We start from the raw sequence: 57,671 nt of genomic DNA, 5'->3' as shown, positions 1-57,671 counted from the left end.
GACAGTCGCTGCCCCATCGTCGATACTTGGTGGCAGACTGAGACCGGCGGCATCCTCATTACGCCGTTGCCCGGTGCCACCAAGCTGAAGCCCGGCTCGGCAACGCGCCCGTTCTTCGGTGTGCAGCCGCTCATCGTCGATGCGGAGGGCAAGCCGCTCGACGGTGCCTGCGAGGGCAACCTCTGCATCGCGGATTCCTGGCCCGGACAGATGCGCACGGTCTATGGCGACCACGAGCGGTTCGAGCAGACCTACTTCTCCACCTATCCAAACCTCTACTTCACCGGCGACGGCTGCCGCCGGGATGCGGACGGCTATTACTGGATCACCGGCCGCGTCGACGACGTCATCAACGTCTCGGGCCACCGCATGGGCACCGCGGAGGTCGAATCCTCCCTCGTCGCCCATCCGAAGGTGTCGGAAGCGGCCGTCGTCGGCTACCCGCACTCCATGAAGGGACAGGGCATCTACGCCTACGTCACCCTGATGGAGGGCGAGGACGGTTCGGACGAGCTGCGCAAGGAACTGGTGGCCTGGGTCCGCAAGGATATCGGCCCCATCGCCTCGCCGGACCTGATCCAGTTCGCCCCCGGCCTGCCCAAGACTCGCTCGGGCAAGATCATGCGCCGCATCCTCCGCAAGATCGCCGAGGACGAGTTCTCATCGCTCGGCGATACCTCGACCCTCGCCGAGCCCGCCGTCGTCGATGACCTGATCGAGAACCGCCAGAACCGCGCGTCCTGATTGCGGGCCTCGCACAAGGAAGCGGCGCATCTCGAAGGAGGTGCGCCGCTCGCATTTTCAGCCGCCTCTCCCGCCTGTCCTGACGATATCGTGACCGTGCGGCGCTTGCGCCGGCACGCCTCGCAACACGAGACAGGTTCGGCGGCATCGCACGCGCTCGCCTCCCATCGCCATAGTATTCGCCAAGACCGAGGCCCCGTTCAGAAGGGCCGAAGCTTCAGGGAAAGTTACGCCATGTCCGATATCGAGACTGCGCGGATCGCGCAGAATCCGCGTTTCAAGGAACTCGTCCACGAGCGGACCCGCTTCGGCTGGACGCTGACCATCGCGATGCTGCTCGTCTATTTCGGCTTCATCGGCCTCATCGCCTTCGACAAGTCGCTGCTAGCCATGAAGGTCGGGAGCGCCACGACCTCGTTGGGCCTGGTCCTCGGCGTCGCCGTGATCGTCTTCGCCTTCATCCTCACCGGCATTTACGTCCAGCGTGCCAACGGCCGTTTCGACGAACTGACTGCCGCCCTCAAGCAGGATCTCGGCCGATGATCCGCTCAGCCCACCCCATCGCTCTGGGTACCACCCTCGCAGTCATCCTCGCTGGCGCGGCCTACGCCGCCGGTCCTGATCTCGGCGCCGTCACGAAAGCCCAGACGAACTGGCCGGCCATCGGTATGTTCGCGTTCTTCGTGCTCTTCACCCTCGGCATCACTTATAAGGCCGCCAAGGGCACCAAATCGGCCTCTGACTTCTACGCCGCCGGCGGTGGTATCTCGGCCGGCACCAACTCGCTGGCCATTGCCGGCGACTACATGTCGGCTGCCTCATTCCTCGGCATCTCCGGCCTCGTCTATACGTCCGGCTTCGATGGTCTGATCTATTCCACAGGCTTCCTCGTGGGGTGGCCGATCGTGCTGTTTCTCATTGCAGAGCGGCTGCGCAACCTTGGCAAGTTCACCTTCGCCGACGTGGCCTCCTTTCGCCTCGACCAGACCTCGATCCGCATCATTTCGGCAGTGGGCACCCTCGTGGTGGTGGCGTTCTACCTGATCGCCCAAATGGTCGGCGCAGGGAAGCTGATCCAACTGCTGTTCGGCCTCGAATATCTCTATGCGGTCGTGATCGTCGGCGTGCTGATGATCGTCTACGTGGCGTTCGGCGGCATGAAGGCGACCACTTGGGTCCAGGTCATCAAGGCCTGCCTTCTCCTCGGGGGTGCCACCTTCATGGCCGGTGCGGTGCTCTACAAATACGGCTTCAACCCCGAGGCCCTGTTCTCGGCCGCCGTCGCCACCCATCCGAAGGGCGATGCCATCATGGCGCCGGGCGGCCTCGTCTCGAACCCGATCGAAGCGATCTCCCTAGGCGTCGGTCTGATGTTCGGCACCGCCGGCCTACCACACATCCTGATGCGCTTTTTCACCGTCTCCGATGCTCAGGCCGCCCGCAAATCGGTGTTCTACGCCACCGGCCTGATCGGTTACTTCTACATCCTGACCTTCATCATCGGGTTCGGCGGCATCGCCCTGCTGATGTCCGATCCGGTCTACTTCAAGCTCGATCCGGCGGGTGCGTTCGACAAGCTGAAGGGGATGCTTGGCGGCACCAACATGGTTGCTGTGAACCTCGCCAACGCCGTTGGCGGGCCGTACTTCCTCGGCTTCATCTCGGCAGTCGCCTTCGCCACCATTCTCGCTGTCGTGGCCGGGCTCACGCTCGCCGGTGCATCGGCGGTCAGCCACGATCTCTATGCCAGCGTCATCGCCCGCGGACGCACCAACGAAGCGTCCGAAGTGCGACTCTCGAAGATCTCGGCGGTCGTCATCGGTATCGTGGCGATCTATCTCGGATACGTTTTCGAGAACCAGAACGTCGCCTTCATGGTCGGCCTCGCCTTCTCGGTGGCGGCGAGCTGCAACTTTCCCATCCTGACCATGTCGATCCTTTGGCGGGGCACGACCACCTGGGGCGCACTGATTGGCGGATTCGTCGGCCTTTTCGCGGCTGTCGGAATGGTGATCCTGTCGAAGGCAGTGTGGGTGACGACCTTCGGTAATCCTGTGGCGATCTTCCCCTACGACAACCCGGCCCTGTTCTCGATGCCGCTGGCCTTCCTCACGATCTACGTCGTGTCGAAGCTCGACAATACTGCCAGGGCCAAGCGCGAGCGCGCATTGTTCGAACAGCAGTTCGTGCGCTCGGAGACCGGGATCGGAGCCGACGGCGCCCACGCTCACTGACGTTTCCAAGACCACACTACGAATGCTCGAGAGGGCGCGGCGGAAGCCGCGCCCTTTCTCATTCATGGCATCCCACCGAGCAGCGGTCCAACCAATCGGCACCAAAGTGACACCACTGCATAAAAACGTGAATATCTCCCTGCCGTACAGCTTTTTCACTCTTGGGCGAAATCATGGCGTGAGGTAGCGTCGATCGCTCTCGTTTCCGTGAGCGGCAAAACCAATGCGCGCCAGGACTTGAGCGACTGCGAACGCCGACGCAGCGCCCAAGTTTCTGAAGTGATGAAAGCCAGGCCTGCAAAAGCCTGGAAGTAAAAAAATTTTGGAGGATTCCCCCATGTCTGCAACGTCAGCGGTCCCATTACCAAAGGAAGCCGCACGGCCCATGAGTGCCGGCGAGAAGAAGGTCATTCTGGCCTCCTCGCTCGGTACCGTGTTCGAGTGGTACGATTTCTATCTTTATGGATCGCTGGCCGCGATCATCGGCGCGCAGTTCTTCTCGGCCTATCCGGAAGCCACGCGCAACATTTTCGCCCTGATGGCCTTCGCAGCGGGCTTTCTGGTCCGCCCCTTCGGCGCACTGGTGTTCGGACGTCTCGGCGACCTTGTGGGCCGCAAGTACACCTTCCTCGTGACCATCCTGATCATGGGCATCTCGACCTTCGTGGTCGGCCTTCTGCCATCCTACGCCACGATGAACGAGTACGGCGTCGGTTGGGTCGCGCCCGTGGCGCTGCTGGCTCTGCGCATGCTCCAGGGTCTCGCCCTCGGCGGTGAATATGGCGGGGCGGCAGTCTATGTGGCCGAGCACGCTCCCCCCGGGCGCCGCGGCTTCTACACCGCCTTCATCCAGACCACGGCGACCCTCGGTCTATTGCTGTCGCTGATGGTGATCCTGTTCACCCAGATCTACGTCAACGCGAACTACGCGCCCGTCGCCACCACCCTCGCTGACGGTTCGGCCGGGACGATCACGCCCTTCGCCGCCTGGGGCTGGCGCATTCCGTTCCTGGTCTCGATCGTGCTGCTCGGCGTCTCGGTCTGGATCCGTCTGCAGATGCAGGAGAGCCCGGCCTTCAAGAAGATGAAGGACGAGGGCACCGGCTCGAAGGCGCCGCTCTCCGAGGCGTTCGGCCAGTGGCGTAACGCCAAGTGGGCGCTCCTCGCCCTGCTCGGCCTCACCGCCGGCCAGGCCGTGGTTTGGTACACCGGCCAGTTCTACGCGCTGTTCTTCCTTCAGACGATCCTGAAGGTCGATCAGTTCACGGCCAACGTGCTCATCGCTTGGTCGCTCATCCTCGGCACCGGCGGATTCCTGTTCTTCGGCGCACTCTCCGACAAGATCGGCCGCAAGCCGATCATCCTCGGCGGTTGCGTCATCGCGGCACTGACCTTCTTCCCGCTGTTCAAGGCGCTGACCGCGGCCGCCAACCCGGCCCTGCACGCGGCCCAGCAGAGCACGCAGGTAGTGGTGAAGGCCGACCCGGCGGATTGCTCGTTCCAGTTCAATCCGGTCGGAACGGCCAAGTTCACCAATTCCTGCGACATCGCCAAGGCGCTGCTCGCGCGCTCGGCCGTGAACTACACCACCGAGCCCGCCGCTCCCGGCACCAAGGCCACCGTCACCGTCGCCGGCAAGGAATTCGCCGCCGCCGATCCGGCCTTCGCCAAGGATATCGGCGCCGCGCTCACTGCTGCCGGCTACCCTGGCGCCAACAACCCGAGCATCGTGAAGATCGCCATCGAACCGAAGGACGGCCTGTCGAACTTCGCCAAGATGATCGACATCTTCTCGGTCCAGAAGCTGACGATCATCGGTATCCTGACGATCCTCGTCCTCTACGTGACGATGGTCTACGGCCCGATCGCGGCGGCTCTCGTCGAGCTCTTCCCGACGCGTATCCGCTACACCTCGATGTCGCTGCCCTACCATATCGGCAATGGCTGGTTCGGTGGCCTTCTGCCGGCCACCGCCTTCGCGATGGTGGCCCAGACCGGCGACATCTATTTCGGCCTCTGGTACCCGATCGTCATCGCCCTCGCGACGGCCGTCATCGGTGCCCTGTTCATCCCTGAGACCAAGGACAGGGACATCTTCACCTGGGACGACCGCCCGGCACGCTAGCGTTCGGAGCGAAGGGCTGGATCGTGGCCAGCCCCGGTCCAGCTTGAGCAAGTGCTTCAACGGCGTCGGTGCCTTGAAGACCCGATGCCTGTTAGGCGACGATACGAAGAAGGCCCTGTCGCGAGACAGGGCCTTCTTCGTCTGTCATCTCCGACGTCGTCGACGGGTTCGACTTATGCCGCAGGGTTCGGTCAGACTTTGCATGAGGCCTTTGCCTTCACGCAGCCTCGGCGGGCTCCTGATAGGCCTGCTTCAGCGCATCGTGGTCCGCCATCGTCTGCCACGCATAGCGCATCGCGAATTCGGCCACCGCCTCGTCGAAGGCATCGCCCTTACCGAGATAGCCGGCGATCATCGCTGCGTCCCCTGAGCGGGCATGGGCACGGGCGAGCGTGGTCCCGCAAAGTTGGGCATAGGCCTTGGGACCGCTCTCGGACATGATTTCGGCGACGGCCGACAGCTTCTTATTCTTTAACTGACGGACATAGTAGGAGCGCCCACTCGCATCGGAATAGGCGGTGCCCAGGAACATGTCGCTCGCGGCCTGCATGATGCGCTGCCCGTCGATGACGCGCTGACCTTCGGATGCGAGGAAGAAGGGGCTCAGGGCGAGCTGCGCCAGCACCGAAGGCCGGGCTTCCTTGATTTGCAGGAAAAGCGGCGCGCCATCCGCGTCGGTATACAATCCCACGGCGCAGACCGTGCCCACCGAGCCGATCCCCACCACCTTGAAGGCGACATCGCGCTGCATGTAGCGCAGAGCCAGCAGGTTCCGGTCGGCCTGAAGGCTTTGCGGGTAGGCGAGCAACGCGGCGGTCGCTTCCTGCACCGCCTCGGTCAGACCGTTCGGCCCTTCATGGAAGACGGTCGGGGCCTTGTCGGCGATGCGCCACAAAGACGGATCGGCGCCGAAGCTCGCAGGATCGAGGTCCGGTGCATCGCCACGGCTGAGGCCGTCGGCGGTCTCGGAAGCCGCGTCGGACAGGAGGCGGCGGCACAGATCTCCGTCGCCGAGGCGACCGATTTCGTGATCGAGATCGATCCGGCTGTGCCAGATGGCGAGCGGCGAGAGATGCGACAGGTCACGCATATGTTCGCGATAAGCCCGGACGCTTGCCCGAGCCGCACGATGTGCCCGGTCCTCGCCCTGAGGCAGGGCGGCGACAGCAACACTGGCGGCGAGGCGCTTCACATCGATCGTGAAATCGACGTTCCAGAGCGTCTCGTCGAAATCGTTGATGTCGAACAGGGTCTGGCCCTCGGCGCTGCGATACACGCCGAAATTGCCGATGTGGCAATCGCCGCAGGCCTGGACGGGAATGCCCGGAACCGGAACGCCCGCGAGGTCGGCGGCCATCACGGCGGCAGCCCCACGCAGGAACGCAAATGGGTTTGCCCGCATCCGCTCGTGCCGCAGAGGGATCAGTTCGAGCAACCTGCCCGAATCGTTCGCCCGGAGAACCGCGAGCGGATCGCGGTTCTCGGCAGGATACCAGTCGGCATGGGATTCACGGGGAACCGCATCGCGCAAGCGCTTACCGGCCGCTCGGCGCTGGGCGCGATCGGGGGAAGGAGAGATGTTCGTCATGGAAGAAAGCCTCGACAAGGCGATGCGCGCAGGCCGTTTGCCGCGCACCGCGCGGCATCAGTGCCGGAAGTGACGATGCCCTGTAAACACCATGGCGAGACCGGCTTCGTCGGCGGCTTTGATTACGTCGGCGTCACGCATCGACCCGCCCGGCTGAATCACCGCGGTGGCGCCGGCTTCCGCCGCCGCGATCAGGCCATCGGCGAAGGGGAAGAACGCGTCCGAGGCAACCACAGAGCCCTTGGCTAGGCTCTCGGTCGCACCGATGCGTTTGGCGCCCTCCGCCGCCTTCCAGGCGGCAATGCGCGAGGAATCGACCCGCGACATCTGTCCGGCGCCGATCCCCACCGTAGCACCGTCGCGCGCGTAGACGATGGCATTCGACTTGACGTGCTTGGCGACGCGGTAAGCGAAGCGCATGTCCGCGTATTCCTGGCCCGAGGGCTCGCGCTTCGTCACCACCTTCAGCGTCATGTCGTCGACCACCGCGGCGTCGCGGCCCTGAACGAGGATGCCGCCGGCGAGGTTGCGCATGGCGAAGCCCTTGGCGCGCGGGTCGGGAAGAGCGCCCGCGAGGAGGAGACGCAGGTTTTTCTTGGCCGCGACGATGGCGATCGCCTCCTCGGTGGCGTCCGGCGCGATGATCACCTCGGTGAAGATCTCGACGATCCGCGCAGCCGATTCGACATCCAGTGTGCGGTTGAGGGCGACGATGCCGCCGAAGGCCGAGGTCGGGTCGCAGGCCAGAGCCCGCTCATAGGCCTCCGCCAGCGTATGACCTTCGGCGACGCCGCAAGGGTTGGCATGCTTGATGATCGCCACCGCGGCGGCGCGGGCCGGATCGAACTCGGCCACACACTCATAGGCCGCGTCGGTGTCGTTGAGGTTGTTGAAGGATAGCTCCTTGCCTTGGAGCTGGCGGGCACTCGCCACGCCGGGCCGAACGAGGCCGGGCGTCCGGTAGAAGGCAGCCGATTGGTGCGGGTTCTCGCCGTAGCGCAGGGATTGGGCGAGCGTGCCGCCGAAGGCGCGGTAGGCAGGCGCCTCATCCATCTCCACATGGTCGGCAAGCCAGGACGCAATCGCAGCATCGTAGGAGGCGGTGCGAGCAAAGGCCTTCTGGGCAAGGCGCTTTCGAGTCGCCGCTCCGAGCGCACCGTTGCCGGCCTCGAGCTCGGTGAGGATGGCAGCGTAATCAGCCACATCCACCACCACAGCCACGTCGGCGTGATTCTTCGCGGCGGCGCGAATCATGGCCGGCCCACCGACATCGATGTTCTCCACCGCATCGTCATAGCCGCAAGGCTTCGCGATGGTCGCCTCGAACGGGTAGAGATTGACCACGAGAAGATCGATGGCGCCGATGCCGTGTGCGGCAAGTGCGGCCTGGTGCTGAGGGTCGTCGCGCACTGCGAGCAGGCCGCCATGCACAGCCGGGTGCAGGGTCTTCACCCGTCCGTCCATCATCTCGGGAAAACCGGTGATCTCGGCCACCTCCGTGACAGGAAGCCCCGCCTCGGTGAGCGCCCGATGGGTGCCGCCGGTGGAAACCAGGGCCACGCCACGCTCGGACAGCGCGCGGGCGAAATCCACGAGACCCGTCTTGTCGGAAACGGAAAGAAGTGCGCGGGCAACCCGCGCCTGATCATGCGACATCGTCGAGAACCGTCCGGCACAGGGCAGATCCTGCCCCTCAAAGGCGCGGGTACCACATGTGACGCCCTATCGGCTACCGCGCCGCGTCATCGGCCATGGAAGCGTCACGCACGGCGGGTTCGCCCCGCCCCGGCGCCTGTGCGATGTGCAGGAAGCGCCATCGCACAGGGGCGCCCTCCCCGGCCGTGACATACAGGACGATCTGGTCGGTTCGGCGCGCGCCGGTGAGACCCGCGAAATAGACGCTCTCCTCTAGCGCTACCGCAGCGCCGTCGGCCTCGAACCGCCAGACCTCCCCGAGGGGCGAGGCGAGATCGACCCCACCGCCGACCGCCGCATTGGCCGCGATGGCGGGATGCAGATGGAAGCGGATTGCCGCCTCGGGCGGACGTAGCCGGATCCGGTTGCCCTTATGGGCCACCGGAACGAAGGCATCCTCGCCTTCTAGCCCCGCCCCGTCGGGCAAGAGGCGCCAGCGGCGCTCATGGACGATCCCGAACTCGGCGGCATAGCCGTCATGGCGTCCGGCCAGGATCAACGTTCCGCCATCGCTCGTCCGCTCGGATTTGACGGCGCGCGGGCCGCGCACGAGCACGGGACCGATCCGCTTGATGAGCCAGTCCGAGGCCCAGCGACTGCCCAGTCCTTCGCTGGCACCGAGGAATCGGCATGAGGACGAATCCCCTATCGTCGCCGTGGAATGGGCGGCGGTGCTGCGGGCGAGGCGACGCAATTCCGGGCCGCTCGCCGGCAGGCCGCAATTGATGACCACTCGCTGGGGGCCGCTCGACATCTCGAAGGAAAGGCAGCCGGCCCCCGCATTCATCGAGAAGGGCAGCGGCGGCGGCGCCCCCACATCAGCGACCAAGACGACACGGCCGCTTTCCAGCCGCTCGTAGCCGGAATTCGGCGCATGCATCAGCGGCTGCGCCAGGGCCCCGTCATAGACCAGCAAGGTGGCGAGATGGTCCGCCGCCGTTGCGCCCATGCCATTGAAATGGCTCAGGGACGCATCGCCATGGCGCAGGAGCCGCAGCAACGGGAGCATCCGGTCGATCGCGTGAAGCAGAGCCTCCGGCGGGTCGAGGCTGCGGCTCAGGAAGCTTTGGCGCAGGGGCAGGAGATCGAGCAGGAGCTCCATGGCGAAGCGCGGATCGCGGCTGCGATGCCCGCCATCCGCCATGATCTGCCGATCGAGTTCGCGAGACAGGATGCGGGTGGCCCGGCGCAGGATCGGCTGGATGCCCTCGCAGCACAGGCCGGCATAACATAGCGCCACCACCGCCAAGAGCCGCGATTGCGGCGGCAGGCCACGGCGCAGGGAGCGTTCGAGGTCTCTTGCGCCGCGCCCGACGGCCTTGAGGAAGGCCTGGTAGAAGGCGTGGTCCGCGCCTTCCAGAACCAGCGGCGACTGACAGAGGAAGGAGATCAACCGCCGCGCGGCAACGGGGACGGGCGCGGCCAGAGTCTCATCGCCGCGACCAGCGATGAAATCCGCCACGAAGGCTCGGGCATTGGCCCGCGCCAGGGCCGTATCGGCGGCGCGCAGATGGCGCAGCCATCCGAATCCGTAGAACGCATCCGCCCATTCCGGTGACGGCGGCGCATAGTCGAACGGTGACCGACCGCTCACGGAAAGGGAGCGTCCCGCGAAAACGAAGAGGCCGGCATAGATGTCGTCGGCAAAGGTGGCGTCGCTGGTGCGCAGATCGTGCGGGGCGATGACCAGGGCGCTGACGCGCGCCCGCGCGAGCAGGTCTGGACTCGCCGTCAGGCGTGCGGACACACCCCGCGCCGAGCGGACGATCTCCCGCCCGACGAGCCGATAGAACCGCCAGCGATCAGCCCCCCAACCCACGCACACCTTTCCTCCAGCGCCCAGACCCGATTGGGCCCTCGCGCCAGATGTCGCCCATCACGAAAGCTAAGCCGTGCGTATTAACCAACGATTAAGGATGCCGACACTGCCCACGATGCATAGGCCGATCTGCGCACGGGTTTTTGCCTTCGGGCCGGAGCCATCCACTGGGGCGAGGCGTGGCACCAAGCTGAATCGTCGAACTGTATTTTTTGGCAAACTCGGCTGGAACGGTTGAATGCTGCACAGGTTATACACAGCGTCCAGCGAGCTTCTCCCCTGTAGCCTCCAGCAATGGCAGTGTGTCCATGACTGTCATCCCAGTCGCCAAGCGTGCTGGCCTCTTGATATCGGCAGCAGCGTTATTGTGCACATCTAGCGCAGCGATGGCGCAAAACGCTCAAGACCGTGGCTTGGGCGGACTTTTCGAGGCGCTGTTCTCTCCCGCCCGTCCTGCTGTCGAGCAGCAGCAAGCCGTCCCCGTGCCCCAATTTGAGCGCCGGCTTCCGTCGATCCGGCGCGAAGTCAGCCGCCCCCGTCCGAAGATCCGTTATGCCGCCCTGCCCAAGAGCGAGCCGCTGCAGCTTCATATCGCCGAGCGCCAGACGCCGATCTCCATGTCTTCTGGACCGATGAACGCCCTGCTTAAGGATCCGACCCTACGTCCGGGCGACATCGTCGTGCTGAAGGACGGCGCGCGTGTCTTTACCGGCAACGAGGACAAGACTCACACGGTGCGGGATTTCGAGCCGGTGAGCCGTTCCGCCTCGGTCGATCGCAAGACCAAGGCACTCCTGTCCATGATGATCGCACCGATGGGTGCATTGCCGCCCGACGAGGTGCGCAAGTTCATGGCGCGGCTGAAGAAGACCGCACCTGCCAGCGATCAAAACAGCGATGCGCAGGTGCAGACCGTCTCCATGCGAATCATTACGCCGTAAGGCCGACACCGATACTGTTTTTAGACGCCTATCTCAGATAGGTCACGCTGTACAAGGTCTTCCTAAGCTCGCTTTCCGTGACCCAGATGCGTCCGTTGTCGCAACGTTCACGGATGCCGTCGCGCATGCGACCGCAATATTCACTGGTATTGTCCTGGATTCTATACTGGCAGGTGCCCTCTGCCTTGCGGCGGCCGATGACCGGGCTCGCATGATCGGCGAACAGGTCCGGGTCTTTGGGATCGCGGTCTTCGAGAAGGTACCAGCTATACCCCACTGTCGGCACACGGCCGTGGTCGAGTGCGTAATCGACCACGGCCAGGATTCGGTCGAGTTTTTGCTTGCTCGGATGACGGCCGGACTCGAGCATGTCTGCGAAATCGGCCTGGCTCGCCGCCACACGGTAGGAGACCGGCAGAAGCGGCACAGGTAGCGGCACACGACGGCAGACGGCCTCCACATGGGCGATCCATGCTGCGTTGAATGAATCAGCCCACCGCCCACGCAAGTGGGAAGCAGTTGCAGCCACCGCGCGAAAGCTCTGCCGCGCCGGGTGAAGCTTCGTCCGGTAGCGCAGCGAACGCAATGTCGGCATCACGTAGCGATAGCCATCATTGGACGGCAGGTCGCGGTCCTCGCAATACCCGCCGATGTTGTAGAGGAGCGCCGCCATGTCCTCCTCACCGCCTTCGATCTTGTCGAAATACGGTTCCAGGGCTGGGTTACCGTCCTTGGTGACCTCGGCAGTATTGCGACTCCAGGCGATGTCGGCCCGGTAGGCCGGATGCGCACGGAGATGGCGCTTGAGATGCGGGTCCGAGATCGTCTCCAGCCTAACTGGGTCGGCGAAATAGAATTTCGTCGCCACATCCAAGGGAGAGACCGGCTTGCCAACGCGGTGCGAAATCATGTCCGCCGTGGCATAGGCAAAGCAGATTGCGCTCTCACCCTGGTTCAGCGGCAGGTCCTTCGGCGAGGGCGAGATGCCTACATCCTGGGTCCCTGTATGAATCTCGAAAGGAATCGTCGCCGAGACCGAGGCGCAGGTCGCATTGCGGGTATAGGTCGGCGCAACCGGCAGGATTCGGCGGTCAATCTCGTCGGCCCCAGCTTGGCCGAGGAGAAGAAGCCCCCCGAACAGGCCGGCAATGGCATGGCGGGGGGCACGCACCGTGCGTCCTACGCCTTCCGAACCAGACGGCTCGCGAAGAACCCGTCGATCCCGCCGCGCGCCGCAGGCGGCCCTTCCTCGCCAATGGCCGTTTCGCCGGAGAGGTGCGAGGGCAGCGTCCGAAGATCGCCGTCGCCATTGATGAGTTCTTCGAGGCCGCCAATCTCCTCGACGCGGATCGGAAGCCGCTCGAAAGCCGGATTGCGTGCGAGGAAGGCTGCGACCTGCCCCTCACCTTCCTCGGGTTCCAGCGAGCAGGTGCAATAGACGAGACGCCCACCCGGCTTCACAAGGGTGGCGGCGCGATCGAGCAGGCGGCGCTGCAGACCGGCAAGGCGTCCGATATCGCCACCGGCCTTGGTCCAGGCGACGTCCGGATGCCGCCGGATCGTGCCGGTCGCCGAGCATGGCGCATCGAGAAGCACGGCGTCGAACGTATCGGCATCGCTCTCGGGCAACTGAGTAGCATCTCCGATGCGGATTTCGGCCTTGAGGTCGAGGCGCGTGAGATTCTCCGTCAGACGCTCGAGGCGCTGGGCCGAACGATCCACGGCGACCACTTCCGCCCCCATGGCGGCGAGCTGAGCGGTCTTGCCGCCCGGTGCCGCGCAGAGATCGGCCACGCGCTGCCCCGGCCCGACTGCGAGCAGGCGCGCCGGGATGGCGGCGGCGGCGTCCTGCACCCACCACGCGCCCTCAGCATATCCGGGGAGTTCCGAAACCGCAGAACGGACCTCGTGCAGGCGGATGCTGCCGGTGGGAAGGGCGACGCCGCCGAGGCGATCGGCCCATTCCGCGGCCGGTCCACGCGGCGTGATGTCGATCGCGGCGCCGGAGAGATGAGCCGACGCGATGGCTCGGGCAGTGTCGGGTCCGTAGGCGGCGCTCCAGCGAGCGGCGAGCCAGTCCGGCGTATTTTGCGCCAGGGGATCGGAGGCCTCTGCCGCGATGGCGTCCCGCTCGCGGATCACCCGACGCAGGATGGCGTTCACGAGGCCCGGCGTGTGCTGAAGGTAGGGGTCACCCTTGGCGAGGCGAACCGAAAGATCGACGGCGGCATGGTCCGGCACGTTGAGATCGAGGATCTGAACGGCGCCGGTCACGAGGAGAGCCACGAGACGTGGCTGATCCGGCGGCAGGCCCTGGTTCATCCGAGCCGAAAGCATTCGCCGCAGGAAGCCGAGGCGGCGGAAGGTGGCGGTGGCAATGGCGCGGGCGAGGGACGCATCGGCCGCATCGAGGCCTGCGTCACGACCCGCCTGAGCGAGGGCGTCTTCGAGCGCGAAAGCCCGTCCCTGAACGAGGAGATCGGCCACGGCGGCATGCGCCACCTGCCGGGCGGCGAGGCCCGGAACGGTGCGGTCGATCGTCGTCGTCGGCCCGTCCGCGTTGCGGCGTGTCGCCATGAATGCCACTTTCCGTCTCAGAGGCCCGGTTACCCGAAGCCAGTTCCAACGGATGCCCTCCCATCCGGCCCACTGAGATGCAAGTCATGACAACGCCCGACAACGCGGAAAACGCCGAGATCCCGCCCCGCGCGGGGCTGACACCCGCCGCCGAGCGTGCTTTGGCCGAGGCTGCCGACCGACGCGCGGCCATTGATGCGAAGGCGGCGGAGATATCCGCCGCGCGAGAGCGCCAGGGCCGTGGCGGCCTCGAGCCTGTTCGTTACGACGATTGGGAAGTGAAAGGCATCGCCGTCGATTTTTAAGCGAGGTCTCAGCGCGTGACGTAGACCTGCGTTCCAACGGAGACGCGCCCGTAGAGATCGACCACATCCTGGTTGTACATGCGGATGCAGCCGTAAGATGCGTATGTGCCCACCGAGTTCGGGCGGTTGGTGCCGTGAATGGCGTATTCACCGCCGGCAAGCGTCATTGCCGCCGCGCCCATCGGGTTACGCGGCGAGCCGCCGGCGATGACGTCGGGCAGTCGCGGATTGTCGCGCTTCACCTCCCGCGGCGGCGACCAGGCCGGCTCCACATACTTGCCGTCGATGGTGGTGGCGCCGGTCCATTGCTTGCCGGGCTTGCCCACCGCCACCGGATAGCGGATCGCCGTGCCGTCACCGTTGACGAGGTAGAGCCGCCGCTCTGAGGTTCTGACCACGACCGTGCCAGGCATGACCGCTTGATCAAAGGCAACGAGCTCACGGGATGCGGCGGGTTTCGCCGCAAACCCGACACTGAGGATTGTTCCGGCCAGATAAACAGTGAACCCATGACGCGCGAACATTTGGTGTCGTCCTCGAAACCGTGACCGTGAGCTTCACGATAAGCAGCTCTCGAAGTTGCGGTTCCGGTTACCGGAGCGCCCTATCCGGGGGATACGCACGCATATCGCGCCGGGCAGTTAAGCGTGGCCTAGGGTGTTCCGGATAAAAGCGAATGATCCGGGTAGGCTTTCGTTAAGACCGGTAGCTTCATCGCTCCAGCAGCCCCGTCGCCGCCCTGTCCCGCTCCTGCCAGCCATGCCGGACGAGTTCGGGATCCTCGTGCTCCTCCACGGAATAGCCAACGCAGAGATAAGCGACGAGGCGCCACGTCGGAGGAACATCGAGAAGGCGGGTAACCCCGTCCGGCTCGATGATCGAGACCCAGCCCACACCGATCCCATGGGCGCGCGCTGCCAGCCAGAATGTATGCACGGCGGTCACCACCGAGTAGCGCAACATTTCCGGCATGGTGGCGCGGCCGAGCCCGTAGCCGCATTCCGTCGCTTCGTCGCAGAAGACCACAAGATGGATCGGCGCCTCGCGCAAACCCGCAAGCTTCAACCGGTTATAGGCTTCCCGACGCTCCGAATCGTAGGTTTCCGCCGCATTGCCGTTGCAGCGCTCGAAATTATCAACCACCGCCGCCCGCCTGTCAGGATCGGTGACGCGGACGAAGCGCCACGGCTGGCTGTTGCCGACCGATGGACTCAGACAAGCAAGGTCGAGGCATTGGCGCAAGACGGCGTCGTCGACCGGATCGGCCCGAAAGCGGCGCACGTCTCGACGCCAGGCAATCAGGTCGCCAAGCGTCTCGCGAAAGCCGGCGTCGAAACTCGTCACGAACGGACATCTCCTCATTGCGGGCTTATGACCGCTGGACCCTGTTAGCGACCAATGCCGAGATGCACAGGGAGAGAAGTGATTGTGCGCCTGCCGCAGCCAGAGAGGTTTTTAAACCAGAGCACGCCCGCATGGCAGAAAAAAAGGCCGCACTCCGGAGAGGCGGCCTGAAGTCCTTGGGTCTCGAAACCTCTGGAGTGCCGCTTCCGTGGCATCGGCGAGCTCCCGAAAGCTGGGGAGCATGGATATCGGTCACCCGACCGAGCACGGAACCGACGAGGTTCGGCCACAGGTATCATCTTCTATCAAGGCCGACGATGGGCAATAACGCGGCGAAATCGTGATGTTGTGTTGCCCGTCCGTGGCCGGTGCCGCTGCGCACTCGACGGTTGGCTGGGCTTGCGGCCTCGGATCGGGAGGCCCATCATCTGCTCTTTACGGTGTCCGTTGGGTCGCCGAAACCGAGGAGCGAGGATGGACGAGAGGATCGGAGCCGAGCCGCGATCACAGGATTCGTCCAACCGCGTCGTGCCTTTCCCGACGGCCCCGGTTGTACCACAGGTCGCCTTCGACCGCTCCGAACTCAGGACCCTGTTCAACCTCTACGGCCGCATGGTGTCCGCCGGAGAATGGCGCGACTATGCCCTCGACTTCCGCCGCGACAAGGCAGTGTTCTCGATCTATCGCCGCTCGTCCGAGACGGCTTTGTTCAGGGTCGAGAAGGATCCTAAGCTCGCCCGTCGACAGGGCGCTTACTCGGTGATTTCCGCCGCCGGCATTGTGCTCAAGCGCGGCCATGACCTCGCCCGCGTCCTAGCGGTGCTGGAGAAGCCCTTACGGGTAGTGTGAACCCTGACGTCACGGAATGAAGAACGGGATCGTCTCCCATCGGATGGGAGGCCAACCCAACCGGTACGCGATCACGGAATACAGACCGCCGAGGACAACCAAACTGATGATGCCCACGACGATGCCGACACCGAAGCCGGCCCATGCGCCTGTGCCTATCGCGGCGGCAACGCTCGCGCCGACAATGGCGTAAGTCGGCACATCGCTTGGGGGTGGGGTGTCACTCCCCGAACCTCTCACGATCTTCGGCACTACGGGCTTTCCCACAGCAACATCCTCGCCTTGCTGCAGCCAACGCAAAAGGCCCCGGCGTTTCCGCCGAGGCCTTCTCGCTCCGTGTCCCATAAAGCTCGTTTAGCGACGGTCGCCGAGGAGCTGGAGGAGGAACTGGAACATGTTGATGAAGTCCAGGTAGAGGGTCAGAGCGCCGTTCACCGACAGCTTGGCCGCGCCTTCGGCATCGGCACCGCTGTAGAGGAACATCTCCTTGAGCTTCTGCGTGTCGTAGGCGGTAAGGCCCGCGAAGATCAGGACGCCGAGAACCGAGATGGCGAACTGAAGCGCGCTGGAAGCAAGGAAGATGTTCACGATCGAGGCGATGAAGAGGCCGATCACGCCCATGATCAGGAACGAGCCCATCCCCGAAAGGCTGCGCTTGGTGGTGTAGCCGTAGAGGCTGAGACCGCCGAACGTGGCCGCCGTGATGAAGAAGACCCGGACGACACTGGCGCCCGTGAAGACGAGCAGCAGGGTCGACATCGACGCGCCCATCACCGCCGCGAAGGCGAAGAAGGTCAGTCGAGCGGACGAGGCCGACATCTTATCCATCCGCATCGTGAAGATGAAGATGAACGCGAGGGGCGCCAGCATGAGGACCCACTTCAGCGGGCTGGTGTAGAGCATCTGGCCGAACGGGGTCAGGGCGAGCTTGCCCGTCGCCGTCTGGGCGGTCGCAGCCATGTTCAGGCCAAGGGCCACGAGGCCCGAGATCCCGAGGCCGATGACCATGTTGTTGTAGACGCCGAGCATGAAGGTGCGCAGGCCCTGGTCGACCTCGACCTGCGAGCCAGCATAACCCTGCGGCTGGGCGCCGTAGCGGAAGGGGCTATTATCGAATGCCATGGGAGTTTCCCTTGGAAGCTCTCTCAGCGTGTGATTTGGAACCGAGGCTCACGCACAGGACCTCTGGCACGTGACCGCGCCTTGAGCCGAAATATGTTCCGTCATGCCGCTCCGCACAAGGGGGCGGCCGAGCTTTGTGCGCCCAGAATCATAGCTTCTGAGCACGATCTTTATTTGCAGCCGCGCGGATTAAATCGGGTTCATCATTCACCCGGCACGGTAGAGCTATAGTGACATTTCATAAAGCATGACTTTCGCCGGCTCATTCCCACCGAACTCGCGAGGATAGGCCTATCCTCGCCCGGATCAGAATCGGCGCAGGTAAGGTGCCGGCTTCTGACCGAGGATGCGCCAAGTCCCGGCAAGGCCGAGGAGGATCGCGAACGCCACCGCGAGGGCGGATGCGACGAGGGCGCCCGAGAGGTCGAGGGCGAAGTCGAGCTTCATCACGCGGGTGACGATGGCCCAACTTGCCAGCGTTCCGGCAAGGAGCCCGAACACGGCGGTGGCTAGCCCCAATGCGCCGTATTCCAGCGTGTAGGCCAGGAGCAGGCGACCCCGGGTGGCGCCCAGTACCTTCAGCACGACGGCGTCGTACAACCGGGCTCCGTGCCCCGCCGCGATGGCACCCGCGAGAACGAACAGGCTCGCCACCACGGCGACGCCACTGGCGCCACGGATCGCCAGCACCAGCTTGCCGACGATATCGTTGACCGTATCGAGAGCGTCTTTCACCCGTACGCTGGTCACAGACGGGAAGGCGCGTGCGATATCGCGTAGGATCACGGCCTCGGCCTTGGCATCCGGCCCACCGCCCAGCGTCAGGGTGGCAAGGTCCGAGTGCGGCGCGCCCCGGAAGGTACCGGGAGAGAACACCATGACGAAGTTGATGCCGAGGTTGCGCCATTCGACCTTGCGGAGATTGGCGACCGTAGCCGTCAGATTCCGCCCGAGCACGTTCACCGTGACGGTGCCGCCCACGGAAAGACTGAGACTGCGCGCCAATTCCGAGTCGAACGAGACCAGGGGTTTCGCCCCCTCCTCGGCGTTCCACCAGGAGCCCGCAACGAGGCTCGATCCATCGGGAAGATCCTCGGCATAGGTGATGCCGCGGTCGCCATCGAGCACCCAGGCGGCATCCTCCGGCGGTTTGATCGCGGCTGCCGGAACACCGTTGATGGCGACGATGCGCCCACGCATCATCGGCACGCGCTCGATCTTGGCGCCGGGCGCGAGTTGGCCGAGAGCCGCGTGGAACCCGTCCGCTTCCGCCGCTGGGATATCGAGGAAGAACAGGTTCGGTGCACGGGCCGGCAAGGAACTTGTCAGCGTCCGGCGAACATTGGCGTCGATCAGGCTCAGCGTCACCAGCAATGTCACGCCGAGGCCCAGGGACAGGACGATAGCGGGCGTAAGGGCACCGGGGCGGTGCAGGTTGGCGAGCGCCATGCGGGGCGCGGCCGAGCGCGGGCGAGGCAGACGCCGCGCCAAAGCCATGAGGCCGAGAGCGACGAGGCGCAGGAGTCCGAAGGCAAGTCCGGCCGCCACGATGAACATCAAGGCCACCCTGCGGTCGAACGCCGTGGCGAGCGCCAGCGTTACCAGGGTCGCGAGCGCAGCGACAAGGATCAGGCGATAGCGGAGCCGCGTCTTGCGGGTGTCGGGATCGATGACGTCTCGGAACAGGCCGGAGACCGGCACATCATGGGCGTGGCCGAGAGGAATGATGGCGAAGGCGAGCGCCGTCAGAAGGCCGTAGGCAGCGGCGAGCAGCAATTCCCCTGGTGCTAGGGTCGGGTTCAGCGGCAGCGGAAGCGCATTGTGGAACAGCATGTCGAGGAGGAACGGTAATCCCGCCCCGATCACGAGGCCGAATGCGGTACCGAGGCCGGCGACCAGCATCACCTGCGTCAGGTAGATGGCGACCACTTGTCCGCCCGGCGCGCCGACGCTCTTCAGGGTAGCGATGGAGCCGCGTTTCCTCGCGACGAAGGCGTTCACCGCATTGGCGACGCCGACACCGCCGACGATCAATGCGGTGAGACCGACCAAAGTGAGGAACTGGGTGAAGCGCTCGACGCTCTTGGCAAAGCGCGGATCGGCGTTTGAGCGCGAGCGCATCTCCCAGCCCGCATCCGGTGCCGCCTTGGCGATGGCTGCGATCCGTCGCTCCAGCTCCGCATCGTCGGCTTCGGGCGCCTGGATGCGATAGCTCCAGCGGTTGAGGCTGCCCGGTCGGATCAGACCCGTCGCTTGTAGGGTCGCGGCGGAAACCAGGAGGCGCGGGCCGAAGCCGATGCCGTTGGCGATCTTGTCCGGCTCGGAGACCAGAGTGGCACGTATGGCAATCGGCTTACCGGCGATCTCGATCCTATCGCCGACCTTCAGGTCGAGGCGCGTAAGAAGGAGCGGGTCGGCGACCGCGCCGAATACCCCATCCTTCTCGGCCAGCAGACCAGAGAGCGGCGTGTCGGGGTCGGTCACGAGGTCCCCGGCGGCGGGATAGGCGCCGTCAACGGCCTTCATTTCCACGAGGGCCGCGCCCTTGTCGCCAGCCAGAGCCATGGCGCGCAGGGTCGTCACCACCGAAACCTTGCCCTGTGCGTCGAGGACGGCACGCTCGTCCGATGTCGCCTCACGGTTTATGAGGCTGTAGGTCAGGTCGCCGCCGAGGATGCGCTTGCCCTCGCGACCGAGACCATCCGTGAGCGAGCGCGAGATCGAGGCGACACCGGCAATGGCCGCAACGCCCAGCGCGATGCAGGCGATTAACACCGCGAAACCGGAAAGGCCGCCACGCAATTCACGGAATGCGAGGCGGAGCGTCAGTGGAACGCGGCTCGGTTTCGGAGCGGGCCGAGGCAGGGTGCCGTGCATGGGGTCAGACCTTCCGCCGAACGCGGGAGTTCAACGGGATCACGCCGCCACCGCCTCATCCACCCGCCCGGAGCGCAGGCGCACGGTGCGGTCGCAGAGCCGGGCGAGGCCGGGATCATGGGTCACAAGGACGAGGGTCGCGCCCCGGTCGCGCTTGAGTGCGAAGAGCAGATCCACGATCTGGCGGCCCGTGGCTTCGTCGAGATTGCCGGTCGGCTCGTCGGCAACGAGAATTGCCGGGTCCGGAGCGATGGCACGAGCGATGGCGACACGCTGTTGCTCTCCCCCGGAGAGCTGGGCCGGATAATGATGGAGACGGTGTCCGAGGCCGACCGCTTCGAGCTCGGCCTTCGCTCGCTCATGTGCGTCGGCCTTGTCGGCGAGTTCGAGGGGAAGGGCGACGTTCTCCAAGGCGGTCATTGTCGGCACCAGATGGAAGGCCTGGAACACGATTCCGATGCGCCGCCCGCGAAACCGCGCCAGGGCATCCTCGTCGAGCGTCCCGAGATCGGTGCCCTCCACATGGATGCTTCCCGATTCCGCGCGCTCCAGGCCGGCCATCACCATGAGAAGCGTCGACTTGCCGGAGCCCGAGGGGCCGACCAGCCCTACAGCCTCGCCGCGCGCTACTTCGAGGGAGATGCCGCGCAGGACATGCACCCGAGCCGCCCCCCGTCCAAGACTGAGATCGATCTTCGAAAGGGCGATCGCCGGGCTCTGGACCTTGCCGGGTATCAAGGCAGGACCGATCTGTGTGAGATCATCGTCATGAACACCATAGGTCAGGGCTGTGCGCGAATGGGTCTGTGTCATACGTCACGCATCGGCGTCGATATGGTCGGTCGGAGAGCGCCGCGCCAGCACTCGCGCCGGACGGCCCTCGCGATGACGCTCTTTGCCGCACTCGGCGCTGGAATAGGAATCGGCCACGCCGCCTCCCGCCCGCTCAACATCGTGGCCTTCGGCGACAGCCTCACGGCCGGTTATCGCCTGCCCTCGGCAGCGGCCTTCCCCTCAGTGCTGGAACGCGAGTTGAAGGCAAGGGGACGCGAGGTCTCCATCGCCAATGCCGGCGTATCCGGCGATACCAGCACCGGGGGCCTCGACCGGCTCGACTGGTCCGTTCCGGACGGGACCGATGGGGTTATCCTCGAACTCGGTGCCAACGACATGCTGCGCGGCACCGACCCCGCCGTGACCAAGAAGGCCCTCGACACCATCGTATCGCGCTTGAAGGCCCGCAACATTCCGGTCCTGCTCGCGGGCATGAAGGCCTCGACCAATCTCGGGCCGGATTACGTCGCACGGTTCGACGCGATTTATCCTGATCTGGCTTCGCGATACGGACTCGTCCTCTACCCGTTCTTCCTCGATGGCATCGTGGGCGACCGGCGCTTCAACCTAGAAGACGGGCTCCATCCCAACGTGAAGGGCGTCGAGACCATCGTGGCCGGCATCCTGCCCACCGTCGAGACCTTCCTCGACAAGCTCGGCACGGCGTCGAAGTAACCCGATGCCCCGCCTGTTCACAGCCATAGAAATCCCGGACGACGCAGCGGAGGCGCTGACGCGCTACCAATGCGGCCTTCGCGGCGCGCGCTGGATCGAGCGCAGTGACCTTCACATCACCCTGCGCTTCCTCGGCGACGTGGATGACGAGGTGGCCGAGGCGTTCCATGCCGGTCTGGTCGAAGCGCGCCCGCGCCCGCCTCTCGACGTGACGCTGTCCGGCCTCGACGCGTTCGGCGGAGACAAGCCTCGCGCGATCATCGCAAGCGTGACTGCCGGCCCCGACCTGCTCGACCTGCAAGACGAGCACGAGCGCATCGCCCGGGCAGCCGGAGCTGAGCCGGAACGGCGCAAGTTCACGCCGCACGTCACGCTCGCCCGCCTCAACCGCCGCGACACCCAGGCGGCGGATGTGGCAGGGTACATCGCCGAGGCGGGGCTTTTTGCGACGCTGAGGTTCACTGCAACACGGGTAGCGCTGTTCTCGGCGCGGGAATCGCGAGGCGGAGGACCGTATGTGGTGGAGGCGGCGTATCCGCTAGGATAACGACGCTCATGGGCCGTTTCACAACCGCCGCAGTGCTACGCTCTCGATACGGTGGCTCGCGCCCTTGGCCAGGATCAGGCTCGCTCGTTGTCGCGTCGGCAGGATGTTGTCGCGCAAGTTGGGCAGGTTGATCGTGGTCCAAAGATTGTCGGCGATCTCTAGGGCCTCGGCCTCCGTCACCTCGGCGTATTTCCGGAAATATGAGAGCGGATCCCGGAAGGCGGTCTGGCGCAGGCGCAGGAAGCGGTTGACGTACCAGCGGTGCAGGTCGTCCTCGTGACCGTCGAGATAGATCGAGAAGTCGAAGAAATCGGATACGAAGGGGATCGCGGTCCCATCGCGCGGCAGGCGCGCCGGCTGGAGGACGTTGAGGCCTTCCACGATGAGGATGTCGGGAGATTCCACCACCCGTTCCTCGCCCGGCACCACATCGTAGACGAGGTGGGAATAGAGCGGCGCGGCCACGCGTTTCTTGCCGGCCTTGATGTCGGTGAGGAAGCGCAGAAGCGCCGCCGTGTCGTAGCTCTCGGGAAACCCCTTGCGCTCCATCGCGCCCATGCGCTTCAGCTCGGCATTCGGGTGCAGGAACCCGTCCGTGGTGATGAGATCGACCTTCGGAGTATTGGGCCAGCGCGCCAGCAGTGCCTTGAGCACGCGGGCCGTGGTGGATTTCCCCACCGCCACCGATCCGGCGACGCCGATGATGTAGGGGACCTTGGCCTCGTGCTCAGCGAGGAGGAAGCGCTGGGTTGCTTTAAACAGCCCCTGCGTGGCCGCTACGTAGAGCGAGAGAAGACGCGACAAGGGCAGGTAGATCGCCACCACCTCCTCGATGGAGATGGGATCGTTGAGGGATTGCAGGCGGCTGACATCGTCGCTCGTCAGGGTGAGCGGCGTCTCGGCGCGCAATTGGGCCCACTCGTCCCGGGAAAACAGTCGGTAGGGCGACAGTCGCTCCGGGCCGATCCCAGTCACGGGATCCTGGCCCAGCACGAGGCCGCGGCCGAGAGCCGGTTCGCGCCCAATCACGGAGGCCACGGGCCGTTGGGGCTCGACGGTCACGTCTGCCTCCGGGCCGCCTTTTCGGCGATGCCGCTCTGCGCCGTACGACGCTGAAGTTCCGCCATCACCTCCGGCAGGCCGATGCCGCCGGCACGCAGCACAACAAGGAGATGGTAGAGCACATCCGCCGCCTCGCTCACCAAGCCTGCCCGGTCCCCCTGGACCGCAGCGATGGCGGCCTCGACGGCCTCCTCGCCGAGTTTTTTAGCGGGCTTTGCCGGCCCGCCGGCAAGGAGCTTGGCGGTGTAGGATTGGTCCGGTGGTGCGGCGGCGCGGTCGGCCACCACGGCCTCCAGGTCGCTCAGAGTGAAATCGGTCATGCGATCCTAGGGACGTTGGCGGGCGGGGCCGCGCGCTCCACGGGCCGGAGCCTGCGGCACGGGGCGGAATTGGGCAAGGGTGGGGTCGAGGGGGCGCATTACGGATCGAGCCGCATGCGCAGGCCGGCCGCCGCCATATGTGCCTTGGCCTCGGCGACGCTGTGCTGGCCGAAATGGAAGATCGATGCGGCGAGAACCGCGCTGGCGCCCCCGTCGCGCACGCCCGCCACGAGGTCGTCGAGGCCGCCGACGCCGCCGGAGGCGATCACCGGCACGGAGACCGCGTCCGAGATCGCCCGCGTCAGGGCGATGTCGTAGCCCGAGCGCATCCCGTCGCGGTCCATGGAGGTGACCAGAAGCTCACCGGCGCCGCGAGCCGCCACGGTGCGGGCGAAGTCGATGGCGTCGAGACCGGTGGGGGTGCGCCCGCCATGGGTGAAGATCTGCCAGGCATCGGGCTCCCCTGGCGCCGAGGTGCGCTTGGCGTCGATGGCGACCACGATGCACTGGCTGCCGAATTTGAGAGCACCTCGCTCGACGAAGGACGGATCCTTCACCGCCGCCGTGTTGATGGAGACCTTGTCGGCCCCGGCGAGCAGAAGCGTGCGGATGTCCTCCACCGTGCGTACGCCTCCACCCACGGTGAGCGGCATGAAACAGGCCTCGGCGGTTCGGCTTACCACATCCAGTAGGGTGCCGCGCGCCTCGTGGCTCGCGGTGATGTCGAGGAAGCAGAGTTCGTCCGCGCCGGCCGCGTCATAGGCCTTGGCCGCCTCGACGGGATCGCCGGCATCGCGCAGTTCGAGGAACTGGACGCCTTTAACGACGCGCCCGTCCTTCACGTCGAGGCAGGGGATGATGCGGGTCTTCAACATGGTGGACCTGTCACGCTTGCAGCCGGACTCCGGTCGCAGGCATCGGGCCATGCCCGTCCGGGCACCGTTCCGTCAACTCGATGGTGCGGATCGGCACGATTTTGCAGGATCAACTCTGCAGATTTGAAAGGCGGCCGATCCTGCCGAAACACCCATTCGTGATCTGCGTCAGCCGTATTTGGCGTCCCCGCGGCGATTCCGGTGGCCCTATCCCCACAGATCGGGTGTCGGAGGATGGATGAGGCTGCCGTCGAAGCGCAGAGCCGGGTCGCGGTCCCGCGCCAGGAGCAGCGGCCCATCGAGATCCACGTAATCGGCATGGTGGGCGAGCAGCATCGCCGGGGCCATGGCGAGCGAGGTGCCGACCATGCAGCCGATCATCAGCGAGAGGCCCCGCGCCTTCGCTTCGTGCGCCAGCATCACTGCTTCGGTGAGGCCACCGGCCTTGTCGAGCTTGATGTTGATGGCATCGTAGCGGTTGGAGAGAGCATCGAGGCCGGCACGGTCGTGCAGGCTTTCATCGGCGCAAATCGGAATCGGCCGCGGGATCTGGGCGAGAAGGTCGTCCTCCCCTGCCGGAAGCGGTTGCTCGATCAGGCCGACGCCCGCAGCGACGCAGGCGGCGAGGTTCGCCTCGATCGTGTTCGCGCGCCACGCCTCGTTCGCATCGACGATGAGGCGTGAATTCGGTGCGCCGCGACGCACGGCGGCGATGCGCTCGGGGTCGCTCTCACCGCCGAGCTTGACCTTGAGTAGGGGGCGATGGGCAGCCCCCCGGGCGGCCTCCTCCATGCTTTCGGGCGTACCGAGACTCAACGTGTAGGCGGTGGTGGCGACCTGCGGTGCGCTGAGCCCGGCAATCTCCCAAGCCGGTCGGCCGATCTGCTTGGCCTCGAGATCGAGCAGGGCGCAATCGAGGGCGTTGCGTGCGGCGCCAGCCTTCATTCGCGTGAGCAGGTCCGTGCGGGTGGCACCCGAGGCGATGGCGTCGGCCTGTTCAGAGATCAGTGCGCAGACGCTCTCGGGGGATTCGCCGTAGCGTGGATACGGGACGCATTCGCCGCGCCCCACATGGCCGTCTGCCCCATCGACGATGGTCGCGAGTACCACCACGGCTTCCGTGCGGCTGCCTCGAGCGATAGTGAAAGCGCCAGCGATAGGAAAGCGCTCCACGGCGACGGTGAGGCGGCGGCTCATGCGGCGCTCCCGGCCGGAAATTCCGCGAGCATCCGGTCGATAATGCCGTCGACACCGAAGCGAACCGGATCGGTGGCGGGCAGCCCGTGATCGCGAGTGAGGTCTTGGAGCAGGGTTTGCGCCTCGTCCTCCGGCAGTTTCTGCGTGTTCACGGCGATGCCGACAGGGCAGATGGCGGGATTGGTCAGGCTTCCGAGCTGGATCGTCAGGTCGATCACCTGCTGGATCGAGGGAAGCGAGTGCTTGACCCCGCGCATGGTGGTGCGGCTCGGCTCATGGCAGACCACGAAGGCATCGGCCTGGGCGCCGTGCAGCAGCCCCAGACTCACGCCCGCGAAGGACGGATGGTAGAGCGACCCCTGCCCCTCGATCAGGTCCCAATGGTCGGGATCCGCCGCCGGGGCGATCCACTCCACGGCGCCGGAGATGAAATCCGCCACCACCGCGTCGATGGCGACGCCGCGCCCGGAGATGAACACCCCGGTCTGCCCCGTAGCGCGGAAATCTGCATCGAGCCCGCGTTCCCGCATGGCGCGCTCCAGGGCGAGGACCGTGTACTTCTTGCCCACCGAACAATCGGTGCCGACGCTGAGCAGGCGCCGGCCGGGTCGCCTCGTGCCCTTGCCCGTGTCGAAGGTCTCGCTGGTGTGGCGAACATCGTGAAGCTGCCGCCCGTTCCGCTCGGCCGCTTCGGCGATCTCGGGGATCGAACCGAGGCGCACATGCAGGCCACTGGCGATGTCGAGACCGGCATCGAGCGCTGTGACCACCTCGGACACCCAATGCGGGGGCAGCACACCACCCGCATTGGCGACGCCGATCACCATGGTCTTGCAGCCCTTGGCCACGGCGTCGCTCAGGGTGAGATCGGGGATGCCGAGATCGGCGGCACATCCGGGAAGGCGCAGCTGGCCGACGCACCATTCGGGCCGCCAATCGGCGATGCCGTAAGCCGTCTTGGCGGCGAGCGTATCCGGCACGTCGCCGAGGAACATCAGGTAGGGCGTTTCGATCTGCATCGCGCTGGCATCCGTCGCAATCGGGGGCTGTCGACCGTGTCCCGCCGTCTATGCGCGAACCGGGCGGCGCTGCCAAATGTGCGACTGCCGCCAACCCCGCAATCGACGCCGACGGAATTATGCTTCCACGGTGAAGCCGCCTCGCCTGCAAGGGGAAGCCAAGACGCCGGATCGTTCCGAGGCACTCGGCCGAAGGCTGTGCCCGACGTCACGGCAGAAGAGCAAAACTGATGCAGGATGCCGCCCAAGAGGTAGGGGGGAGGAGTATCGCAAGCTTCCGAGGGAGCAACGGACTGATGCGGCGGGTACGATTACGGCCGGTCGTTCTAGGGGCTCGAACGGGCCAGGCCGGATCCCGCCACGCCTGGCTCTCCCGTTTGGCGCAATGCGGCCATCGGGCAGCAAACCGAGTGATCCGACACTCGAGGATACGCGAACAGGGTCATTCATCGAGCGTAGCGATGCCGCCGCGGATGAAGAAGCTTGACACGTCGTCCATCCTCTCGTGCCACGCTCGTGATGAACTACGACAAGATCATCCCTTGCAACCGGCGCCTTTGTCGGGTGTGGTCCGCGCCAGACAAAGGTGAGGGAGATGGGCATGAGGATGTACGGTAACTGGCGCTCGGCCGCCGCCTTCCGGGTCCGTATCGCCCTTAACCTGAAGGGGATTCCCTGCGAGGAGACCTTCATCGACCTCGACGCTGGCGACCAGTACAAGCCGGATTTCCTCGCCATCAATCCGCAGGCGGCAGTACCGGCCTTCTTCGATGGCGACGGCCCTCCCCTGACCCAATCGCTGGCGATCCTCGACTATCTCGAGGACATCCACCCCGAACCGGCCCTGCTGCCGAAGGAGCCGAGGGCGCGGGCACGCGCCCGTTCCCTTGCGCAGGTCGTCGCCTGTGACACCCATCCGCTCTACGTCCCGCGTGTGCGCAACTACCTGATGTCGGCCTACGACATCCCGAAAGACGACATGATGGGTTTCGTACGGCACTGGTTCGAGACAGGGCTGAAGACGCTCGAGACCCGCCTCGCCCACGAGCCCGGCACCGGTCGCTACGCGCAAGGGGACACGATCAGCCACGCCGATCTGTGCCTCGTGAGCCTCTGGGTCGGCACCGGCATCTTCGGCGTCGAGACAGCTCCCTATCCCACCGTGAAGCGGATCGCAGAGGATTGCCTGTCGAAGGAGGCTTTCGCGAAAGCGCACCCCCTCCGCCAGCCGGGTGCGCCTGCTTAAGACGTAGAGCCGGCCTGCACGACGAAGGCTGCCGTTCAAAAAGATTTTGCCTATAATACCCGAGCGGACAAAAAGGGCGTACGGCCTGCCGCTCAACGCTGAAGACGAGGAACGCATGGTACCGGGCGAAACCGTGGACAACCTGCATCGGATCGTGGTCGTCGGCGGAGGCGCGGCGGGGCTTCAGCTGGCTACCAAGCTCGGCGACACGCTGGGCAGGAAAGGCAAGGCTCACGTCACCCTCGTGGACAAGGCCCGCACTCATATCTGGAAGCCTCTGTTGCACGAGGTCGCCGCTGGCAGCCTCGATGTCGGCCACCACGCGGTGGACTATCTCCACCACGCCCACCGCCATCATTTCCGCTATCGTATCGGCTCGATGACGGGACTCGACCGTGGCGCGCGCACGATCCAGCTCGCCGCGAGCCACGATGCCGAGGGGCGTGAGGTCACGCCCGTCCGCTCGATTCCCTACGATACGCTGGTCCTCGCGGTGGGCTCGACCACCAACGATTTCGGCACGCCGGGGGTGAAGGAGAACGCCATCGCCCTCGACACGCAGGAGCAGGCGGTGCGGTTCCACCAGCGCCTGATCAACGGCATGCTGCGCGCCCATACCCAGGTCGGCCCGGTGCGGGCCGGGCAGCTCCACGTGGTGGTGATCGGAGCCGGCGCCACCGGAACCGAGCTCGCGGCGGAACTTCATCGTACGACCCGTGACGTGGCCTCTACCGGTCTCGACAGGATCGATCCTGCCAAAGATCTGAAGATCACCCTCGTCGAAGCGGCGAACCGGATTCTGCCGGCAGTCCCCGAGCGTCTGTCCGCCGACGTCATGACGCTGTTGAACAAGATCGGTGTCGAGGTCCGCACCCAAGCGCGTGTCACCGAGGTCCGCCCCGATGGGGTTCAGCTCGCCGATGGTGGCTTTATCCCCTCCGAGCTCGTCGTCTGGGCTGCTGGCGTGAAGGCGCCGCCCTTCCTGCAGGAGATCGGCGGCCTGGAGACGACGCGCAACAATCAGCTCGTCGTGACGCCGACGCTCCAGACGACCCGCGACCCCGACATCTTCGCCATGGGCGATTGCGCCTATCTGGTGGAGAAGGGCTCGGATACCCCGATCCCCCCCCGCGCCCAGGCAGCGCACCAGCAGGCGAGCCACCTGATCAAGCAGATTCCGGTCAAGATGGCGGGCGGGACCCTGAAGCCGTTCAAGTATCGCGATTTCGGCTCGTTGGTCTCCCTCGGGGAGTATTCCACGGTCGGCAACCTGATGGGGTTCATTCAGGGAAAGAACCTGTTCATCGCAGGCCTCTTCGCGCGGATGATGTACCGCTCACTCTACAAGATGCACGAGCAGGCCCTGCACGGCACGATCAAGACGGCGCTCGATGCCATGGCTCGCGCGCTGACGCGGCGCACCGAACCACGGGTCAAACTTCACTGAGAACGGCCGGGTTGGCGGGGGGCGCGCCTCGCCCACGGCAGAAACGTGACGAGACACGAGCATGATCGACATCATCCAGGGTCTGCAGCACCGCAATCCTACCCTTGGCCCCTACGTCCTGGTGCTGCGCTCGGATTCCCGGGCGCGCCATCCTTCGGATCCGGCACGGCTGTGCACCGAGGCCGAGGCCTGGATCGCCGAGAAAGCGCCGGGCGCACGCCTATCGCAGGAGACCGTGCTGATCGCTCCCTATCCGGGCGCGATGCCGACGGAACGCAGCGTCTCGGTGATGGCCTTCAAGGATGCAATGCAATTGGCCGCCTTTGCCACCGCCTGGACGGCAGAGCCGGAACCGGAAGACGAGCCGGTCCCCGCGGACGAATGAGCCTGGCCGGAACGGTCAAGCAGCCTGCAACGTCCTGATCGTTCCGAGCGTACCGTCCCGGACCACGGCGAGGCGGTGGATCAGCGGGCCCAGATCGTCGCCGTTGCGGCAAGCGTTCTCGATCTCTCGACAGAGGTCGGACAGCCCGACGAAGCCGAGCAGCCCGGCGGCGGACACCATGACATGGGCATCGTAGGCGAGTTCCGGCGGATCGATGCCAGATAGGTCGACCGAGTCCGGAGGGGCCCCGAACCGGTCGACGAGTTCATCCGCCAGCATGGACAGAAGCGCGGTGGCTCGCTCCGGCCCCACCATGTCCTTCAACGTGTCGAAGATCTCCCGGTCGAGGATGGGCGGGGAATCCGGCGCACCGAGGGTAGCCGAAGGATCGGTCCAGCGGGCGATAGCGGCATAGAGCGCGTCGCGCTTGAATGGCTTGCCGACGTGGTCGTTCATGCCGGCTGCGGTCAAAGCAGCGAGTTGCTGCGGTAGGACATTGGCCGTCATGGCGATGATCGGTACCGTACAGGCGGGCGCAGGCAGAGCGCGGATGAGGCGCGTGGCGGTAAGCCCGTCCATGCCCGGCATCTGCACGTCCATCAGCACAAGATCATAAGCCTTCGGTCCTTCCGCGGCATCCCGGATCGCGGCCACCGCTTCGGCGCCGTCGCCCACGACCTCGACGCTGTGGCCCGCGAGTTCGAGGACCGCCCGGGCCAATGCCTGGTTCACCGGCACATCCTCGGCGACGAGAATCCGTGCCCTTCTCGATGACGCGGACGCCTGGACAGGCTGCATTCCCGCTTCCTCTACAGCGACACCGCTCGCTGCGTCGGCGCGCGGCAGGACGAGAGTGAACCAGAAGGTCGATCCCTGCCCGGGAGTGCTGGTGACACCGATCTCCCCGTCCATCATCGAGACCAGGCGACGGCAGATCGCGAGTCCGAGACCGGTACCGCCGAAGCGGCGGCTGATCGAGGAATCGACTTGGCTGAAGCGCTGGAACAGGCGCTCCTGCTGGTCCGCCGAGATGCCGATGCCGGTATCCACCACCTCGAAGCGCAGGACCGGACCAGCTGCCTCCTCGCCGCATTGGCTGACATTGAGGGTGACGGACCCGGAGAGTGTGAACTTCACCGCGTTATTGAGCAGGTTGAGCAGAACCTGCCTGAGCCGGTTCGCATCGCCCATGGTCCAGGGCGGCAGCGCGGGGTCGAGCCGCGAGAGGATGGTCACGGGGCTCTTGAGCGCACTGCCGCGCACGATCTCCACGGTGTTCTCGATCAGGTCGCGTAACGGGAACGGCAGCAATTCCAGCGTGAACTGCCCCGCCTCGATCTTCGAGAAGTCCAGTACATCGTTGACGATGGTGAGGAGCGCATTGCCCGCCCCCTGGATCAATTCGAGGCGGTGCCTGTCGTCGGGCGTCCGACTCGGCTCCTCCAGCAGGAGGTCGGCATAACCGAGAATACTGTTCAGCGGCGTGCGGATTTCGTGGCTCATAGCAGCGAGGAACTCGCTCTTCGCAGCGCTCGCCCCCTCGGCCCTGGCTGTCGCGGCCTGCAATGCGGCCTCTACGGTCTTTCGTTCGGTGATGTCGAAATGCAGGCCGACCATACGATAGGGCGCGCCAGTTACGTCGTAGAGTACGCGTCCGCAGGTGGAGATCCAGCGCTGCTCGGTTTCCACGAGGATGCGGTATTCCGCGACGTAGTTGAGCTGGTTCCGGATCGCGTGGGCCGCCTCCTCGCGGACCGCCTGCCTGTCATCGGGATGGACGAGCCGGATCCAGTCCCGGACCGGCATCGCCTGGGCGTCCTCCCCGGGGATGCCGAACAGGCCCAGGGCTTTCTGGCTGAGCGTGATCGCGTCCGTCCGGAGGTCGAGGTCCCAGGTACCGGCATCGGCCGCCGTCTGGGCGATGCGGAGCAGGTCGGACGTCTCCTCCAACCGCTGACGCGCGGTGATGATGTCGTCGATGTCGAGGGCAGTGCCGAGCCATTCGGCATCGTCGGGCGCCCGGTCGTCATGGGTCGGGATCGGAATCATCACGATCTTGTGCCAGCGGTAGACGCCGTCGTGGCGGCGCAGGCGTCCCTCCACCATGAACGTCCGCCCCCGTTTGTGGGCGGTCCGCCAAGCGACCTCCATCCGTTCGGCATCGTCGGGATGGTTGCGCGCCGTACGCTCCGTCCTCTCGGGACCGATAGCGCCGTAAAAATCCGTGAAGGCGGGATTCACATAGGTCGCCGTCCCGTCCGGTGGACGCGTCGTCCAGATTAGCGCGGGCAGCGCCTCCGCGAGAGTGCGGTAGCGATCTTCGCTGCGCTGGAGTTCGAGTTCGGCCGCCCGACGCTCGGTGATGTCGCGGGTGATCTCAGCATAGCCGACCACGGAGCCTTGTTCGTCGCGGATGGCGTCGATGGCGACACTGGCGAAGAATTGCGAGCCGTCTCGGCGAACCCGCCAGCACTCGAATTTGACCTTTCCTTCATAAGCAGCGGTCGCAAGCGCGATACGCGGGGCCCCCGCTTCGAGCCCCTCCCTCGTGTAGAAGCGCGAGACGTGACGCCCGATGGCATCCTGGGCGGAATAGCCGGTGATACGCTCCGCGCCGCTGTTCCAGTTGGCGACATGCCCGGTCCGGTCGAGGGTGACGAAGGCGCAATCGCTCACCGCGTCCACGAGACGGCGGAACTGGCTCGTCCGCTCCCGCAGGGCGGCGTCGGAATTCCGGGCGTCCGTCACGTCGATGGCGGTGCCGACCAGACCTACGGTCAGACCCGCCACGTCGCATTCGCAGATGCCACGAACCACCATCGTCCGGATTTCTCCCGTGGGACGAACCATCCTCGCTTCGAAGGCGAAAGCATCTCTTCGCTCCAGCGCATTGGAGATGCTGGACCGAACCAGCTCACGGTCGTCGGGATGATGCAGATCGATGGCCCCGTCGAATGTCGGCGCGGAGGTCGCGGGATCGAGCCCGGCAATCCCGTAGATGCCGGTGGACCAGAAGGTCTGGCCATCGGCGAGCCGAACGCGCCAATGGCCGATCCCGGCAACCTCTTCCGCCATGGCGAGCAGGTGATGCGCGCTGGCGAGCGCGCTCTGGCGCTGCTGCAACTCTTCCCGCTGGTCGGCGATGGTCGCCTGATGGGCCGCGCGTTCCTCGGCCTCGCGGACCAGCCTCACATGGGCGTCCGCGAGGCGAAGATGGGCGGTGACGGTGGCCGCGAGGTCGTGCAGAGCCGCTTCATCCTCCACGCCGAACGGGCGCGGAGTGCTGTGCATGAGACAGAACGAGCCGACGCGGAAACCCGATTCGAGGCACAGTGGCACGCCGGCGTAGAAGACGATGGGATCGGGGCCGGTCACCAGGGGGTTCCCGGCGAAGCGCGGATCGAGGCGCGCATCCGGCACCACGAGCATGTCGCCACCGGCGATGGTGTGATGGCAGAACGATTCGAGGCGCGGCATCTCCTTGCGGCCGAGATCGCAGTCCGACTTGATCCACTGCCGGTCGGAATCGATGAAGGCAACATAGGCCTTCTCGACCCCGAAAAGGCGTTTGGCCGTGCGCGACACCGCCTCGAAATGCTCTTCGGGGCGTGTATCGAGGATGCCGAGCCTGTGAAGCGCAGCAACGCGCTCGGCCTCGTCAGTCGGCGTGATCAAGAAGCTGCCCTCATCGAGCTGCTGTGCCAGCTCTGCGATGACTCACACCTACCGGCCGTGACGCTAACGATCGATGTATCGAATATGATTTCCACATGCCCGCATCGCATTCTCCACAGGGCGCTGTGTAATCCCTTCATCGACGATACTTTTCAAAGATCACGGTCGGCCGCGATCGAGAATGACGGTAGTCGCTCGTTGCTGATTCAACCAGCGCACACGGGCCGCTTCAAGTCCCCACACCATGCCAAGCATCATATAAACATGACGCCATTTCTCGATATCAATCTGGAATGCTTGCAGAAAGAACATCAGCAAGGCTGGAAACACGATTTGGGCGAGCCCCTGATACGGCGATGGTTTAAGGCACAAGCGAAATCCGACGAAGATCGATGTCATGACCATAGAGACGAAAGCGAAACCTCCGAGCCACCCGCCATTTGCGAAACCACCGATATAGGAATTGTGCGGCTCCAGATCGAAGACCACGCGCCATCTCAGCGGCCCGAAACCGAGGGGGCGATCGATGAGCATCGGGATGCCGCGGCGCTGGTTGCCGAACCGGCCGGTCTCGCCTTCGTCATAATCCTTCGTGACCTGCGCCCGATCGGTGAACCGCTCCGAGACACCCTCCATCGACAGAAGGCCGCCGATCAGGAGCGCACCGACGAGTACGGCGAGGGCCGACAATCGGGCGATCCGCTGCCGAATCGCACGCGACGGAGAGGTCACGAATGTGAGGCTGATCGTCAGAAGAATGCCAAGCAGGCACGCCCCCCAGGACCCGCGCGAGAAGGAGAGGAAGACGCAGGCCAGGAGAACGAGTAGCGCCGTCGTCGACAGGAACACCCGCTGTGTCTCACCCACCAGCATCCGGCGAATGAGGTACAGCACCGACAGGATCAGGAAGGATCCAAGCAGGTTGGGATCCTGGAACACGCCCGAGGCACGGCCGTCCATCTTGAACAGCACGTCTTCGCCGAGCACGTCGAAATAGCTAAAGATGCCGCAAATCGCGGCGAAAAGGGCCCCGGCGAGGTAGGCCTTGAGGACGAATCCGACCCTTTCCGAGGTCTCGTCCGAGAAGAACATCACGAAGAAGATCCCGGTCAAACCGAGATAGACGGCCTGATACGTCCATTCGACCGAATTGCTCTCGTCGAGATAGGGTATCAGCGCGATGACGATCGCCATCAGATAGATCAGCAGAAGCGCGACGATGAGGATCGTCGAGCGGTAGAGCCTGATCCCCAGAAGGAACCACAACGCGATCGTCGGCAATGCCAGAAAATCATAGGGCGACGGCTTCATGAAGGTGAAGCACGTGAAAAAGATGACCAGCGCCAACAGCGCATAGCCGAGGGTGTGGAGCGGGCCCGACGAGACACGGCGAGGATCAGCCGACGCCATATCGACGCCCGCCGCACTCGCGCTCCATCTCCCGCCTGCCGCCATTCCGCCCGTCCAACCCGCCTGAGGATACGCGCCCGGCCTCAGCATGAGGCACTCCCCGTCAGCGAAGACTTAAACCGACGGTCTTGCGTCCCCCGCATGCCGAGGGCGGTCGCCCAAGCGTCAGGCCGTCGCTGTCCTGGGAAGCCGGGGGCGGACCAGGATTGCCTTGATCACGCGGCGTCGGATTACCCGATCAGCCCCCGCACGAGCGCGCGGAACTGGTCGCCCCGATCTTCGAAACTCTTGAACTGGTCGTAGGAGGCACAGGCCGGCGAGAGGAGGACCACCGGCTCCGGCGCCTCTGATCTCGCAGCAGCCTCCGCCGCTTGCTTCGTCGCCACATCCAGGGTGCCGCAGCGCGTATAGGGCACCCTCCCCTCCAGTGTCGCGGCGAAGACGTCGCTCGCTGCGCCGATGAGGTAGGCGTGGGCAACGCGGTCGAACAGAGGCTCCAGCAGGTCGATACCACCCTCTTTCGGCTTGCCACCGAGGATCCAATGAATGTCGCGGAAGGCGGTGAGAGCCTTCTCGGTGGAATCCGCGTTGGTCGCCTTGGAATCGTTGACGAAGAGCACCAGCTCGCGCCGGCCGACCTGCTCCATCCGATGCGGCAGGCCGGGAAAAGTCTCCAATGCGGAAACGATCTCGTCACCCGTCACACCGAGGGCCTGGACGACGGCGATGGCGACGGCGGCGTTCTGCCAGTTATGCGCTCCACGAAGCGATCCGATGCCGGATATGTCGGCGATGGCCTCCCCGGAGCGCCCGGCCACGATCCCGTCGCGGACGGTCAGCCCATCCACATCCTGCACCGCGACGCCGATCCGCACGAGCGCCCCCCTATGCCGGTCGGCGATGGCGCGGCTCGGCTCGTCGTCGACCCCGACCACCGCGAGGGCGGAGCCGTTGACGAGGCGCGCCTTGATCGCCGCGTAATTCTCCATCGTGCCGTGGCGGTCGAGATGGTCGGGCGTGATGTTGAGGAGCACGCCGATGCTGGGAGCCAGCGACGGCGTCAGGTCGATCTGGAACGAGGACAGTTCGATGACGTGACAGCGCCCCGGCGCCGGCGGCTCCAGCGACAGGATCGCGGTGCCGATATTCCCGCCCATCTGCACGTCACGGCCCGCTTTGGCCAGGATATGAGCGATCAGCGCCGTGGTGGTCGACTTGCCGTTGGTACCCGTGATGGCGACGAAAGGTGCATCGGGGGCGGTCTTCGCCCGCTCGCGGCAGAACAGCTCGACATCGCCGATAATTTCTATCCCGGCGGCCTTGGCGAGACCGACGCTCCAATGGGGTACGGGATGGGTCAGCGGTACGCCGGGCGCCAGGATCAAGGCGGCAAAACCCGACCAGTCTGCGCTGCGCAGATCCGCAACGGTGACGCCCTGTTCTCGCGCCTTTGCCTGGCTCTCGGTACTGTCGTCCCAGGCGACGACGCGGGCGCCCCCGGCCTGGAGCGAGACCGCCGTGGCGAGGCCGGAGCCGCCGAGGCCGAACAGGGCGACCGTGCGGCCGGCGAAGGTGGTGGCGGGGGTCATGCGGGTCTCGAACTCGCCAATGCTCTGATCTCTGTCCCCCTCCCTCTACCTCATCCTGAGGTGCCCGCGCGAGCGGGCCTCGAAGGAGGCCTTCAGAGCCCAATGCACGAAGTGGAGGCCTCCTTCGAGGCCTCCACTCCGCTGCGGCACCTCAGGACGAGGTGGATCGGCGGGAGGAAAACCAGTTGTGACGAACCATCATACGACGCTCAGCGCAGCTTCAGCGTCGCGAGGCCGGCGAGCGCCAGGATCACGGCGATGATCCAGAACCGGATGACGACCTGCGGCTCCTTCCAGCCCTTCTGCTCGAAATGGTGGTGGATCGGCGCCATGCGGAAGACGCGCTTGCCAGTGAGCTTAAACGAGGCGACTTGGATGATCACCGACATGATCTCCAAGACGAACAGGCCGCCGACGATGGCGAGGACGATCTCGTGCTTGGTGGCGACCGCCACGGTGCCGAGCAGGCCGCCGAGGGCGAGCGAGCCGGTATCGCCCATGAAGATCTGCGCCGGGGGGGCGTTGAACCACAGGAAGCCGAGCCCCGCCCCGATGACTGCACCACAGACGACCGCGAGTTCGCCGGTGTCGCGGACGTAGTTCACCTGGAGGTATCCGGCGGTGAAGACGTTGCCGACCAGATAGGCGATGACCCCGAAGGTTCCACAGGCGATCATCACCGGCACGATGGCGAGGCCGTCGAGGCCGTCGGTGATGTTCACGGCGTTTCCGGCACCAACGATGACGAAGCCGGCGAACAGCACGTAGAACCAGCCGAGATTCAGCAGGGCATCCTTGAAGACCGGGAAGGCGAGCTGGTTCTGGAGCGCGGGCGCTGAATAATACGAGATCAGGGTGCAGGCCGAGATGGCGATAGCGGCTTCGAGCAGGAGCCGGAACTTGCCAGAGAACCCCTTATGCGACTGCTTCGTCACCTTGAGGTAATCGTCGTAGAAGCCGATGGCGCCAAAGCCCAGGGTCACCGCGAGGGTTACCCAGACGAAGTGATTGCGCGGGTTGGCCCAGAGCAGGATCGCCACGATGGCGCCGGCCAGGATCATCAGCCCGCCCATGGTCGGCGTGCCGCGCTTGGTCAGATGAGTCTGCGGACCGTCCTCGCGGATCGGCTGACCCTTGCCCTGGCGCAGGCGCAGCAGCGAGATGATGAGTGGCCCGAACCAGAACACGAACAGGCCCGCCGTGAACAGCGCGCCGCCGGTGCGGAAGGTGATGTAGCGGAAGACGTTGAGGGGCGAGAGCGTGCCGCTCAGGTCCGACAGGAGATACAGCATCCGACACCCGGTCGCGGTTTGTCTGAGAATGGATCATCGGGGTTGGAGGAGGCCGCGCGCCTTTCCATCCCCGCCGTGCACCCGGCTGGCGGGCGAACCCGGTGCGAGGCCGGGCCTGACACGGAGGTCTATTGGCGGATCGCGGCCTGCGCCGACTCGGCGCGGTCCACCGCGTCCGCGTAGCGGGCTTTGAGAGCTTCGACAATGTGACCCATGCGGATGCTGTTCGACCCCTTCACCATGACGGCGTCACCGGCGCGGAGGGCGCCGATGAGCGGATCGACCAGATCCGACGAAACGCCCGCCGAGACGCCGCGCCGGCTCACCGGCAGCGCCTCGAACAGATGCCGCATCATCGGGCCGGCGGTGAAGACGAGGTCGATCCCGCCCGCTTCCACGGCGGACGCGAGCGCGCGGTGGTGATCTTCGGCCGAAGCGCCGAGTTCGAGCATGTCGCCTAGGACCGCGATGCGGCGCCCGCGCGGCCCTGTCTCGATCCCCGACAAGGTGGCCAGAGCCGCCCGCACCGAAGCCGGGTTGGCGTTGTAACTCTCGTCCACTAGGAAGGCCTCGCCCTCCTTGAGCCGCAAGGCCGTGCGCTCGCCACGCCCCACCGGCGGTTTCAGCGCGGCGAGCGACAGGGCAGCGCGGGCGAGATCGGCCCCGAGAGCATGGACCACCGCCATGACGCCGAGGGAGTTCATCGCCACGTGCCGGCCCGGCGTGCCGAGCTGGTAGGTGACGGGGACGCCCATCACCACCGCGTCCACCACCGAGAGATCGGGCCGCATGACGATGCGAAGGGCGCGGACATCCGCCTCCTCATGCTCACCGAACGTGACGACCCGCCCCGCCTTCGAGGCATGCGCATGGGCGAGCAGCCGCGGGTAGTTCGGATTGTCGCGGTTGATGATGGCGGTCCCGCCCGTACTCAACCCGGAAAAGATCTCACCCTTGGCATCGGCGATGGCCGAGAGCGAGGCGAAGTGCTCGATATGCACCGGCTCGACCGTGGTGATCAGCGCGATGTCGGGCCGGACCATGGCGGTCAACGGCACGATCTCGCCCGGATGGTTCATACCGATCTCGAACACGCCGTAACGGCTCTCGGCCGGCATCCGCGCCAAAGTCAGGGGCACGCCCCAATGGTTGTTGTAGGAGGCGATGGAGGCATGGGTCTCGCCCTGAGCCGAGAGGACGTGAAGCAGAGCCTCTTTCGTGCCGGTCTTGCCCACCGAGCCGGTGACGGCGACGATGCCGGCCTGGCTGCGGGCGCGCGAGGCCTGGCCCAGAGCCCGCATGGCGTCGAGGATCGGGTCCTCGCTCGTCCCCGATACCGCGAGAAGGCCCCCTGCCCCGGCGAATTCCTCGGCCCGGTCAGCCGCGACCACGGCCGCCCCGGCACCACGCGCCAGGGCATCGCGAACGAAGTCGTGACCGTCCCGCGCCTCACCGCGAATGGCGAAGAACAGGTCGCCCGGCTGCAGCTTCCGCGTATCGATGGAAGCGCCGGTGATCGGCTTCGGGTTGCCGCGCAAGGTGCCGCCGGTAGCGGCTTCCAGGGACTCGGGGGTCCAGAGGGGCGTCGTCATCGGGCGGACTCATGCATGGGGCGACCGCGCGCGTACCCTCCCCCCTCTGCGGGGGAGGGTGGCCCGCGAAGCGGGTCGGGAGAGGGGAGCGCCAGTTCCGGAGAGGTCGTCCCCTCTCCCGCCTGCTCCGCAGGCACCCTCCCCCGCAAAGGGGGGAGGGAGAGACGCGCTGAAGACAGCGTTTCACCCTGAGTCGATCTCACGCCCCCACCTCCGCGATCGCTGACCGGACAACTGCGTGATCCGAGAACGGGAGCACCTGTGTGCCCACGATCTGGCCGGTTTCATGACCCTTGCCGGCCACAACTAGGACGTCGCCGGCCCGGAGCCCGCGCACGGCGGTCTGGATCGCCTCGGCCCGGTCGCCGATCTCGGTGGCACCGGGAGAAGCGGCGAGAATGGCAGCGCGGATCGAGGCCGGGTCTTCGCTGCGTGGGTTGTCGTCGGTGACGATGACGAGGTCGGCTTTCCGCGCCGCGATGGCGCCCATGAGCGGGCGCTTGCCGGTGTCGCGGTCGCCGCCGCAGCCGAATACGCAAGTCAGGCGACCTGTCGCGAAGGGGCGGAGCGCATCGAGCACGCTCTCCAGGGCTTCGGGCTTGTGGGCGTAATCCACGAGGCAGAGGGCGCCGTTGACCTCGCCGATCCGTTCCATGCGGCCGGGCACGCCGGTGAGGTGTTCGAGGGTGGCGAGAATGTCCGCCATGCGGTCGCGGCCGATGGCGGCGCCGACGAGGCCGGCGGCGAGGAGCGCGTTCTCCACCTGGAAGGCGCCGACGAGGGGCAGACGCACGCTATAGGCGGTCGGCCCTCCCGGACCGGGCCCATGCACCCGTAGAACCTGAGCAAATCCCTCGGTGGTCGCGTCGGTCAGGCGAAGATAGCCGCCGTGGCGTCCAGTCGTAAGGAGTTCATGCCCAGCGGCATCGGCGGTTTCCATTACTCTACCGGCATAAGGGCCATCGGCATTCACGACAGCGGGCCGGCCATCCGGCAGGAGGGTCGTGAACAGCCGCAGCTTGGCCTGGAGATACTCCTCGATGGTGGCGTGGTAATCGAGGTGGTCACGGCCGAGATTGGTGAAACCGGCGACGGCGAGCCTCACGCCATCGAGGCGGCGCTGCTCAATCCCGTGGGACGACGCCTCCATGGCGAGATGGGTGATGCCGTCGTCGGCGAGCCGCGCGAGGGTCTCGTGCAGCGAGACCGGATCGGGCGTGGTCAGCGAGCCGTATTGCGCGCCGCGATCGGTGACGATGCCGACCGTACCGAGGCTCGCCGAGGCGAGCCCCAAACGCGACAGGATCTGGCGGACGAAATCGGCCACCGAGCTTTTGCCGCTGGTACCGGTCACGGCGATCACGGTCTCCGGCTGGCGCCCGGAAAAGCGCGCGGCAGCCAGAGCCAATGCTCGGCGCACGTCGGGAACGGGGATCCAGAGAGCCTCAGCCGGCAGGCCGGCGGGCCGATCGCCCTCGCCCAGGATGGCGACGGCGCCGTCTGCGAAAGCCTTGGCGGCGAAGACCTTGCCGTCCACCCGCGTGCCGGGCACCGCCACGAAGACGCCACCGGGAACGACCCGGCGGCTATCGGCCGTGATGCCCGTCACGATCGCGCTGGAGGCCGGCCCGACATCGAGGTCCGGGAACAGCGAACCGAGATTCATGTCGCTCATCGCGGGTCGAGCATCGTCGCGTGATAGGCGCCGAGCTTCACCATCAGGGGGAATGGCTTCACCGGCGGATCGAATTGCGGCGGCAGGCCGATGATCGGGGCGACGCGCTCGATCACCCGGCCGGTCACGACGCCCGAATTCCAGGCGGCGGTGGCGTAGCCGCCGGATTCCGGCAGGCCCTGCGGCTCGTCCATGATGGTGACGAACAGGTATTTCGGGTTGTTCATGGGCGCGGCTGCCATGAAGGTCGTGAACAGGCGGTTCTTGACGTAGCGGCCGTGGATGACCTTCTCCGCCGTGCCGGTCTTGCCGCCGACATAGTAGAGCGGGATCGACGCCTTCTTGGCCGAACCTTCGACGGCGTTGAGACGCATGATGAAGCGCATCGCCTCGCTGGTTTCCGGCTTGAGCACGCGGGTCGCCTTCTTCAGCGCTTCGGCTTCCGTCGTCTTGAGGAAGGTCGGCACGATCAGGTTGCCGCCATTGGTGATCGCGCCCACCGCCGCCGCCGCCTGGAGCGGCGCGACCGCGAGGCCGTGACCGAACGCGATGGTGATGGTGTTGATCTCGGTCCAGCGCGAGGGAACGATGGGCTCGGCGCTTTCGGGCAACTCCGTCCGCATCCGGTCGGTGAGGCCCATCTTCTTCAAGAAGGCCCTGTGACCTGGCACGCCGATGCCGAGCGCCATCTTGGCCGAGCCGATGTTGGAGGAGTGCGTGAACACCTCCGGCATGGTGATGGTGCGGTTGGTACCGTGATATTCGTGGATCTTCTGCCGGCCCCAGGTCAGCACGCCGCCGCGCGTATCGAAGGTCGAGTTGACGTTGTACTTGCCGGAATCGAGCGCCATGGCGAGGGTCATCGCCTTGAAGGTCGAGCCCATCTCATAGACGCCGACATTCATCCGGTTGATCCGGTCGGGATTGTTGGCCTCGGCCGGGTTGTTCGGGTCGAAATCCGGCAGGGAGGCGAGTGCGATCACCTCGCCGGTGGTCACGTCGAGGATCAGGCCTGCCGCGGCCTTGGCCTTGAAGTGATCGACGCCCCAGGCCAGTTCGTCGCGCAGGGCGAACTGGGCCCGCAGGTCGATGGAGAGCTGGACAGGGCGGAGGTCGGTGGCCTTGGCGACGAAGCCGAGGCTGTTCAGGTCCTTCAGGCCGGTATTGTCGATGTACTTCTCGATACCGGCGATGCCGATATTGTCGAGGTTGGTCACACCCAGAATGTGGGCCGCCGCGGTGCCGTTGGGGTAGACGCGCTTGTGATCGGGAAGGAATCCAACGCCGGGAATGCCGAGGCGGTGCACTTCGAGCTGCTGTTTCGGGGTGATCTCGCGCTTGACCCAGACGAAGCCCTTCTTCGTCGAGAGCTTGGCACGCAGATCGGTGGCGTTGAGCTCGGGTAGGACGGCAGTGAGAAGCTCGACCGCCTCGTCCTTATCGTAGATGTTCTTCGGCTCGGCGAAGACCGACACGGTGCGGATGTCGGTGGCCAGGATCTCACCGTTGCGGTCGACAATGTCGGGGCGGATCGCTGTGGTGGCCGCGGCGGCGACGCGGTTGTCTCCGTTATCGGCCTGAGGGAAGGCCGCCATCGCCACCAATCGGCCGGCGATGGTCAGGAACACCAGCGCGAAACCGAGGCCGACGAGGCCGACGCGAGCATAGGACCGCTCGATAGCGAGGTGGAACATCGCCCGCACCAAGCCCATCGGCGTCCAAGGCGGGCGCGTGGCGGCCACGGGCTGCGGAGCGCCTTCCTGCGGAAGAGCATCACCGGCCTCGTCGGCGGCGTGGAGCGTGTGATCGTGAACGGTCTCGTCTGACACGGGACTACCTCGAAGCCGTATTGGGCGTTCTGGTGGTTTGGACGGTGGTCGTCTTGATCGTCGACGCGGTCACAGTCGGCTTGGTGGTGGTCGTACGCGTGGTGATCGACCCGGTCGTCCTCGGCTCATCGGCAGCCTTCGCCGAAGATTTTTCCTTGGGCGTTGCGGTGGCGGCCAGCAGGCGACCGATCTCGTCACCGCGGTCTGGGCGCATCGGCAGGTCGGAGAGACGGCCGAGATGATTCACGCCGATGGGCTCCAGGGCAAGATGACGCTCGACGGCGGCCTGAAGGCGGTCTGGCCGGGTCAGGAGCTGCCACTCGGCCCGGAGCACCGCGATGGCCTGCCGCTCTTTGTGGAGCTGGCTCTTGGCCTTCGAGACCTGACCGGCCTGGTACAGCGTGTCGTACTTGATCGAGTAGGCGTAAATCGCCGAGCCGATCAGTCCGAGAATGGCGACGACGTTCAGGAGACGGATCACCGACGCACTCCACCGCTCTTCGAGACGAGGTGACCGCGCTGGGCGGGAAGAGCCGCCAGCGCTTCGATGGCCGCCAGCGGCGGCGCGGCCGGCGCCATGGTCCGCTCCGCCGCCCGGAGCTTGGCCGAGCGCGAGCGGGGATTGGCATGAACCTCGGAGTCGGAGGCCGTCACCGGGCCCTTCGTCACCATGGTGAAGCTGCGCGGGGTCGGCGCATCGGCGCTTGGCAGATGACGGGAGGCCTGGGCCGCTCGACCGCTGCGCGCGGAGAAGAACTGTTTGACGATACGGTCTTCCAGGGAATGGAACGTGACCACGGCGAGGCGTCCGCCCGGCCGGAGGATTCGCTCGGCGGCATGGAGCGCCTGGACGAGTTCGCCCAATTCGTCGTTCACGGCGATGCGCAGCCCCTGGAACGTCCGGGTGGCCGGATGGATTCCGCTGGCGGGATCCGCCCAGACCACGCTCGACACGATCTCGGCGAGCGCCGCCGTGGTCTCGATCGGGCTTTTCCGCCTGGCCTCAATGATGGCGCGGGCCACCGCCCGCGAGCGGCGCTCCTCGCCGTAATGGTAGATGATGTCGGCCAGCGTCGCCTCCTCGGCGCCATTGACGAGGTCGGCGGCGCTCTGGCCGGCGCGCTCCATGCGCATGTCCAAGGGCCCATCGTTGCGGAACGAGAAGCCGCGGTCGGCTTGGTCGATCTGCATCGAGGAGACGCCGATATCGAGGACGACGGCGTCGGCAGATTCGATGCCTTGTTCCCTGACAAGCGTATCAAGCGTGCCGAACCGGCCGGGCACGAGGGTCAAACGCCCTTCGGAAGCTGCCACGAGGCCGGCGCCACTTGCGATGGCAGTGGGATCGCGGTCGATCGCGAGCACGCGGATCCCTGGATCGGCATGCAGCATCGCGCGGGTGTAGCCGCCTGCACCGAAGGTTCCGTCGACAACAAGGGATGTGCCCGGAAGTGCGAGCGATGCCACCACTTCGGCGATTAGCACCGGAATGTGCGGCGCAGCGGTAACCGCGCCGGCGGCGGCGGCATGAGTGAGCGTCATGCCGAAACCCGACCGGCGGCTCGGAACGGAACCGATCGCAGAGACCCGCACCGGGCTGGAACGAGTCGGGGACGCCTGGCGGCGGCGGAAGATGGGATGTGACGCATGCGTCCCTGCGGCGGGCATCGACCGCTTCGAGGCGGCCGGAGGAGACGGAACGGCAAAGAAAGAGGAGACGTCGCGGACGCGGCCCGCACTTCGCCCCCGGCGAGCGCGCAGCGCGTCCGCCGTTCCCAAAATCGCCGCTGACGAAGTGATTCCGGGTAACATGAGCCTCTGAGCACCGTCAACGCGCGGACCCGCATGTGAGCCGCCGAGTCCGATCAGACCTCAGCAAGGTTAACCGACGGTAAGTTTCGTCGGTTTTATGCAGCGTATTCGTCGGGTGTGAGAGAGCTCGCCAAGCGCTGGCCGATGCCGGCGGAAAGAGGATCAGCCGGCCTTTAAGCCGGGTTCTGTAGGGCCCGGAAGCGAACTTCCGGACGTGGCGGCCATTCCTCTGGGACGTTCGTTACCGAACGCCTCGAGCAACCAACCCGGGCGACGAGCCTGGAGAGAGGGCCTGCCCCGTCCCTTTCGGGAGAAGGCGTGTCGCCCCTATTCGGTTTTGCTCCCGGTGGGGTTTGCCGTGCCGTCCGCGTTGCCGCGTCCGCGGTGCGCTCTTACCGCACCCTTTCACCCTTACCCTGCATGAAGCAGGGCGGTCTGCTCTCTGTGGCACTGTCCCTGGGGTCGCCCCCGCCGGACGTTATCCGGCACCGTCTCTCCATGGAGCCCGGACTTTCCTCCCCGGTTCGCACCGGAGCGGCCGCCCGGCCGACTGATCCGGCGCGGATGTGCGCCGCCATCGCGCCCGAGGTCAAGGAGCCGGATGCCCATCCGGGCGCCACGGCGGGATTTTGTTCGGCGGCTTGCTCGACGATCCAGGCGGCCCTAGCTCCCCTGGTGGGCCACGCCCGTCGCGGCGGCCCGCCAACGTGAGGAGGTGACCATGGCAACGAGCGATTCGGCCTGGACGCTCGAAAACGTATCCGAACTCCGGACGCTGGCGCGCGAGCGCGTGCCGGTCTCCATCATCAGCCTGAAGCTCAAACGGCCGATCGAAGCCGTCTCGGCCAAGCTCGCCGAACTCGGCATCACGCCGGCCAGCGAAGCGGGCGGCGCATAGATCTAGAACCGAGATCGCGGGGCGCGCGATGACGCGCCCCGCGATCTCGCCGTCCTACCAGGAGCCGGTATTCTCCATGGAGGCCCACGGCTCCTGCGGCGCCTTGGCCTCGCCCTTCTGCAGGATCTCGATGGAGATCCCGTCCGGCGACTTAACAAAGGCCATGTAGCCGTCGCGCGGCGGCCGGTTGATGGTCACGCCCTTGTCCTGCAGGCGCGCGCAGAAGGCGTAGATGTCGTCCACCTGATAGGCGAGGTGACCGAAATTGCGCCCGCCGGAATAGGTCTCCGGATCCCAGTTGTAGGTGAGCTCCACCTGGGGCGCCTTCGTCTCCAGGGCCGTGTCGTAATCGCCGGGGGCGGCGAGGAAGACGAGGGTGAAGCGACCCTTCTCATTCTCCACGCGGCGGGTTTCGCGCAGGCCGAACGTGTCCACGTAGAAAGCGAGCGCCTTGTCGAGATCCGCCACGCGGACCATCGTGTGCAGGTATTCCATGGGCTGGGTCGTCTCCGGTTGATGCCGCCTATGTGGCCCGGCTATGCCGGGCGTCAACGCCGCGATGCCCCCGACGCTCCCGCGCCCCTCATACTTCGAGGGTGGAAGCCGAGCGGGCCGACGACGCGGAGCCGTTCTTAGTCCTCGCTCCCGATCAGGACCAACCGCATGCGCACCGAAAGCCCGACCCTGATCCGTCTCGAGGATTACCGGCCGAGCGACCACCTCATCGACACGGTGGCACTCGACGTTCGGCTCTATACCCGTGAGACGCGGATCGTCGCGACCCTGGCCATGCGCCCGAACCCGGACGGACGCGCGAACACGCCCCTGGTGCTGGACGGTGATGATCTCACGCTGACGCGACTGTCGCTCGACGGCGAAATCCTCGATCCGGCGGCCTATTCCGCCACCGCCTCGGCGCTGACGGTGCATGAGCCGCCGCAAAAGCCCTTCACGCTGGCGATCGAGACGCGGATCGACCCGACTGCCAACACCAAACTCATGGGACTTTACCGGTCGAGCGGCGTCTACTGCACCCAGTGCGAGGCCGACGGCTTCCGCCGGATCACCTACTTCCTCGACCGGCCCGACGTGATGTCGGTCTATACGACGCGGATCGAGGCCGATGCCGACGAAGCGCCCGTCCTTCTCGGCAACGGCAACCTGACGGAAGCCGGGCCTGCCGGCCAGGGTCGCCATTATGCGATCTGGCACGATCCGCACCCGAAGCCCGCCTATCTCTTCGCCCTCGTCGGCGGCCGCCTCGACCGGGTGTCCCGCCCGTTCACGACGATGGATGGTCGCCCCGTTTCCCTCGCCGTCTACGTGGAGCCGGGCAAATCGGACCGGGCCGCCTATGCCCTGGACGCCATCGCCCGCTCGATGAGCTGGGACGAGGAGGCGTTCGGCCGCGCCTACGATCTCGACGTCTTCAACGTCGTGGCGGTGTCCGATTTCAACATGGGCGCCATGGAGAACAAGGGCCTCAACATCTTCAACGACAAATACGTCCTCGCCTCGCCCGACACCGCCACCGATGCCGATTACGCGGCGATCGAGCGGATCATCGCCCACGAGTATTTCCACAATTGGTCGGGCAACCGCGTCACCTGCCGCGACTGGTTCCAGCTCTGCCTGAAGGAGGGCCTCACGGTCTTCCGCGACCAGGAATTCTCGTCCGACATGCGCTCGCGCGCGGTCCATCGCATCGGCGAGGTCAGGACGCTGCGCGCCCGCCAGTTCCCGGAGGATGCCGGGCCGCTGGCCCATCCGGTCCGGCCCCGGGCCTATGCCGAGATCAACAACTTCTACACGGCAACGGTCTACGAAAAAGGTGCCGAGATCGTGCGGATGCTGCGCACGCTGATCGGGCCCCACGTCTTTCGCGCGGGGATGGACCGCTATTTCGCCGAGAACGACGGACGAGCCGCCACGGTGGAGGATTTCCTCGCCGCCTTCGCCGCTGAGACCGGGCACGACCTGTCGGCTTTCGCGAGATGGTACGAGCGTCCGGGAACACCAACGGTCAGCGTCGAAGGAGACTACGATGCTGCCGCGCGGACCTATCGCCTGCGCTTCAGCCAGCGCCTGGCAGGCGCCGAAGGCATCCCGCCGCTCGTCATCCCCATCGCCCTTGGCCTCGTCGGCGAGCGCGGCCCGATCGCCGCTTCCTGCGAACGCGTCAGCGAGGGCGTCTTCGTCCTTGACCGTACATCGGACGAGATCGTCTTCACCGACGTCGCCGAGAGGCCGGTCCCGTCCTTGTTCCGAGGCTTTTCCGCCCCGGTTCGCATCGACATGGCATCGAGCGATGCCGACCGCCTGACGCTCCTCGCTCACGACACCGACGCCTTCAATCGGTGGCAGGCTGCGCAGAACATCGCGCTGCGCCTGATCGTCGAACGCACGAGAGCCAACGCATCGCTCACGAAGGAGACGGACCCCGCCGCGCAAGCCTTCATCGAGGCGCTTGCTACCTTCCTGGACGACGAGGCCTCAAGCGATCCTGCCTTCGCAGCCCTCGTCCTCGGCATCCCGAGCGAAGGCGACGTCGCCGGCGATCTGGGCTCCGATGTCGATCCCGATGCGATCCATCGGGCCCGAAAGATCCTGCGGCGCCAGATCGGACGAGGACTCGGTCCGCGCCTGGAGACCCTTCGCGCCGCCATGGCGGACGGGGCGGACGCGCCATTCGACCCCGGTGCGGTCTCGGCGGGTCGCCGGGCCCTGCGCAACGCCGCCCTGGACCTGATTGCCTCTTCGAACGGGGAGCGAGGCGTCGAGCTCGCCACTGCCGAACTCGCTGACACCACCAACATGACCGACCGACTGGCGGCACTCTCGGTCCTGGCCTCGATCCCGGGAACGGCCAGAGAAACCGCGCTCCACGCCTTCGGCCTCCGCTATGCCGACGAACCACTGGTTCTCGACAAGTGGTTCGCCATCCAGGCGATGATCCCGGAAGACGGCACGATCGAGCGAATCGAGAGGCTGCAGCGGCATCCGGCTTTCGCGATCACCAATCCAAATCGCGTACGCTCACTGATCGGGAGCTTTGCCATGGCGAACCCGACGCAATTCGCCCGACCCGATGGAGCGGGCTTCAGACTGCTTGCGGACGCGGTTCAGACGACTGATCGGACGAATCCCCAGCTCGCAGCGCGGCTTTTGACCGCGTTCGGTTCGTGGCGAATGTGGGAGCCGGTGCGGCGTAGCCAAGCCAAGGCCACGCTTGGAGAAATTGCCTCCAGGACAGGGCTTTCCCGTGATGTGGCTGATATTCTGGCCCGGACCCTCGGTGATGGTTAACACACTCGAAAATAAGGTTAAATTCGATCCATCGATTCTCCGAATCTGATTGCCACACTGCGCCAGGAGTCAAGCGGACGGCCAAGAATTTCGTGGACAAGTTGGCTGTGGAAATGCTGAATTGAATACGATTCGGAGCGTGACTCACCGACATGCCCCGAACGACTCACCAGCAGCTGCGGGGGCTTGTCATGCTGGAGGCGGATTCCGCTTCCCTCTCCGCACGTGCGGATACGATCCTCGGTATTCACCGCCCTCAGACTGCGGCTCATACCCGGTTCGTCCGTGCCGAGATCTGGCTCCGCTATGCGGTGCCCGCCTTCCTCGCCACCTTTCTCGTCTGTCTGGCGGCCGGCGCAGCGCTACAATTGCGCGGCGAGCGCAGTGAGATCCTGCGCGATGCGGTCACGGACATGGAGACCTTCACGCGGCTCGTCACGGCCGCCATGTCGGACGCGGAAGCGACGCCGCCCGCGATCCGGTCGCGCCTGGAGACTCTGCTCCCCGTCTCGCTGATGCCGTCGGGCCGCCAGATCCTGGTGGCCTCGTCCTCCGAAACGCTTCTTGGCGCCCACCCGGCCCTGACGGACCTGAGCGGGACCATCGCGGACCGCCTCGGAGAGATGCAGGCCCTGAGCACGCTGGGCGAACGCGCCGGCGTGATGGCGCTGACCCTCGCCAATGGCGAACAGGCCTTCGCGGCCCTCCGGACGCTTCCCAAAGGTCGCGGCCAGGTTGCGGTGATCCAGCCGATCGCCCCCATTCTCGATGCCTGGGCCACGCGGATGCGGCATCAGGCGGTCCTCTACGCGGCTGCCGCCCTCGTGATCGTCGGGATCGGCATCGCCTACGCGCTACAGACCCAGCGGGCCTATGCGGTGGACAGGCTGTGCGAGCAGATCAAGCAGCGGCTCGACACGGCGCTCGGTCGCGGTCGGTGCGGATTGTGGGACTGGGATATTCCGCGCGGCCGGATCTACTGGTCGGATTCGATGTATGCCCTGCTCGGTTATCGCCGGGAGCGCGAGTTCCTGTCCTTCGGCGACGTCAACGCCCTGGTCCATCCCGATGACGGGGACCTCTACGCCCTTGCCCGCCAGTTGGCTGCGAGCCAGTCCACCGTCGATCACGAATTCCGCATGCGCAGCGCCAATGGCGGCTGGATCTGGCTGCGCACCCGCGCCGAGGTCGTCCCCGATCAGGTCGATGGCGGCCGGCACCTCGTCGGCATCGCACTCGACGTCACCGAACAGCGCCAGCTCGCCGAGTCCAACGCCACCGCCGACATGCGCCTCCGCGACGCGGTGGAGGCGATCTCGGAAGCCTTCGTCCTGTGGGACACGAGCAACCGCCTCGTCCTGTGCAATTCGAAATTCCGCCACCTCCACGCTCTGAGTCCCGACGATGCGACGCCGGGCAAGCGCTACCATGAGATCATGGGCCGGGGCGTCCTGCCGCCGGTACGCCGCGAACTCCGGGAGATCGAGGTTTCGTCGGCGACCGCCCGCACCTTCGAGGCGGAGCTCACCGACGGCCGCTGGCTCCAGATCAGCGAGCGGCGGACCAAGGACGGCGGCTACGTCTCGGTCGGCACCGACATCACCAACCTCAAGCGCCAGCAGGAGCAGCTCGTCGCCTCCGAGCGCGAACTGATCGAGACGGTCAAGGACCTCAAGCGCTCGCGCCGGACCCTGGAACTGCAGACCCAGCAGCTCGCGGACCTCGCCGAACGCTACCTCGACCAGAAGGCCCAGGCCGAAACCGCCAACCAGGCGAAATCCGAGTTCCTCGCCACCATGAGCCATGAGCTGCGCACGCCGCTCAACGCCATCATGGGCTTCGCGGAGTTGATGGAAAGCGGAGTCTACGGAACGCTGGGATCGCCCCGCTACACGGAATATTGCCGGGATATCCGCTCCAGCGGCGACTACCTGCTCTCGGTCATCGACGACATCCTCAACATGTCGCGCATCGAATCGCACAGCGTCCGCCTCGCGCTTCGGGAAGTCCCCCTCGACACCGCCGTCCAGGGCGCATTGAAGCTGGTGGCCGAGTCGGCCCGGGCGAAATCACTCAGCATCGACGTCGACGTCTCAGACGACCTGACCCTGCTGGCGGATGGCCGCGCCCTGCATCAGATCCTCCTGAACCTCATCCAGAACGCGGTGAAGTTCACGCCGGGCGGAGACGGGCGCATCATTGTCAAGGCGCGGCCGGCCGGCGACCGGGTCCACATCTTCATCGAAGATAACGGGATCGGCATCCCGAAAGCCGCTCTTCGCCGTCTCGGCTCACCGTTTCAGCAGGTGGAGACGAACCTCACCCGGACCCATAAGGGCTCCGGCCTGGGGCTCGCCATCGCCCGCTCCATGGCAGAGCTTCATGGAGGCTCGCTGCGCATCCGGTCCGAGGAGGGTCTCGGCACGATCATCCTGGTCTGCATGCCGATGCCGACGGCGGAACGGCGGCGTGATCTCGTTGCCCCCGGTTCCGACGAAACCGTGGATTCCCTGCGCGAGGCGTCGGGCGCGCAACCGCGCGGCGGGGCCGGATCGGGCGGGGCGCAGATGCGGAATCCGACGGCCGTTCCAGCGTGACGCGACCGGTTTATCTCGCAGCGGCCATCACCCTGTCCGTGGCGGTCCCGGCCCATGCGGATGAGTGTGACGGACTGGCGGCGAGAATCGTTTCCGAGATCGGCGCGAAGGTCGGGAGGCGGCAAGGGCCGAGCATCGATCTCAAGATCCCGAACGGCACGAAGATCGACCTGACCTGCAGGTCCGAGCCCATCGTCCAGGCGGCCTCCGGCGATCCGACACCCTCGGCGGTCTATTTCCAGGATCTGGCGATTGCCGGTGCGGCGGCGACCGGTGAGAACGCCGGTGCGGTTCAAAGCGCCATCGGCAAGGCCTACGAGACGTCGCTCCGCGAGCGGCGCAAGTCGTTCATCCAGCAGAACGGGTGGTCGGCGAGCTGCTACACCGATCCATCGGGCTCGATCCGCACCCTGTGCTCGATCGGCCGCATCCCGCCGGGCTGACGGAGACGGGATCCAGCAGCGGGTGGAAGGATGCCAGTGCATCCCCCCACCCCCGGTCTCTCAGTACTCGACGATGTCCTCGAGCGCGTAGTGCTTCACCGTCTTGCGGTTGGCGATGAGCTCGTCGATGGTCGGCTCGCCCTTGATGGCGCGGGCGATGGCAAGCTTCGTCGCCTCGTAATTGGTGCGGTAGAGGTCCTTCTGGTCGAGATTGGCGTCCTCGGCGCAGCGCGGGTCGAGCCAGATCATGATGATCATGCACAGGTCGTCGAGCCCGTCCTTCGGCAGGATACCCTCGATCACGCAATCGACGATGGCATCGCCCGTGGCGGCCTGAACCACGCCGCCCAGGAGGTTGACGTATTCCACGGTGTGGATCGTCGCCTTGGTGGTCATCATCGTCGAGGGGCGCACGAGCTGGTTCAGGTCGCGCACCACGAACATGCGGGTATGCCCCTGGACCTGCCCCATCATGCCGGCGAAGGCTTGGCCTACCGGGCCACGGGTGGAGCCGATCAGCACCTCCGGCATCGCGTCGGTGTACTGGCCATCGGCGGCGAGGACGGTGGCCTCTCCGGTGCGGAACCAGATCTCGGACATGTCGGCGTTTCCTTGTTCCTGGGCATTGGCTGCCGGGCCGGCGATCCGGCCGTTTCGCGGGCGGAGAAACACCGTTCCGCCGTCGCCCGTCAATATTCCTCGGCCGAGAGAGTTTCGCGGGCGGCGCTTCCGCTCTGGCCCTGCGGGCCGCAATCGGTCATTCCATGCGCGGTTCCAGGCATCGCGGCATCGGAGTTCTCCGCTCGGTCGCGTCCCATCGCCGGTCCGATGTCGTGGCGAACCGAACGGGAGACAGGCGCATGAACAGGCAGCAGGAACGGGACTGGAGTCTCGCCGTCGCCGCATTGCCGGACGGTGTGCGGCTCGAACTCGGCCTCGCGGACCTGTCCGGGGCACCCTTCACGGCCATTCTGGCCCTCGACCGGCGCGAGGCCCGCGACCTCGCCCGTGCCCTGCTCGCGGCATCGGGGGATGCGGCGGAACGGACGTTCCCGCGCCCGTCCTCCACGAACGACGATTAGGGCGCTGGACCGGCGCTTCCCTCAGCGACCGGGAAGTCTCGGCACCTTCAGGCCACGCTCTTCCGGCGTCGGCTTGCAGATATAGGAGAATTCCGTTTGCAGGTCGGAGAAGACCGCTTCCCCGGTGATCTTGCAATTCTCTCGGGCGGTCTCGTCGAGGAAGGTGCGGGCCGCCTCGCGCAGGCGCTTGGCGCGGGTCTCCGCCGGGCCGCCCTGCCCGTCATAGCGCTCGTCGATGCCGCACCCCGTGATCTCCCGCAATCCATCGGAGACGACGAGCATTTTGTTCACGCGGCGCTGGTCGTAGACGGAATACGGGTCCTTGCAGCCGATCGTGACGATCTGGACGCCCACAGCGGCGTAGTTCTTCGACAGATAGGAGAAACCGGTGCAGCCGGAGACTCCCAAAGCGAGCGTGACCGCGACGGCCAGAATTCCGGTGGTCCGGTTCAACGTGGTCGCGCTCCGCTCAAGCCATCGATCAGGGGATCGCATTGAAGCGCGACGGAGACCACGGTCAAGCCTCCGCCGGACACACAGAGCGCCATTCTACCAGATCGCGCGGCTTATGCCACGCCTCGGTGAGCCTGCCGCATCGGTCAGGCTCACCGAGATCCGGCGTCATTCGGCGGCCGCCGCGAGGTAGCGGGCCGGGTCGTAGTTGAGGATGGGGCCGAGCCAGCGCTCCACCTCGCGCAGGTCCATGCCCTTGCGCAACGCGTAATCCTCCACCTGATCGCGCTCCACCTTGGCGACGCCGAAGTAATGCGCTTCCGGATGGGCGATGTAGAGGCCGGAGACCGAGGAGCCCGGCCACATGGCGTAGCTCTCGGTGAGCTTCACGCCGATGCGCGACTCGGCCTTGAGCAGGTCGAACAGCGTGACCTTCTCGGTGTGGTCGGGCTGGGAGGGATAGCCGGGTGCCGGGCGGATACCGGCATATTCCTCGCGCACGAGATCTTCGGGGGCGAAGGTCTCGTCGGCGGCATAGCCCCAGAACTCCTTGCGCACCCGCTCGTGCATGCGCTCGGCCAGCGCCTCGGCGATGCGGTCGGCGAGCGCCTTCACCAGGATCGAACGGTAATCGTCGTTGGCCCGCTCGAAGCGCTCGGCGATCCGCACCTCCTCCAGCCCCGCCGTGACCACGAACCCGCCGACGTAATCGCCGATGCCCGTCTCCTTCGGCGCTACGAAATCGGACAGGCAGGTATTGGCGCGCCCGTCGCGCTTCGACAATTGCTGGCGCAGACCGTGGAAGGTCGCAAGCTTCTCCGACCGGCTCTCGCCGGTAAACAGGGTGATGTCGTCGCCGGCGCTGTTGGCGGGCCAGAAGCCGATGATCGCCTTCGGGTTGAACCAGCGCTCATCGACGATCTGCTTCAGCATCTCCTGAGCGTCGTCGAACAGGGCCTTGGCGGCGGGACCCTGGTTCGGGTCCTCGAAGATCGCCGGGTAGCGGCCCTTGAACTCGTAGGTCTGCAGGAACGGCGTCCAGTCGATATACGGCACGAGGTCGGCGACCTCATACGACGAATAGACCCGCACGCCGGTGAAGCTCGGCTTGGTCGGACGGTAACCCGACCAGTCGATCTTGAACGGGTTGGCGCGGGCTTTGGCGAGCGGCAGGCGCTGCTTGTCGAGCTCCGAGCGGGCATGCGCGTCCGAGACCTTGCGGTACTCGGCCTGGATGTTGGCGATGGTGGTGTCCCGCGTCTCCTTCGAGAGCAGGCTCGAGACCACGCCGACCGCACGGCTCGCATCCGTCACGTAGACGGTCTGACCCCGATTGTATGAGGGGTGGATCTTCACCGCCGTGTGGACGCGGCTGGTCGTGGCGCCACCGATGAGCAGGGGAACCGAAAACCCTTCACGCTCCATCTCGGCCGCCACGTGAACCATCTCGTCCAGCGAGGGCGTGATGAGGCCGGACAGGCCCACGATGTCGACATTCTCGCGCTTGGCCACGTCGAGGATCTTGGCCGCCGGCACCATCACGCCCAGATCGATGATCTCGTAATTGTTGCAGGCCAGCACGACGCCGACGATGTTCTTGCCGATGTCGTGGACATCGCCCTTCACCGTCGCCATCAGGATCTTGCCGGCGGCCTGGCGCTTACCGTCGCCGCCATTGGCGAGCTTCTCGGCTTCCATGAAGGGTTCGAGATAGGCCACCGCCTGCTTCATCACGCGGGCGGACTTCACCACCTGCGGCAGGAACATCTTGCCCGAGCCGAACAGGTCGCCGACCACGTTCATGCCGGCCATCAGCGGGCCTTCGATGACGTGGAGCGGACGTTCGACGCCGAGGCGCGCCTCCTCGGTGTCGACGAGGATGTACTCGGTGATCCCGTTGACCAGGGCGTGCTCGATGCGCTTCGCCACCGGAGCCTCGCGCCAGGACAGATCGGCCGCCTTGGCCTGGACGCCGCCGCCGGACTTGAAGCGCGCGGCCGCATCGAGCAGCCGGTCGGTGGAATCCTCGCGCCGGTTGAGGACGACGTCCTCGCACAGCTCGCGCAGCTCGGCCGGAAGCTCGGCGTAGATCGCCAACTGGCCGGCATTCACGATGCCCATATCCATGCCGACCTGGATCGCATGGTACAGGAACACCGCGTGCATCGCCTCACGCACGGGCTCGTTGCCCCGGAAGGCGAAGCTGAGATTCGAGATGCCGCCCGAGATATGAGCGTGGGGCAGGGTCTCGCGGATGGTCTTGGTCGCCTCGATGAAGGCGACACCGTAGCCGTTATGCTCCTCGATGCCGGTGGCGACGGCAAACACGTTCGGATCGAAGATGATGTCTTCCGGCGGGAAGCCGACCTCCTCGGTCAGCACCTTGTAGGCCTTGGTGCAGATCTCGACCTTGCGCTCGTAAGAGTCGGCCTGGCCCTGCTCGTCGAAGGCCATGACCACCACGGCGGCGCCGTAGGAGCGGCACACCTTGGCGTCACTGATGAACTTCTCGACGCCCTCCTTCATGGAGATCGAGTTCACGATGGCCTTGCCCTGGACGCATTTGAGTCCGGCCTCGATGACGTGGAATTTCGAGGAATCGATCATCACCGGCACGCGGGCGATGTCGGGCTCGGCGGCGACGAGATTGAGGAACTCGACCATCGCCTTCTCGGAATCGAGCAGGCCCTCGTCCATGTTGATGTCGATGATGCTGGCGCCCGCCGCCACCTGATCGCGCGCCACGTCGAGGGCGGCCGCGTAGTCGCCGGCGGTGATGAGCTTGCGGAATTTGGCCGAGCCGGTGACGTTGGTGCGCTCGCCAACATTCACGAAGGGAATCTCCTTCGTCAGCGTGAAGGGCTCGAGGCCCGACAGGCGCATCAGGCGGGGCACCTCCGGGATCGCGCGAGGCTTCACGCCTTCCACGGCCTGCGCGATGGCGCGGATATGATCCGGGGTGGTGCCGCAGCAGCCGCCGACCATGTTGACGAGGCCGGCGGTGGCGAACTCACCCACCAGCCTGCCCATGGCTTCGGGGCTCTCGTCATAGAGGCCGAACTCGTTGGGAAGACCCGCATTCGGATAGGCGCAGACCAGGGTGTCGGCGATGCGCGAGAGTTCGGAGATGTGGCCGCGCATTTCCTTAGCACCGAGCGCGCAGTTCAGCCCGATGGTGAGCGGGCTGGCATGGCGCAGCGCGTTCCAGAACGCTTCGGGCGTCTGGCCCGAGAGGGTGCGGCCGGAAAGATCTGTGATCGTACCCGAGATCATGATCGGCAGGACCATGCCGCGCTCCTCGAACACTGCCCAGGCGGCAGCGACCGCCGCCTTGGCGTTGAGCGTGTCGAAGATCGTCTCGATCAGGATCAGTTCGGCGCCGCCATCCATCAGGCCGCGCACCTGCTCCATGTAGGCGGTCTTGACCCCATCGAAGGTCACGGCACGGTAGCCGGGATTGTTCACGTCCGGCGAGATCGACAGGGTGCGGTTCGTCGGGCCGATGGCGCCGGCCACGAAGCGGCGGCGGCCATCCTGCTTCTCGGCCAAAGCCGCGGCCTCGCGGGCGAGGCGGGCGCCTTCCGCATTCAACTCGTGGATGATCGATTCCATGCCGTAATCGGCCTGGGCGATGGTGGTGCCCGAGAAGGTGTTGGTCTCGCAGACGTCGGCGCCGGCCAGGAAATAGTCGAGGTGGATCTGCCGGATCGCGTCGGGCTGCGTCAGGATCAGAAGGTCGTTGTTGCCCTTCTGGTCATGGCCGTGATCCGTGAAGCGGTCCCCGCGAAAATCCGCCTCGCCGTAGCCGAGGCGCTGGATCACGGTGCCCATCGCCCCATCGAGGACGAGGATTTTTTCCGCTGCCCGCTGGCGCAGGGCGGCTTCGATCTCTTTTCCGTCAACGGGGCGGAGGTTTGTCATGGGGTCTCTCAAGTTCCGTCGCAGATGATCCCCCTCCCCCTTGTGGGGAGGGGTCAGGGGTGGGGGTGGCAGCGAAGATGTCGCGCCGTATCCGACACCACCCCCACCTCCAGCTCCTCCCCACAAGGGGGAGGAGAGGCCCCCGTCCCAGGGTCGTTCAGGCCGCCTTCGCCGCCGCCACCTTCGGCGCCTGCGCGCGCAGGCCGAGGAGATGGCAGATGGCATAGACGAGGTCGGAGCGGTTCATCGAGTAGAAATGGAAGTCGTTGA

48 protein-coding genes and 1 other RNA gene (2 of these 49 running past the window's edge) are annotated in these 57,671 nt (G+C 65.8%); 18 read left to right on the top strand and 31 right to left on the bottom strand.

Features of this window, described 5'->3' with window-relative positions; all coding sequences use genetic code 11:
* The 4 genes from acs to ACYQML_RS09325 all read left to right on the top strand — a co-directional run.
* Positions 1 to 744: the 3' end of an acetate--CoA ligase gene (gene acs / locus ACYQML_RS09340; protein WP_056432182.1), read on the top strand. It extends 1,206 nt beyond the left edge of the window; 744 of the gene's 1,950 nt are visible here — the last part of the coding sequence; the start codon falls outside the window, past its left edge; it ends in the stop codon at positions 742 to 744.
* Between the two features lie 234 nt (positions 745 to 978).
* Positions 979 to 1,287 carry a DUF485 domain-containing protein gene (locus ACYQML_RS09335; RefSeq protein ID WP_311274156.1) on the top strand — a complete coding sequence of 103 codons (309 nt, stop codon included), beginning with the start codon at positions 979 to 981 and terminating at the stop codon, positions 1,285 to 1,287.
* Entirely contained in the window at positions 1,284 to 2,978 is a 1,695-nt protein-coding gene (locus tag ACYQML_RS09330) for a cation acetate symporter (RefSeq protein WP_311274157.1), read from the top strand. Before ACYQML_RS09335 ends, ACYQML_RS09330 begins: the two co-directional genes overlap by 4 nt.
* Before the next feature lie 385 nt (positions 2,979 to 3,363).
* A complete protein-coding gene (locus ACYQML_RS09325; RefSeq protein ID WP_461235382.1) occupies positions 3,364 to 5,103 on the top strand; it encodes an MFS transporter in 1,740 nt (579 codons plus the stop codon).
* Positions 5,104 to 5,320: 217 nt separating this feature from the next.
* Here ACYQML_RS09325 and ACYQML_RS09320 read toward each other — a convergent pair whose 3' ends face one another.
* From ACYQML_RS09320 to ACYQML_RS09310, 3 genes are all read right to left on the bottom strand, one after another.
* Positions 5,321 to 6,691, bottom strand: a complete 1,371-nt coding sequence (locus ACYQML_RS09320) for a DUF2252 domain-containing protein (protein ID WP_461235381.1) — start codon at positions 6,689 to 6,691, stop codon at positions 5,321 to 5,323.
* 57 nt (positions 6,692 to 6,748) lie between these two features.
* Complete coding sequence (purH, locus tag ACYQML_RS09315; protein WP_461235380.1) at positions 6,749 to 8,347, bottom strand: bifunctional phosphoribosylaminoimidazolecarboxamide formyltransferase/IMP cyclohydrolase; 1,599 nt, start codon at positions 8,345 to 8,347, stop codon at positions 6,749 to 6,751.
* A 73-nt stretch (positions 8,348 to 8,420) separates the two neighbouring features.
* Positions 8,421 to 10,205 (bottom strand): heparinase II/III family protein, encoded by a 1,785-nt coding sequence (locus tag ACYQML_RS09310; protein WP_461235379.1) that lies wholly within the window; start codon positions 10,203 to 10,205, stop codon positions 8,421 to 8,423.
* 386 nt (positions 10,206 to 10,591) lie between these two features.
* On the opposite strand from ACYQML_RS09310, the gene ACYQML_RS09305 reads away from it, so the two are divergent.
* Positions 10,592 to 11,146 (top strand): hypothetical protein, encoded by a 555-nt coding sequence (locus tag ACYQML_RS09305; protein ID WP_056432166.1) that lies wholly within the window; start codon positions 10,592 to 10,594, stop codon positions 11,144 to 11,146.
* A gap of 28 nt (positions 11,147 to 11,174) precedes the next feature.
* Here the strand turns inward: ACYQML_RS09305 and ACYQML_RS09300 are convergent, their stop codons facing one another.
* The gene (locus ACYQML_RS09300) at positions 11,175 to 12,317 is read right to left on the bottom strand and encodes a hypothetical protein (protein ID WP_461235377.1); all 1,143 of its coding nucleotides are present in this window, start codon (positions 12,315 to 12,317) and stop codon (positions 11,175 to 11,177) included.
* Positions 12,318 to 12,325: 8 nt separating this feature from the next.
* Positions 12,326 to 13,723, bottom strand: a complete 1,398-nt coding sequence (locus tag ACYQML_RS09295; protein ID WP_461235376.1) for an RsmB/NOP family class I SAM-dependent RNA methyltransferase — start codon at positions 13,721 to 13,723, stop codon at positions 12,326 to 12,328.
* Between the two features lie 86 nt (positions 13,724 to 13,809).
* Between ACYQML_RS09295 and ACYQML_RS09290 the strand changes: the two genes are divergently transcribed.
* Complete coding sequence (locus tag ACYQML_RS09290) at positions 13,810 to 14,028, top strand: DUF1674 domain-containing protein (protein ID WP_419951938.1); 219 nt, start codon at positions 13,810 to 13,812, stop codon at positions 14,026 to 14,028.
* Positions 14,029 to 14,036: 8 nt separating this feature from the next.
* Here ACYQML_RS09290 and ACYQML_RS09285 read toward each other — a convergent pair whose 3' ends face one another.
* Together ACYQML_RS09285 and bluB are read right to left on the bottom strand one after the other, a co-directional pair.
* Complete coding sequence (locus ACYQML_RS09285; protein WP_419951939.1) at positions 14,037 to 14,552, bottom strand: L,D-transpeptidase; 516 nt, start codon at positions 14,550 to 14,552, stop codon at positions 14,037 to 14,039.
* Positions 14,553 to 14,739: 187 nt separating this feature from the next.
* The gene (gene bluB, locus ACYQML_RS09280; protein ID WP_461235375.1) at positions 14,740 to 15,390 is read right to left on the bottom strand and encodes a 5,6-dimethylbenzimidazole synthase; all 651 of its coding nucleotides are present in this window, start codon (positions 15,388 to 15,390) and stop codon (positions 14,740 to 14,742) included.
* A gap of 456 nt (positions 15,391 to 15,846) precedes the next feature.
* Here bluB and ACYQML_RS09275 point away from each other — a divergent pair, with 456 nt between their 5' ends.
* On the top strand, positions 15,847 to 16,221 hold the full coding sequence (locus tag ACYQML_RS09275) for a DUF2794 domain-containing protein (protein WP_056432152.1): 375 nt from the start codon (positions 15,847 to 15,849) through the stop codon (positions 16,219 to 16,221).
* Between the two features lie 9 nt (positions 16,222 to 16,230).
* Here the strand turns inward: ACYQML_RS09275 and ACYQML_RS09270 are convergent, their stop codons facing one another.
* The 4 genes from ACYQML_RS09270 to ACYQML_RS09255 form a co-directional block, all read right to left on the bottom strand.
* Positions 16,231 to 16,473: a hypothetical protein gene (locus ACYQML_RS09270; protein WP_461235374.1), complete on the bottom strand. Its 243-nt coding sequence runs from the start codon at positions 16,471 to 16,473 to the stop codon at positions 16,231 to 16,233.
* A 102-nt stretch (positions 16,474 to 16,575) separates the two neighbouring features.
* Complete coding sequence (locus ACYQML_RS09265) at positions 16,576 to 17,343, bottom strand: Bax inhibitor-1/YccA family protein (RefSeq protein WP_056432147.1); 768 nt, start codon at positions 17,341 to 17,343, stop codon at positions 16,576 to 16,578.
* Positions 17,344 to 17,649: 306 nt separating this feature from the next.
* Complete coding sequence (locus ACYQML_RS09260; protein WP_461235373.1) at positions 17,650 to 20,220, bottom strand: ABC transporter permease; 2,571 nt, start codon at positions 20,218 to 20,220, stop codon at positions 17,650 to 17,652.
* Positions 20,221 to 20,259: 39 nt separating this feature from the next.
* On the bottom strand, positions 20,260 to 21,033 hold the full coding sequence (locus ACYQML_RS09255) for an ABC transporter ATP-binding protein (RefSeq protein WP_244477881.1): 774 nt from the start codon (positions 21,031 to 21,033) through the stop codon (positions 20,260 to 20,262).
* A 72-nt stretch (positions 21,034 to 21,105) separates the two neighbouring features.
* On the opposite strand from ACYQML_RS09255, the gene ACYQML_RS09250 reads away from it, so the two are divergent.
* Positions 21,106 to 21,729 carry an arylesterase gene (locus ACYQML_RS09250; RefSeq protein ID WP_246747711.1) on the top strand — a complete coding sequence of 208 codons (624 nt, stop codon included), beginning with the start codon at positions 21,106 to 21,108 and terminating at the stop codon, positions 21,727 to 21,729.
* A gap of 4 nt (positions 21,730 to 21,733) precedes the next feature.
* Complete coding sequence (gene thpR, locus ACYQML_RS09245; RefSeq protein ID WP_461235372.1) at positions 21,734 to 22,276, top strand: RNA 2',3'-cyclic phosphodiesterase; 543 nt, start codon at positions 21,734 to 21,736, stop codon at positions 22,274 to 22,276.
* An 18-nt stretch (positions 22,277 to 22,294) separates the two neighbouring features.
* Here thpR and coaA read toward each other — a convergent pair whose 3' ends face one another.
* The 5 genes from coaA to dgcN form a co-directional block, all read right to left on the bottom strand.
* Positions 22,295 to 23,269, bottom strand: a complete 975-nt coding sequence (coaA, locus tag ACYQML_RS09240; protein WP_056432456.1) for a type I pantothenate kinase — start codon at positions 23,267 to 23,269, stop codon at positions 22,295 to 22,297.
* Positions 23,270 to 23,334: 65 nt separating this feature from the next.
* Entirely contained in the window at positions 23,335 to 23,658 is a 324-nt protein-coding gene (locus tag ACYQML_RS09235) for a phosphoribosyl-ATP diphosphatase (protein WP_056432137.1), read from the bottom strand.
* Positions 23,659 to 23,756: 98 nt separating this feature from the next.
* Positions 23,757 to 24,533 carry an imidazole glycerol phosphate synthase subunit HisF gene (gene hisF, locus ACYQML_RS09230; protein ID WP_056432135.1) on the bottom strand — a complete coding sequence of 259 codons (777 nt, stop codon included), beginning with the start codon at positions 24,531 to 24,533 and terminating at the stop codon, positions 23,757 to 23,759.
* Between the two features lie 207 nt (positions 24,534 to 24,740).
* A complete protein-coding gene (dgcA, locus tag ACYQML_RS09225) occupies positions 24,741 to 25,730 on the bottom strand; it encodes an N-acetyl-D-Glu racemase DgcA (protein ID WP_461235371.1) in 990 nt (329 codons plus the stop codon).
* Complete coding sequence (gene dgcN / locus ACYQML_RS09220) at positions 25,727 to 26,749, bottom strand: N-acetyltransferase DgcN (protein ID WP_311274173.1); 1,023 nt, start codon at positions 26,747 to 26,749, stop codon at positions 25,727 to 25,729. The genes dgcA and dgcN overlap by 4 nt, the downstream gene beginning before the upstream one ends.
* 601 nt (positions 26,750 to 27,350) lie before the next feature.
* On the opposite strand from dgcN, the gene maiA reads away from it, so the two are divergent.
* The 3 genes from maiA (at position 27,351) to ACYQML_RS09205 (ending at position 29,827) form a co-directional block, all read left to right on the top strand.
* Positions 27,351 to 27,995: a maleylacetoacetate isomerase gene (gene maiA, locus ACYQML_RS09215; protein WP_461235370.1), complete on the top strand. Its 645-nt coding sequence runs from the start codon at positions 27,351 to 27,353 to the stop codon at positions 27,993 to 27,995.
* A gap of 115 nt (positions 27,996 to 28,110) precedes the next feature.
* On the top strand, positions 28,111 to 29,442 hold the full coding sequence (locus ACYQML_RS09210) for an NAD(P)/FAD-dependent oxidoreductase (RefSeq protein WP_056432125.1): 1,332 nt from the start codon (positions 28,111 to 28,113) through the stop codon (positions 29,440 to 29,442).
* Positions 29,443 to 29,503: 61 nt separating this feature from the next.
* Positions 29,504 to 29,827 carry a hypothetical protein gene (locus ACYQML_RS09205; RefSeq protein ID WP_311274175.1) on the top strand — a complete coding sequence of 108 codons (324 nt, stop codon included), beginning with the start codon at positions 29,504 to 29,506 and terminating at the stop codon, positions 29,825 to 29,827.
* 15 nt (positions 29,828 to 29,842) lie between these two features.
* Here the strand turns inward: ACYQML_RS09205 and ACYQML_RS09200 are convergent, their stop codons facing one another.
* The 10 genes from ACYQML_RS09200 to rnpB form a co-directional block, all read right to left on the bottom strand.
* A complete protein-coding gene (locus ACYQML_RS09200; RefSeq protein WP_461235369.1) occupies positions 29,843 to 33,502 on the bottom strand; it encodes a PAS domain S-box protein in 3,660 nt (1,219 codons plus the stop codon).
* 159 nt (positions 33,503 to 33,661) lie between these two features.
* Positions 33,662 to 35,002, bottom strand: coding sequence for an O-antigen ligase family protein (locus ACYQML_RS09195; RefSeq protein ID WP_461235368.1), 1,341 nt, complete (start codon positions 35,000 to 35,002; stop codon positions 33,662 to 33,664).
* A gap of 140 nt (positions 35,003 to 35,142) precedes the next feature.
* A complete protein-coding gene (gene murD, locus ACYQML_RS09190) occupies positions 35,143 to 36,501 on the bottom strand; it encodes a UDP-N-acetylmuramoyl-L-alanine--D-glutamate ligase (protein WP_461235367.1) in 1,359 nt (452 codons plus the stop codon).
* A gap of 209 nt (positions 36,502 to 36,710) precedes the next feature.
* Entirely contained in the window at positions 36,711 to 37,793 is a 1,083-nt protein-coding gene (gene mraY / locus ACYQML_RS09185; RefSeq protein ID WP_056432110.1) for a phospho-N-acetylmuramoyl-pentapeptide-transferase, read from the bottom strand.
* Between the two features lie 128 nt (positions 37,794 to 37,921).
* Positions 37,922 to 39,385, bottom strand: coding sequence for a UDP-N-acetylmuramoylalanyl-D-glutamyl-2,6-diaminopimelate--D-alanyl-D-alanine ligase (locus ACYQML_RS09180; protein WP_461235366.1), 1,464 nt, complete (start codon positions 39,383 to 39,385; stop codon positions 37,922 to 37,924).
* A 199-nt stretch (positions 39,386 to 39,584) separates the two neighbouring features.
* Positions 39,585 to 41,060, bottom strand: a complete 1,476-nt coding sequence (locus ACYQML_RS09175) for a UDP-N-acetylmuramoyl-L-alanyl-D-glutamate--2,6-diaminopimelate ligase (RefSeq protein WP_419951951.1) — start codon at positions 41,058 to 41,060, stop codon at positions 39,585 to 39,587.
* Positions 41,057 to 42,772 (bottom strand): peptidoglycan D,D-transpeptidase FtsI family protein, encoded by a 1,716-nt coding sequence (locus ACYQML_RS09170; protein ID WP_210348164.1) that lies wholly within the window; start codon positions 42,770 to 42,772, stop codon positions 41,057 to 41,059. The genes ACYQML_RS09175 and ACYQML_RS09170 overlap by 4 nt, the downstream gene beginning before the upstream one ends.
* 121 nt (positions 42,773 to 42,893) lie before the next feature.
* Positions 42,894 to 43,370 carry a cell division protein FtsL gene (gene ftsL / locus ACYQML_RS09165; protein WP_461235365.1) on the bottom strand — a complete coding sequence of 159 codons (477 nt, stop codon included), beginning with the start codon at positions 43,368 to 43,370 and terminating at the stop codon, positions 42,894 to 42,896.
* The gene (gene rsmH / locus ACYQML_RS09160; protein ID WP_461235364.1) at positions 43,367 to 44,431 is read right to left on the bottom strand and encodes a 16S rRNA (cytosine(1402)-N(4))-methyltransferase RsmH; all 1,065 of its coding nucleotides are present in this window, start codon (positions 44,429 to 44,431) and stop codon (positions 43,367 to 43,369) included. Before rsmH ends, ftsL begins: the two co-directional genes overlap by 4 nt.
* Positions 44,432 to 44,859: 428 nt before the next feature.
* An RNA gene (gene rnpB, locus ACYQML_RS09155) (RNase P RNA component class A) lies at positions 44,860 to 45,255 on the bottom strand.
* Positions 45,256 to 45,265: 10 nt separating this feature from the next.
* Between rnpB and ACYQML_RS09150 the strand changes: the two genes are divergently transcribed.
* On the top strand, positions 45,266 to 45,412 hold the full coding sequence (locus tag ACYQML_RS09150) for a hypothetical protein (protein ID WP_461235363.1): 147 nt from the start codon (positions 45,266 to 45,268) through the stop codon (positions 45,410 to 45,412).
* Positions 45,413 to 45,422: 10 nt separating this feature from the next.
* Positions 45,423 to 45,599 (top strand): hypothetical protein, encoded by a 177-nt coding sequence (locus ACYQML_RS09145; RefSeq protein ID WP_200925922.1) that lies wholly within the window; start codon positions 45,423 to 45,425, stop codon positions 45,597 to 45,599.
* Positions 45,600 to 45,653: 54 nt separating this feature from the next.
* Here the strand turns inward: ACYQML_RS09145 and ACYQML_RS09140 are convergent, their stop codons facing one another.
* Positions 45,654 to 46,094, bottom strand: a complete 441-nt coding sequence (locus ACYQML_RS09140) for a VOC family protein (protein ID WP_018045183.1) — start codon at positions 46,092 to 46,094, stop codon at positions 45,654 to 45,656.
* A 168-nt stretch (positions 46,095 to 46,262) separates the two neighbouring features.
* On the opposite strand from ACYQML_RS09140, the gene pepN reads away from it, so the two are divergent.
* The 3 genes from pepN to ACYQML_RS09125 all read left to right on the top strand — a co-directional run bounded on the left by pepN (position 46,263) and on the right by ACYQML_RS09125 (position 51,945).
* Positions 46,263 to 48,905, top strand: a complete 2,643-nt coding sequence (gene pepN / locus ACYQML_RS09135) for an aminopeptidase N (protein ID WP_461235362.1) — start codon at positions 46,263 to 46,265, stop codon at positions 48,903 to 48,905.
* Between the two features lie 191 nt (positions 48,906 to 49,096).
* Positions 49,097 to 51,502, top strand: coding sequence for a PAS domain-containing sensor histidine kinase (locus ACYQML_RS09130; protein WP_461235699.1), 2,406 nt, complete (start codon positions 49,097 to 49,099; stop codon positions 51,500 to 51,502).
* Complete coding sequence (locus ACYQML_RS09125; RefSeq protein ID WP_461235361.1) at positions 51,499 to 51,945, top strand: hypothetical protein; 447 nt, start codon at positions 51,499 to 51,501, stop codon at positions 51,943 to 51,945. Before ACYQML_RS09130 ends, ACYQML_RS09125 begins: the two co-directional genes overlap by 4 nt.
* 60 nt (positions 51,946 to 52,005) lie before the next feature.
* Here the strand turns inward: ACYQML_RS09125 and fae are convergent, their stop codons facing one another.
* Entirely contained in the window at positions 52,006 to 52,545 is a 540-nt protein-coding gene (gene fae, locus ACYQML_RS09120) for a formaldehyde-activating enzyme (protein WP_056432453.1), read from the bottom strand.
* A 260-nt stretch (positions 52,546 to 52,805) separates the two neighbouring features.
* Here fae and ACYQML_RS09115 point away from each other — a divergent pair, with 260 nt between their 5' ends.
* Entirely contained in the window at positions 52,806 to 53,027 is a 222-nt protein-coding gene (locus ACYQML_RS09115; RefSeq protein ID WP_461235360.1) for a hypothetical protein, read from the top strand.
* Between the two features lie 21 nt (positions 53,028 to 53,048).
* Here ACYQML_RS09115 and ACYQML_RS09110 read toward each other — a convergent pair whose 3' ends face one another.
* The 3 genes from ACYQML_RS09110 to metF all read right to left on the bottom strand — a co-directional run.
* The gene (locus tag ACYQML_RS09110; protein ID WP_056432068.1) at positions 53,049 to 53,480 is read right to left on the bottom strand and encodes a hypothetical protein; all 432 of its coding nucleotides are present in this window, start codon (positions 53,478 to 53,480) and stop codon (positions 53,049 to 53,051) included.
* A gap of 168 nt (positions 53,481 to 53,648) precedes the next feature.
* Complete coding sequence (gene metH / locus ACYQML_RS09105) at positions 53,649 to 57,401, bottom strand: methionine synthase (RefSeq protein WP_461235359.1); 3,753 nt, start codon at positions 57,399 to 57,401, stop codon at positions 53,649 to 53,651.
* 157 nt (positions 57,402 to 57,558) lie between these two features.
* Positions 57,559 to 57,671, bottom strand: partial view of a methylenetetrahydrofolate reductase [NAD(P)H] gene (gene metF / locus ACYQML_RS09100; protein WP_056432058.1) — the 3' end only. Its footprint extends 808 nt past the window's final position; only the last 113 of its 921 coding nucleotides appear in the window; its start codon lies beyond the right edge, outside the window; it ends in the stop codon at positions 57,559 to 57,561.

The sequence above is a fragment of the Methylobacterium sp. CM6244 genome, from assembly GCF_054817885.1.
Note: the sequence above shows the minus strand (reverse complement) of the source record. Positions and strands in the feature narration are given on the sequence as shown.

Bases quoted from the DNA above. Each gene is read 5' to 3' on its own strand.
- hisF (WP_056432135.1), bottom strand. From the start codon at position 24,533: ATGTTGAAGACCCGCATCATCCCCTGCCTCGACGTGAAGGACGGGCGC.
- fae (WP_056432453.1), bottom strand. From the start codon at position 52,545: ATGTCCGAGATCTGGTTCCGCACCGGAGAGGCCACCGTCCTCGCCGCC.
- ACYQML_RS09335 (WP_311274156.1), top strand. From the start codon at position 979: ATGTCCGATATCGAGACTGCGCGGATCGCGCAGAATCCGCGTTTCAAG.
- ACYQML_RS09305 (WP_056432166.1), top strand. From the start codon at position 10,592: ATGGCGCAAAACGCTCAAGACCGTGGCTTGGGCGGACTTTTCGAGGCG.
- ACYQML_RS09265 (WP_056432147.1), bottom strand. From the start codon at position 17,343: ATGGCATTCGATAATAGCCCCTTCCGCTACGGCGCCCAGCCGCAGGGT.
- ACYQML_RS09130 (WP_461235699.1), top strand. From the start codon at position 49,097: ATGCTGGAGGCGGATTCCGCTTCCCTCTCCGCACGTGCGGATACGATC.
- thpR (WP_461235372.1), top strand. From the start codon at position 21,734: ATGCCCCGCCTGTTCACAGCCATAGAAATCCCGGACGACGCAGCGGAG.
- ACYQML_RS09295 (WP_461235376.1), bottom strand. From the start codon at position 13,723: ATGGCGACACGCCGCAACGCGGACGGGCCGACGACGACGATCGACCGC.
- ACYQML_RS09170 (WP_210348164.1), bottom strand. From the start codon at position 42,772: ATGGGCTTGGTGCGGGCGATGTTCCACCTCGCTATCGAGCGGTCCTAT.
- ACYQML_RS09290 (WP_419951938.1), top strand. From the start codon at position 13,810: ATGACAACGCCCGACAACGCGGAAAACGCCGAGATCCCGCCCCGCGCG.
- ACYQML_RS09180 (WP_461235366.1), bottom strand. From the start codon at position 39,385: ATGACGACGCCCCTCTGGACCCCCGAGTCCCTGGAAGCCGCTACCGGC.
- maiA (WP_461235370.1), top strand. From the start codon at position 27,351: ATGAGGATGTACGGTAACTGGCGCTCGGCCGCCGCCTTCCGGGTCCGT.
- ACYQML_RS09115 (WP_461235360.1), top strand. From the start codon at position 52,806: ATGAACAGGCAGCAGGAACGGGACTGGAGTCTCGCCGTCGCCGCATTG.
- ACYQML_RS09330 (WP_311274157.1), top strand. From the start codon at position 1,284: ATGATCCGCTCAGCCCACCCCATCGCTCTGGGTACCACCCTCGCAGTC.
- ACYQML_RS09145 (WP_200925922.1), top strand. From the start codon at position 45,423: ATGGCAACGAGCGATTCGGCCTGGACGCTCGAAAACGTATCCGAACTC.
- ACYQML_RS09250 (WP_246747711.1), top strand. From the start codon at position 21,106: ATGACGCTCTTTGCCGCACTCGGCGCTGGAATAGGAATCGGCCACGCC.
- dgcA (WP_461235371.1), bottom strand. From the start codon at position 25,730: ATGAGCCGCCGCCTCACCGTCGCCGTGGAGCGCTTTCCTATCGCTGGC.
- pepN (WP_461235362.1), top strand. From the start codon at position 46,263: ATGCGCACCGAAAGCCCGACCCTGATCCGTCTCGAGGATTACCGGCCG.
- ACYQML_RS09275 (WP_056432152.1), top strand. From the start codon at position 15,847: ATGGACGAGAGGATCGGAGCCGAGCCGCGATCACAGGATTCGTCCAAC.
- dgcN (WP_311274173.1), bottom strand. From the start codon at position 26,749: ATGCAGATCGAAACGCCCTACCTGATGTTCCTCGGCGACGTGCCGGAT.
- mraY (WP_056432110.1), bottom strand. From the start codon at position 37,793: ATGCTGTATCTCCTGTCGGACCTGAGCGGCACGCTCTCGCCCCTCAAC.
- ACYQML_RS09320 (WP_461235381.1), bottom strand. From the start codon at position 6,691: ATGACGAACATCTCTCCTTCCCCCGATCGCGCCCAGCGCCGAGCGGCC.
- ACYQML_RS09205 (WP_311274175.1), top strand. From the start codon at position 29,504: ATGATCGACATCATCCAGGGTCTGCAGCACCGCAATCCTACCCTTGGC.
- ACYQML_RS09235 (WP_056432137.1), bottom strand. From the start codon at position 23,658: ATGACCGATTTCACTCTGAGCGACCTGGAGGCCGTGGTGGCCGACCGC.
- ACYQML_RS09255 (WP_244477881.1), bottom strand. From the start codon at position 21,033: ATGACACAGACCCATTCGCGCACAGCCCTGACCTATGGTGTTCATGAC.
- ACYQML_RS09140 (WP_018045183.1), bottom strand. From the start codon at position 46,094: ATGGAATACCTGCACACGATGGTCCGCGTGGCGGATCTCGACAAGGCG.
- rsmH (WP_461235364.1), bottom strand. From the start codon at position 44,431: ATGACGCTCACTCATGCCGCCGCCGCCGGCGCGGTTACCGCTGCGCCG.
- ACYQML_RS09325 (WP_461235382.1), top strand. From the start codon at position 3,364: ATGAGTGCCGGCGAGAAGAAGGTCATTCTGGCCTCCTCGCTCGGTACC.
- ACYQML_RS09210 (WP_056432125.1), top strand. From the start codon at position 28,111: ATGGTACCGGGCGAAACCGTGGACAACCTGCATCGGATCGTGGTCGTC.
- ACYQML_RS09260 (WP_461235373.1), bottom strand. From the start codon at position 20,220: ATGCACGGCACCCTGCCTCGGCCCGCTCCGAAACCGAGCCGCGTTCCA.
- ACYQML_RS09285 (WP_419951939.1), bottom strand. From the start codon at position 14,552: ATGTTCGCGCGTCATGGGTTCACTGTTTATCTGGCCGGAACAATCCTC.
- ACYQML_RS09150 (WP_461235363.1), top strand. From the start codon at position 45,266: ATGTGCGCCGCCATCGCGCCCGAGGTCAAGGAGCCGGATGCCCATCCG.
- metH (WP_461235359.1), bottom strand. From the start codon at position 57,401: ATGACAAACCTCCGCCCCGTTGACGGAAAAGAGATCGAAGCCGCCCTG.
- ACYQML_RS09195 (WP_461235368.1), bottom strand. From the start codon at position 35,002: ATGCTGAGGCCGGGCGCGTATCCTCAGGCGGGTTGGACGGGCGGAATG.
- purH (WP_461235380.1), bottom strand. From the start codon at position 8,347: ATGTCGCATGATCAGGCGCGGGTTGCCCGCGCACTTCTTTCCGTTTCC.
- ACYQML_RS09175 (WP_419951951.1), bottom strand. From the start codon at position 41,060: ATGAGCGACATGAATCTCGGTTCGCTGTTCCCGGACCTCGATGTCGGG.
- bluB (WP_461235375.1), bottom strand. From the start codon at position 15,390: ATGAGGAGATGTCCGTTCGTGACGAGTTTCGACGCCGGCTTTCGCGAG.
- murD (WP_461235367.1), bottom strand. From the start codon at position 36,501: ATGACCCCCGCCACCACCTTCGCCGGCCGCACGGTCGCCCTGTTCGGC.